50 protein-coding genes (2 of these 50 only partly in view) are annotated in these 55,037 nt (G+C 63.8%); 14 read left to right on the top strand and 36 right to left on the bottom strand.

Features of this window, described 5'->3' with window-relative positions:
- Window positions 1-60: the final stretch of an ABC transporter ATP-binding protein gene (locus ACWGXF_RS03070; protein WP_054074429.1), read on the top strand. It extends 696 nt beyond the left edge of the window; the window shows 60 of its 756 coding nt (coding positions 697-756); its start codon lies off the left edge, out of view; its stop codon occupies window positions 58-60.
- Window positions 61-65: 5 nt separating this feature from the next.
- Here ACWGXF_RS03070 and ACWGXF_RS03065 read toward each other — a convergent pair whose 3' ends face one another.
- The 3 genes from ACWGXF_RS03065 to ACWGXF_RS03055 form a co-directional block, all read right to left on the bottom strand.
- A complete protein-coding gene (locus tag ACWGXF_RS03065) occupies window positions 66-2,060 on the bottom strand; it encodes an FUSC family protein (protein ID WP_256629728.1) in 1,995 nt (664 codons plus the stop codon).
- Window positions 2,057-2,548, bottom strand: coding sequence for a MarR family winged helix-turn-helix transcriptional regulator (locus ACWGXF_RS03060; protein WP_256629729.1), 492 nt, complete (start codon window positions 2,546-2,548; stop codon window positions 2,057-2,059). The genes ACWGXF_RS03065 and ACWGXF_RS03060 overlap by 4 nt, the downstream gene beginning before the upstream one ends.
- A 178-nt stretch (window positions 2,549-2,726) precedes the next feature.
- Window positions 2,727-3,815 (bottom strand): YeiH family protein, encoded by a 1,089-nt coding sequence (locus ACWGXF_RS03055; protein WP_256629730.1) that lies wholly within the window; start codon window positions 3,813-3,815, stop codon window positions 2,727-2,729.
- A gap of 264 nt (window positions 3,816-4,079) precedes the next feature.
- Between ACWGXF_RS03055 and ACWGXF_RS03050 the strand changes: the two genes are divergently transcribed.
- Together ACWGXF_RS03050 and ACWGXF_RS03045 are read left to right on the top strand one after the other, a co-directional pair.
- Complete coding sequence (locus tag ACWGXF_RS03050; protein WP_087864168.1) at window positions 4,080-5,009, top strand: LysR family transcriptional regulator; 930 nt, start codon at window positions 4,080-4,082, stop codon at window positions 5,007-5,009.
- A 139-nt stretch (window positions 5,010-5,148) separates the two neighbouring features.
- Entirely contained in the window at window positions 5,149-5,370 is a 222-nt protein-coding gene (locus ACWGXF_RS03045) for a hypothetical protein (RefSeq protein ID WP_003058848.1), read from the top strand.
- A 69-nt stretch (window positions 5,371-5,439) separates the two neighbouring features.
- Here the strand turns inward: ACWGXF_RS03045 and ACWGXF_RS03040 are convergent, their stop codons facing one another.
- A complete protein-coding gene (locus ACWGXF_RS03040; protein ID WP_256629731.1) occupies window positions 5,440-5,940 on the bottom strand; it encodes a CreA family protein in 501 nt (166 codons plus the stop codon).
- Window positions 5,941-6,213: 273 nt separating this feature from the next.
- Between ACWGXF_RS03040 and ACWGXF_RS03035 the strand changes: the two genes are divergently transcribed.
- The gene (locus tag ACWGXF_RS03035; RefSeq protein WP_256629732.1) at window positions 6,214-7,413 is read left to right on the top strand and encodes an MFS transporter; all 1,200 of its coding nucleotides are present in this window, start codon (window positions 6,214-6,216) and stop codon (window positions 7,411-7,413) included.
- A gap of 12 nt (window positions 7,414-7,425) precedes the next feature.
- Here the strand turns inward: ACWGXF_RS03035 and ACWGXF_RS03030 are convergent, their stop codons facing one another.
- From ACWGXF_RS03030 to ACWGXF_RS03015, 4 genes are all read right to left on the bottom strand, one after another.
- Complete coding sequence (locus ACWGXF_RS03030; RefSeq protein ID WP_452101670.1) at window positions 7,426-9,732, bottom strand: TonB-dependent receptor; 2,307 nt, start codon at window positions 9,730-9,732, stop codon at window positions 7,426-7,428.
- 84 nt (window positions 9,733-9,816) lie between these two features.
- Window positions 9,817-10,191 carry a DUF2946 family protein gene (locus tag ACWGXF_RS03025; RefSeq protein WP_256629734.1) on the bottom strand — a complete coding sequence of 125 codons (375 nt, stop codon included), beginning with the start codon at window positions 10,189-10,191 and terminating at the stop codon, window positions 9,817-9,819.
- 269 nt (window positions 10,192-10,460) lie between these two features.
- A complete protein-coding gene (gene cphA, locus ACWGXF_RS03020) occupies window positions 10,461-13,031 on the bottom strand; it encodes a cyanophycin synthetase (RefSeq protein WP_256629735.1) in 2,571 nt (856 codons plus the stop codon).
- Between the two features lie 96 nt (window positions 13,032-13,127).
- Window positions 13,128-15,308 (bottom strand): cyanophycin synthetase, encoded by a 2,181-nt coding sequence (locus ACWGXF_RS03015; RefSeq protein WP_034361371.1) that lies wholly within the window; start codon window positions 15,306-15,308, stop codon window positions 13,128-13,130.
- A gap of 225 nt (window positions 15,309-15,533) precedes the next feature.
- On the opposite strand from ACWGXF_RS03015, the gene ACWGXF_RS03010 reads away from it, so the two are divergent.
- The 3 genes from ACWGXF_RS03010 to ACWGXF_RS03000 all read left to right on the top strand — a co-directional run bounded on the left by ACWGXF_RS03010 (window position 15,534) and on the right by ACWGXF_RS03000 (window position 18,962).
- A complete protein-coding gene (locus ACWGXF_RS03010) occupies window positions 15,534-17,831 on the top strand; it encodes a cyanophycin metabolism-associated ABC transporter (RefSeq protein WP_452101669.1) in 2,298 nt (765 codons plus the stop codon).
- Entirely contained in the window at window positions 17,828-18,319 is a 492-nt protein-coding gene (locus tag ACWGXF_RS03005) for a cyanophycin metabolism-associated DUF1854 family protein (protein ID WP_003061886.1), read from the top strand. The genes ACWGXF_RS03010 and ACWGXF_RS03005 overlap by 4 nt, the downstream gene beginning before the upstream one ends.
- 205 nt (window positions 18,320-18,524) lie before the next feature.
- Complete coding sequence (locus tag ACWGXF_RS03000; RefSeq protein WP_256629737.1) at window positions 18,525-18,962, top strand: hypothetical protein; 438 nt, start codon at window positions 18,525-18,527, stop codon at window positions 18,960-18,962.
- 65 nt (window positions 18,963-19,027) lie between these two features.
- Here the strand turns inward: ACWGXF_RS03000 and ACWGXF_RS02995 are convergent, their stop codons facing one another.
- The 4 genes from ACWGXF_RS02995 to gspF all read right to left on the bottom strand — a co-directional run bounded on the left by ACWGXF_RS02995 (window position 19,028) and on the right by gspF (window position 23,103).
- The gene (locus ACWGXF_RS02995; protein WP_256629738.1) at window positions 19,028-19,495 is read right to left on the bottom strand and encodes an EF-hand domain-containing protein; all 468 of its coding nucleotides are present in this window, start codon (window positions 19,493-19,495) and stop codon (window positions 19,028-19,030) included.
- A gap of 71 nt (window positions 19,496-19,566) precedes the next feature.
- Entirely contained in the window at window positions 19,567-20,484 is a 918-nt protein-coding gene (locus tag ACWGXF_RS02990) for a 5'-nucleotidase (RefSeq protein ID WP_256629739.1), read from the bottom strand.
- A 61-nt stretch (window positions 20,485-20,545) separates the two neighbouring features.
- Entirely contained in the window at window positions 20,546-21,748 is a 1,203-nt protein-coding gene (locus ACWGXF_RS02985; RefSeq protein WP_256629740.1) for an ammonium transporter, read from the bottom strand.
- Window positions 21,749-21,879: 131 nt separating this feature from the next.
- Window positions 21,880-23,103, bottom strand: coding sequence for a type II secretion system inner membrane protein GspF (gspF, locus tag ACWGXF_RS02980; protein WP_256629741.1), 1,224 nt, complete (start codon window positions 23,101-23,103; stop codon window positions 21,880-21,882).
- 160 nt (window positions 23,104-23,263) lie between these two features.
- On the opposite strand from gspF, the gene ACWGXF_RS02975 reads away from it, so the two are divergent.
- Window positions 23,264-24,013: an SDR family NAD(P)-dependent oxidoreductase gene (locus ACWGXF_RS02975; RefSeq protein ID WP_256629742.1), complete on the top strand. Its 750-nt coding sequence runs from the start codon at window positions 23,264-23,266 to the stop codon at window positions 24,011-24,013.
- Between the two features lie 71 nt (window positions 24,014-24,084).
- Here ACWGXF_RS02975 and ACWGXF_RS02970 read toward each other — a convergent pair whose 3' ends face one another.
- The 5 genes from ACWGXF_RS02970 to ACWGXF_RS02950 all read right to left on the bottom strand — a co-directional run bounded on the left by ACWGXF_RS02970 (window position 24,085) and on the right by ACWGXF_RS02950 (window position 29,036).
- A complete protein-coding gene (locus ACWGXF_RS02970) occupies window positions 24,085-24,741 on the bottom strand; it encodes a glutathione S-transferase family protein (protein ID WP_043003597.1) in 657 nt (218 codons plus the stop codon).
- 93 nt (window positions 24,742-24,834) lie between these two features.
- On the bottom strand, window positions 24,835-25,524 hold the full coding sequence (locus ACWGXF_RS02965) for a helix-turn-helix transcriptional regulator (RefSeq protein WP_256629743.1): 690 nt from the start codon (window positions 25,522-25,524) through the stop codon (window positions 24,835-24,837).
- A 124-nt stretch (window positions 25,525-25,648) separates the two neighbouring features.
- Window positions 25,649-26,656 (bottom strand): LLM class flavin-dependent oxidoreductase, encoded by a 1,008-nt coding sequence (locus ACWGXF_RS02960; protein WP_256629744.1) that lies wholly within the window; start codon window positions 26,654-26,656, stop codon window positions 25,649-25,651.
- A gap of 45 nt (window positions 26,657-26,701) precedes the next feature.
- Window positions 26,702-26,986, bottom strand: coding sequence for a hypothetical protein (locus ACWGXF_RS02955; protein WP_256629745.1), 285 nt, complete (start codon window positions 26,984-26,986; stop codon window positions 26,702-26,704).
- A gap of 97 nt (window positions 26,987-27,083) precedes the next feature.
- On the bottom strand, window positions 27,084-29,036 hold the full coding sequence (locus ACWGXF_RS02950) for a hypothetical protein (RefSeq protein WP_256629746.1): 1,953 nt from the start codon (window positions 29,034-29,036) through the stop codon (window positions 27,084-27,086).
- A gap of 173 nt (window positions 29,037-29,209) precedes the next feature.
- Between ACWGXF_RS02950 and ACWGXF_RS02945 the strand changes: the two genes are divergently transcribed.
- The gene (locus ACWGXF_RS02945; RefSeq protein WP_256629747.1) at window positions 29,210-30,388 is read left to right on the top strand and encodes a helix-turn-helix transcriptional regulator; all 1,179 of its coding nucleotides are present in this window, start codon (window positions 29,210-29,212) and stop codon (window positions 30,386-30,388) included.
- 11 nt (window positions 30,389-30,399) lie between these two features.
- Here the strand turns inward: ACWGXF_RS02945 and ACWGXF_RS02940 are convergent, their stop codons facing one another.
- The 10 genes from ACWGXF_RS02940 to gspG all read right to left on the bottom strand — a co-directional run bounded on the left by ACWGXF_RS02940 (window position 30,400) and on the right by gspG (window position 39,978).
- On the bottom strand, window positions 30,400-31,761 hold the full coding sequence (locus tag ACWGXF_RS02940) for a GspE/PulE family protein (protein WP_452101668.1): 1,362 nt from the start codon (window positions 31,759-31,761) through the stop codon (window positions 30,400-30,402).
- A 13-nt stretch (window positions 31,762-31,774) separates the two neighbouring features.
- Window positions 31,775-34,156, bottom strand: a complete 2,382-nt coding sequence (gspD, locus tag ACWGXF_RS02935; protein WP_012837005.1) for a type II secretion system secretin GspD — start codon at window positions 34,154-34,156, stop codon at window positions 31,775-31,777.
- A 3-nt stretch (window positions 34,157-34,159) separates the two neighbouring features.
- A complete protein-coding gene (gene gspN, locus ACWGXF_RS02930) occupies window positions 34,160-34,990 on the bottom strand; it encodes a type II secretion system protein N (RefSeq protein WP_256629748.1) in 831 nt (276 codons plus the stop codon).
- A gap of 9 nt (window positions 34,991-34,999) precedes the next feature.
- Window positions 35,000-35,542 carry a type II secretion system protein GspM gene (gene gspM, locus ACWGXF_RS02925; protein WP_012837007.1) on the bottom strand — a complete coding sequence of 181 codons (543 nt, stop codon included), beginning with the start codon at window positions 35,540-35,542 and terminating at the stop codon, window positions 35,000-35,002.
- Window positions 35,539-36,765 carry a type II secretion system protein GspL gene (gene gspL / locus ACWGXF_RS02920; RefSeq protein ID WP_256629749.1) on the bottom strand — a complete coding sequence of 409 codons (1,227 nt, stop codon included), beginning with the start codon at window positions 36,763-36,765 and terminating at the stop codon, window positions 35,539-35,541. The genes gspM and gspL overlap by 4 nt, the downstream gene beginning before the upstream one ends.
- Window positions 36,766-36,810: 45 nt before the next feature.
- Window positions 36,811-37,812: a type II secretion system minor pseudopilin GspK gene (gene gspK, locus ACWGXF_RS02915; RefSeq protein ID WP_256631302.1), complete on the bottom strand. Its 1,002-nt coding sequence runs from the start codon at window positions 37,810-37,812 to the stop codon at window positions 36,811-36,813.
- 65 nt (window positions 37,813-37,877) lie between these two features.
- Window positions 37,878-38,570, bottom strand: a complete 693-nt coding sequence (locus ACWGXF_RS02910; protein WP_080944425.1) for a PulJ/GspJ family protein — start codon at window positions 38,568-38,570, stop codon at window positions 37,878-37,880.
- Window positions 38,571-38,573: 3 nt separating this feature from the next.
- Window positions 38,574-38,939: a type II secretion system minor pseudopilin GspI gene (gspI, locus tag ACWGXF_RS02905; RefSeq protein ID WP_256629751.1), complete on the bottom strand. Its 366-nt coding sequence runs from the start codon at window positions 38,937-38,939 to the stop codon at window positions 38,574-38,576.
- Window positions 38,936-39,376: a prepilin-type N-terminal cleavage/methylation domain-containing protein gene (locus tag ACWGXF_RS02900; protein WP_256629752.1), complete on the bottom strand. Its 441-nt coding sequence runs from the start codon at window positions 39,374-39,376 to the stop codon at window positions 38,936-38,938. The genes gspI and ACWGXF_RS02900 overlap by 4 nt, the downstream gene beginning before the upstream one ends.
- Before the next feature lie 173 nt (window positions 39,377-39,549).
- Window positions 39,550-39,978, bottom strand: a complete 429-nt coding sequence (gspG, locus tag ACWGXF_RS02895) for a type II secretion system major pseudopilin GspG (RefSeq protein ID WP_080554087.1) — start codon at window positions 39,976-39,978, stop codon at window positions 39,550-39,552.
- 70 nt (window positions 39,979-40,048) lie between these two features.
- On the opposite strand from gspG, the gene ACWGXF_RS02890 reads away from it, so the two are divergent.
- A complete protein-coding gene (locus ACWGXF_RS02890) occupies window positions 40,049-40,519 on the top strand; it encodes a general secretion pathway protein C (RefSeq protein WP_256629753.1) in 471 nt (156 codons plus the stop codon).
- Here ACWGXF_RS02890 and ACWGXF_RS02885 read toward each other — a convergent pair.
- The 3 genes from ACWGXF_RS02885 to ilvA all read right to left on the bottom strand — a co-directional run bounded on the left by ACWGXF_RS02885 (window position 40,512) and on the right by ilvA (window position 43,569).
- Window positions 40,512-41,075 (bottom strand): histidine phosphatase family protein, encoded by a 564-nt coding sequence (locus ACWGXF_RS02885; RefSeq protein WP_452101667.1) that lies wholly within the window; start codon window positions 41,073-41,075, stop codon window positions 40,512-40,514. The two genes, ACWGXF_RS02890 and ACWGXF_RS02885, sit on opposite strands and share 8 nt — an antisense overlap.
- A 6-nt stretch (window positions 41,076-41,081) precedes the next feature.
- Entirely contained in the window at window positions 41,082-41,909 is an 828-nt protein-coding gene (locus tag ACWGXF_RS02880; RefSeq protein ID WP_256629755.1) for an adenosylcobinamide-GDP ribazoletransferase, read from the bottom strand.
- Window positions 41,910-42,015: 106 nt separating this feature from the next.
- Window positions 42,016-43,569, bottom strand: a complete 1,554-nt coding sequence (ilvA, locus tag ACWGXF_RS02875) for a threonine ammonia-lyase, biosynthetic (RefSeq protein ID WP_019043008.1) — start codon at window positions 43,567-43,569, stop codon at window positions 42,016-42,018.
- 383 nt (window positions 43,570-43,952) lie between these two features.
- On the opposite strand from ilvA, the gene ACWGXF_RS02870 reads away from it, so the two are divergent.
- Window positions 43,953-44,405 (top strand): OsmC family protein, encoded by a 453-nt coding sequence (locus ACWGXF_RS02870; protein ID WP_034348285.1) that lies wholly within the window; start codon window positions 43,953-43,955, stop codon window positions 44,403-44,405.
- A gap of 59 nt (window positions 44,406-44,464) precedes the next feature.
- On the opposite strand, the gene coq7 is transcribed toward ACWGXF_RS02870, so the two are convergent.
- Window positions 44,465-45,082, bottom strand: a complete 618-nt coding sequence (coq7, locus tag ACWGXF_RS02865; protein ID WP_256629756.1) for a 2-polyprenyl-3-methyl-6-methoxy-1,4-benzoquinone monooxygenase — start codon at window positions 45,080-45,082, stop codon at window positions 44,465-44,467.
- A 330-nt stretch (window positions 45,083-45,412) separates the two neighbouring features.
- Between coq7 and ACWGXF_RS02860 the strand changes: the two genes are divergently transcribed.
- Together ACWGXF_RS02860 and ACWGXF_RS02855 are read left to right on the top strand one after the other, a co-directional pair.
- Window positions 45,413-46,498 (top strand): porin, encoded by a 1,086-nt coding sequence (locus tag ACWGXF_RS02860; protein ID WP_256629757.1) that lies wholly within the window; start codon window positions 45,413-45,415, stop codon window positions 46,496-46,498.
- Window positions 46,499-46,727: 229 nt separating this feature from the next.
- The gene (locus ACWGXF_RS02855) at window positions 46,728-47,897 is read left to right on the top strand and encodes a porin (protein WP_256629758.1); all 1,170 of its coding nucleotides are present in this window, start codon (window positions 46,728-46,730) and stop codon (window positions 47,895-47,897) included.
- A gap of 154 nt (window positions 47,898-48,051) precedes the next feature.
- Here the strand turns inward: ACWGXF_RS02855 and groL are convergent, their stop codons facing one another.
- Together groL and groES are read right to left on the bottom strand one after the other, a co-directional pair.
- Entirely contained in the window at window positions 48,052-49,695 is a 1,644-nt protein-coding gene (groL, locus tag ACWGXF_RS02850) for a chaperonin GroEL (protein ID WP_003061955.1), read from the bottom strand.
- 93 nt (window positions 49,696-49,788) lie between these two features.
- Window positions 49,789-50,079, bottom strand: coding sequence for a co-chaperone GroES (groES, locus tag ACWGXF_RS02845; protein WP_003058782.1), 291 nt, complete (start codon window positions 50,077-50,079; stop codon window positions 49,789-49,791).
- 261 nt (window positions 50,080-50,340) lie between these two features.
- Here groES and ACWGXF_RS02840 point away from each other — a divergent pair, with 261 nt between their 5' ends.
- Window positions 50,341-52,974, top strand: coding sequence for a chemotaxis protein CheW (locus ACWGXF_RS02840; protein ID WP_452101666.1), 2,634 nt, complete (start codon window positions 50,341-50,343; stop codon window positions 52,972-52,974).
- A 13-nt stretch (window positions 52,975-52,987) separates the two neighbouring features.
- On the opposite strand, the gene ACWGXF_RS02835 is transcribed toward ACWGXF_RS02840, so the two are convergent.
- The 3 genes from ACWGXF_RS02835 to ACWGXF_RS02825 all read right to left on the bottom strand — a co-directional run.
- Window positions 52,988-53,326 (bottom strand): H-NS histone family protein, encoded by a 339-nt coding sequence (locus ACWGXF_RS02835; RefSeq protein WP_012837020.1) that lies wholly within the window; start codon window positions 53,324-53,326, stop codon window positions 52,988-52,990.
- Between the two features lie 188 nt (window positions 53,327-53,514).
- On the bottom strand, window positions 53,515-54,009 hold the full coding sequence (locus ACWGXF_RS02830; protein ID WP_012837021.1) for a GNAT family N-acetyltransferase: 495 nt from the start codon (window positions 54,007-54,009) through the stop codon (window positions 53,515-53,517).
- A 66-nt stretch (window positions 54,010-54,075) separates the two neighbouring features.
- Window positions 54,076-55,037, bottom strand: the 3' portion of a protein-coding gene (locus ACWGXF_RS02825) for a bifunctional nicotinamide-nucleotide adenylyltransferase/Nudix hydroxylase (protein WP_012837022.1). The gene runs 199 nt beyond the window's last position; 962 of the gene's 1,161 nt are visible here — the last part of the coding sequence; its start codon lies beyond the right edge, outside the window; its stop codon occupies window positions 54,076-54,078.

The raw sequence follows: 55,037 nt of genomic DNA, 5'->3' as shown, positions 1-55,037 counted from the left end.
GCTGAGCTCTATGGCGTCAGCAAGGCAGCGATTGCCGCCCATCTCTCGGGCAGCCTCTGAAGCGCTCAGCGCAACGCGGCGCTGGAGGCAAAGAAGGCCGGATGCTCGCGGATGTCCTGGGCGGCCAGCCGCAGTTGCAGCGCCTGCTCGGGCTGGCGCTGCTGTATGCGCCGGGCCAGGCCTTGCAGCAGCGGCACGGCCCTGGCGGGAGCGCTGGGCAGTTGTTGCAGTCTCTGCAGCGTGCAGCGCACACCGCGCAAGCTGCTTTCGGACAGGAGTACATCCGCCTGCAGCTGGTGCAGGATCAGCACGGCCTTGCCCACCCGCAGCGCGGCCAGACCGCAGTCGGCCGCGTCCTGCACTGCGGGGGCGCTGACTTTTTCGGAGGCGCGCACCAGGCGCAGCAGGCGGTGGTAGAGGCGGGCGCGCCACACGCGCACGTCGCGGGCGTGCACCGGGGCGCAGGCCATGTCCTGCAGCTCATGAACCATCATGGCGCGCAGGCCGTTGAGCCTGCCTTGCGCGGTGACGGGCAGGATGAAGCGATAGGCGGCCCAGCCGGCCAGCGGGCCGGTGACGATGGCAAAAGCCATGGACAGCGAGTGGCCCACATCGAGCTGGTAGGGGAAATGCGGCGACAGCGCCAGCAGGATCACCATATTGCAGTCAAAGCCGTACAGCGTGGTGCGGCGGTGGCTGAGCAGCAGGGCGCCAAGGAAGATGAAGGGCAGCATCATCAGCACCATCTGCAGCTGGCTGTTGGCGAACGGCCAGGCAAACCACTGGCAGGCCAGCGCCACGCCCGCGCCCATGGCCTGGCCCAGAATCACGAAGCGCATGGTGAAGGCCGGGTTCTCGAACGAGGAGAACACGGTGATCATCACCGACAGGCCCAGCAACATATAGGCGCCGCCATGCCAGCCCGTGACGACCCAGATCAGGCCGACCAGAAAAATGGAGCTGAAGGCCCGCAGCATGGCCCGGCGCGCGCCCACCCAGTCGCTGTGCAGGACCACGGGCAACTGGCGTGCGCGATGGTGGGCCGGCAGAGTCAGGTCGCTGGCAGCCACAAAGTGGGCCTGCAGGGCCAGGCCGATATTGCCCAGGATTTCCTCGGCATGACCCCAGCCAGCGGCGGCGTTGCGGGCCGTGGCAATGGCGTCGATGGCGGCCAGCGGTGCGGGCTGGGTTTCGAGCAGCATGGCAGCCTGCTCCAGTGCAGCCGTCATGGCTTGGGCGTGGTCGGGCGAGAACTCGGGAGTGATGGTCTTGCCCGTGCTGTCGCGCAGCCAGAGCAGGGCCGAGATCTGGGTATTGATCAGGCGACGCAGCGCCCGCACGGCGCGGCGTGAACGCTGCGAGCCCGCGGCATGTGGGTCCAGCCCTTCTTCGATGGCAGCCATCACGGCCAGTCGCTCGGCCAGGTCCCTGGGGCTGAGGGCGCTATGCCCGCTGGCCGTGGCCTGTGCCGCATCGGCGATATCGCGCAGCAGACGCGCGCAGAGTCGTCGTACCCTGCCGTCGCCGGGGATTTCAGCTCCCACGGGCGTGAACAGCCAGCCCACGACGAGGGCGGCAGCCACGCCGGTCAGTGCGGTGAACAAACGATCCCAGCCCAGCGCGTAGACATGGGCGGGGTTGCCGTTGTCCAGCAGGGCCACCATGGAGGCCGAATAGCCGGCCAGCATGGTGCCGTAGGAGGCAAAGCTGCGCTGCAGATTGCCCAGGCCCGCGCAGATGCCTATCCACACCGCCAGTCCCGTGACCAGCCAGAGCAGATCTCCATTGGCCACCAGCACCAGCACCACGCCGGCGGCCGTGCCGACCAGCGTGCCCGTGGTACGGAAAAAGCTTTTCTCGAGCAACTGGCCGCGCAGCGGCTGGGAGGCGGCCCAGACCGTCATGCCCGCCCATTGCGGATGTTCCAGCCCCAGGGCCCAGGCTGCGAACACGGCAATACAGGCTGCAAAAGCCGTGCGCAGATGCTGGCGCAGGCGGGCGCTGTCAAAGCCCCATCGCGTGGCGCTTTCCAGCAGGCGGTCGTAGGCAGCCACGCTCATGCGCGCTCCTCGGTGTCGGGCTGGGCTTGGGCTGAGCGCTGCTCGTGCATCTGCTCGATGCGGGCGCGAATCTTGTTGACGCCGTCCAGCATGGCTTCGACCTCGCAGTCCTCAAGGTCCTGCAGCAGGCTGAGCTCGGCCTCGAGCATGGTGGCTCGGACATGGTCCACGGCGCCATGGCCTTCGGCAGTGAGAAAGATGCGCTTGCTGCGGCGGTCGGCCGCATCGGCGCGGCGCTCCACCCAGCCCTTGCCTTCGAGAATGTCCAGCAGGCGCACCAGGCTGGAGCTGTCCAGGCCCACGCGCTCGGCCAGCTCCTTTTGCGTCACGCCGTCGCCCCAGGCGCGCAGATGCAGAAGCGGCGTCCAGGTGGCGTCGGTCAGGCCGCTGGCCGCCAGCTGTTCTTCGACAAAACGCCGCCATTGGCGGGTCAGGGTGACCATGAGAAAGCCCAGGCGGTCGCGGGAGGGAGCATCGGCAAAAGACATGGCCGAATTTTGATGCAGACTCAATTAATTTGCAATTCAAACTAATTGAGTCTGCATTTATATCAAGGGTATTCCCTTGTATTTATGCAGCAAAAAAAGAGAGCGCCATGCGCTCTCCTTCAAAGGGTTTCAGACCTGTAGATGTTCTAGTTTTAATCCAGTCAGGCGCAAGCTGCTATCAAAACAGTGTTGGAATCCAGAGGTTCAATGCCAGGCCGGCGATCAGCAGCCAGGCAAACAGCGCCAGGGCCAGAATCAGCGGCCGGGTGCCGGCAGCACGCACGGCGCGGATATGGGTGGTCAGGCCCAGAGCGGCCATGGCCAGGGCCAGCAGCGCGTTGTCGAGTTGAATGCCGACGCTGACCGCTTCCTTGGGCAGCACGCCCAGGGAGTTGACGCCGGCCATGGCCACGAAGCCCACGGCAAACCAGGGAATGGTGATCCGGTTGGCGGGCTGGCCGTCGTTCACGCCCAGAGCTCGTTCGCTGCGTGTCAGCCACATGGACAACACCAGCAGGAAGGGCGCCAGCATCATCACGCGCACCATCTTGGCGATCACGGCCGTGTCTGCGGCCTGGCTGCCTATGGCTTCGCCGGCGGCCACGACCTGGGCCACCTCATGCACGGTGGAGCCGACGAAAACGCCGTACTGCTGCATGCTGGTGTCTATCCAGCCGTACTCGGCATTCCAGTGGAACAGCGCCGGGTAGAGAAAGGTGCCGATGGTGCCGAACACCACCACGGTGGCCACGGCCACGGCCACGTCTTCTGCGCGGCCCTTGACCACGGGTTCGGTGGCCAGCACGGCGGCGGCACCGCAAATGGAGGCGCCGGCCCCCACCAGCATGGTGGTGCGCTTGTCCATGCTCAGCAGCTTCTGGCCTATCCACTGCGCCAGCAAAAAGGTGCTGGACAGCACCAGCGCATCGATCACCACGCCGGCCATGCCGACCTGGCCGATGTCCTGGAAGGTCAGGCGCAGACCGTAGAGCACGATGCCGGTGCGCAGCAGGCGGGCCTTGGTGAAGGCGATACCGCTGGCACACTGGCTGGCGATGGCCGGATAGACGGTGTTGCCGATCAGCAGACCGATGATGATGGCCAGCGTCAGCGCGCTCAGGCCGTTGTTCCTGATGGCCGGAAACTGTGCGGCCCAGGTGGCCACGGCAGCGATGGCACCTGCCAGCAGCAGGCCGGGAATCATCCCGCCGGTCTTGTGCATCCAGCCTTGCGAGGGTGCGGAGTTTTTCAGTGTTGTAGTGTTCATCGTGAGCTTTCGCTGCAGGCAGGACAACAGGTCTGATTGCCGGCGTGGAGATCACTTTAGATTTCCTGGTTATATTTGTATAACTAATAGTTTTTGTAAGATCAACCTATAAAACAGGTAGATTAGGCTTTCTGGCGCCTGCGATTCGACTCAATCATTGACTGGATGAGCCGGTGCCGGAGGGCTGGGCTGCCTGTTTTTTGCTGGTAGGCCAGGGATTCTGGCGAGCCTGCTGTCATCGATACGAATATACGAATCATCGTCATGCTGCATCTCACCTTGCGTCAGTTCGAGATTTTCTGCGCCGTGGCCCAAAGCGGGACCACGGTGGCGGCTGCAGAGGCCGTAGCGCTTTCGCAGTCGGCCACCAGCGCCGCGCTGCAGCAGCTGGAGCAAGGCCTGGGCGTGCAACTGTTCGAGCGCGTGGGCAAGCGCCTGGTGCTCAACGATGCAGGGCGCGCGCTGCTGCCCCAGGCCCTGGGCGTGCTGGAGCAGGCCAGAGGCATAGAGCAGACGTTTTCCGCGCGTGCGGCCAATATGCCCGTGCGCCTGCGCGTGGCGGCCAGCACCACCATTGGCACCTATGCGCTGCCCGAAGTGCTGGCGCGTCTGGCACGCTCGCATCCGCTGGTGCGCGTGGACCTGCAGATCGCCAATACCCAGGAAGTGGGCGAAGCCGTGCTGGCCATGGAGGTCGACATGGGCCTGATCGAGGGCAGCAGCCACTGGCAGGGGCTGGAGGTCGAGCCCTGGCTGCGCGACGAACTGGTCATCGTGGCATCGCCACAGGACCCGCTGGCCGAGCAGGCGCGCAGCAAGCCGCTGGGCGTGGCAGCGCTGCGCAAGGCGGCATGGCTGCTGCGCGAGGCGGGATCGGGCACGCGCGAGATGGTCGAGCATGCGCTGCTGCCGCATCTGCACCAGTTGCCTGCGGCTGCCACGCTGGGCAGCTCCGAGGCGATTGCACGCTGTGTCGAGCAGGGGCTGGGCATCAGCTGTCTGTCGCGCGTGCTGGTGCAGTCACAGCTGCAGGCTCGTGCGCTGGAGATTCTGCCCACCACCTTGCCGCGCATGTGGCGCAACTTCTCTCTGGTGCAGCGCGCCGGAAAGCGCCGCTCGCCCGCGCTGCAGGCCTTTGTCGATGCCTGCAAGGCCGGCGAGCCGTCCGCAGCCCAAGCGCCAAACACGCTGTAGCACTTGAATGACAGTCGCAGGCAGCTATGGTTTTCTTGACAATGATTTTGCTTGCGGCGGCGGTTTTTGCCCCTATATTGGATAGACAAGTCGGGCGCGGGCTGTGCAGCGCCGGCTTTCTCAAGCAGGGAGGAACACCATGAAAACCATCGATGAAATGCTGCACCTGGACCTGCTCACCCATGAACAGCATCTGCAGATCAGCCACTGGATCGACGATGCGCAGTCCCCCGAGGCCATTTTGCAGATGCCTGCCGGACTCTGGCAGGCCGTGGAGCGCGCCAGCCAGGCCATGGGCGTGAACGAGGATTTGCTGCGCCCGCCGGCGCTGGACGCGGGTGGCCTGACTTTCAGTCAGTAAGTCGCCGGGCTGGGTCTCAGTCAAAACTACCTCAAACGCAGGCTGCACAAGCGCAGCCTGCTCTGATTTCTATTTCAACGGGATAGCCGTGCCCTGGGGCACGGCCACGGCGGTGACGCTGTTCTGCGGAGAGCCCTCGATCACCCGGTCCGAGTAGGTCATATAGATCAGGGCATTGCGCTTGGCATCGACCATGCGCACCACACGCAGGCGCTTGAACAGCAGCGAGGTGCGCTCGGTAAACACTTCTTCCTGCTGCCTGAGCGGCGCGGGGAACTGGATATTGCCCGTGGCCTGGCAGGAGATAGACGCTTCCGAGCGATCCTCGGCCAGGCCCAGGCCGCCCTTGATGCCGCCGGTCTTGGCACGCGAGACATAGCAGGTCACGCCCGGCACCTTTGGGTCGTCATAGGCATCGACCACGATCTTGTGATCCGGGCCAATCCACTTGAAGACGGTGTCCACGGCGCCTATCTGCTCGGCATGGCTCATGCCGACAAAGGCCATGGTTCCTACGGTGACGGCCGCAACGGCCAGAGCGGCGGAGAGCAATTTCATGGTGGTGCGCATACAGTGAATTAAGGGTTAACCCTTGTCTTTTGACAGGGCATTGTGTCCCGGGCAAGGGATTGGCAGCCGGCCTTAGGACAATACCGGCTGCTGCAGAGCTTTCTGTATTGCATCACGGTTTGTCCCGGCCTGCTGGCGGGCACCGGCAGCGGAGACGCTGCCACAGGCATGACACAGCGCATGCCGGTCTTGCTAACTCCCTCTTTGATCTGCGACGGCCCTCGGGCGGTGGCTCCATGCAAGCGCCGCATCCACCGGATGTGGCTGTTATCTATGTCGGTGAACGTTTCCGCGCCCGGTCTGAGCGCTTCCTCCCTGTTGCTGATGGCACTGGCCTGCGGCCTTTGCGCGGGCGGCAACTATTTCAACCAGCCGCTGCTGCACTCGATTGCCGGTCATTTCTCGGTCAGCGAGTCGGCGGCCGCGACCAGCGTGACGCTGGCCCAGGTGGCCTATGCGGCAGGCCTGTTGCTGCTGGCCCCGCTGGGCGACAAGCTGCAGCGCCGCGGCCTGGCGGTGAGCCTGATGCTGCTGGCGGCACTGGGGCAGGCGCTGTGCGGTCTGGCGGGGCAGTTCGATCTGTTTTTGCTGGGCACGCTGATGGCCGGTCTGTTCTCGGTTGCAGCCCAGGTGCTGGTGCCCATGGCGGCGGCCCTGGCCCAGCCGGGGCAAAGCGGGCGGGCCGTGGGCTGGGTGATGAGCGGTCTGCTGCTGGGCATTCTGCTGGCCCGCAGCGTGGCCGGCATGGTCTCGGAGGCCTGGGGCTGGCAAGCCGTCTACCAGGGCGCTGCGCTGGTGATGGCCGTGGTGGCGCTGTGGCTGTGGAGGGCGCTGCCGGCATCGCGCAACCCCAGTCCTGTCAGTTATTCACAGGTGCTGAGAAGCATGTGGCATCTGCTGCGCAGTCAGCCGGGTCTGCGCCAGCGCACCCTGGTCAGCGCGCTGGCGTTCGCCTCGGTCAGCGTGCTGTTCTCGACCATGGCGCTGCAGTTGTCCAGCGGTCCCCTGGGCCTGGACGACGGGCAGATCGGCTTGATCGGTCTGGCCGGCGCGGCGGGTGCCCTGGTGGCCACGCAGGCGGGGCGACTGGTGGACAAGGGCCTGGGCCGCGTGAGCTGCGCCATCGGGGCGCTGGCCCTGCTGCTGTCCTGGCCGCTGCTGTGGGTGGGCGGAGCGCATCTGGGCTGGTTCGTGCTGGGCATGGTGGTGATCGATCTGGGCCTGCAATGCCTGAATATCACCAACCAGGCCACAGTGGCCCAGTTGCTGCCCGCAGCGCGCGGCCGCATGAATGCCGTCTATATGACGGGCTATTTCACGGGCGCGGCGGCGGGCTCGGCGCTGGGGACTCTCGCCTGGCGCATCAACGGCTGGCAGGGGGCCTGCGCCCTGGGCCTGGCCCTGGCGCTGCTGGCCTGTCTGGGCACTTTCAGGATGCGCAAGACCCATGGCCTGGTGACCAGGCTGGCCTAGAGCCGCTGGCGTCTAAAGATCCCAGCGCAGGGAGGCGCTAAAGGTTCTCTGCGGATAGGGATGGAAGTTCCAGTACCTGGCATTGTTGGCGTTGTCTATGCCAAAGGCGGCCGACAACTGCTTGTCGATCTGATAGCGTGCCCGCAGATCGACGCTGAAGTACTGGCTGGCACCCATATAGGTGTCGGCATGGACATCGCTGTTGTCCAGATTCGAGTACTGGCGCCCGCTGTAGCGCGCGGCCACCGTCAGGGCCCAGCGTTCATCGGGCTTGTAGGTGGCCCATGCTGTGGCACGCCAGCGTGGCACGCGGGGTTGCCATTTGCCGACGCTGGCCGGGTTGGCGGCATTGGCCGTGATGCGCGAGTTGGCCCAGGTCAGGCTGCCGCCCAGGTCCAGCCCGCGAATCCACACCGACTGCGCCGAGTAAGCCAGTTCCAGCCCCGAGGTACGGACCTGATCCACGTTCTGCACCGCAGAGATGGTGGTGCCGGGAATCAGCTGGCTGTAGAGCGCATCGCGCGTGCGCTCGTGGAACCAGGTCGCGCGAAGCAAACCATTGCCCAGATCCTGCTCGGCCGTCAGCTCGCCCGTCCAGGACTTTTCAGGTTTCAGATTCGGGTCGTTGATGAAGGACAGTGCCCCGCCAGAGGTCGCGCCATACAGCTCGCCCACCGTGGGAAAGCGCACGGCACGGCCCAGCGAGGCCTTGAGTGTGGTGTTGCGGGCCAGTTGGTAGGCCAGCGCGGCCTTGGGCGAGAAATGCGATTCGCTGCGCTGGGCGTAATTCAGCTGGCTGCTGGTCGTGGCGGTGCGGCCCTGGCTGGCCGTCCAGTCTTCCCAGCGCAGACCCAGCACGGCCTTCCAGTCTCTGGCCAGCTGCCAGCTGTCCTGTGCCCAGGCATAGCGGGTCTCGGCCCTGCCGCCGACCTGGCTGACGATGGACTGCTCGTTGGCCGGGCCGGACTGCCAGTCGCCAACCACGTTGTATTTGCCGATGTTGAGCTTGTAGGCATCGCGGCCCAGGCCGAAGTCCACGATATGTGTGCCCTTGAGGCCTTGCGGTCGCCATGTGCCCTTGGCGGCCAGCGTGTTCCAGCCCGTGCCGTCCTGATCCTGCAGCGAACCCCTGCCACCCAGATTGGCAGCCGGCTGGGCTACGGTGGGCACGCGCTGCTGATCCTTGCCGTAGTCGTACAGGCTGGCGCTGAGCTCCCAGTCGAACTCGCCCTGGGTATGGCTTTTGAGCGAGACGCCATGCATGGTGTGGGTCTGCTGGTCCTGGCTCAGGCCGAAGGCGGTGTCGGCCAGCTTGTAGGTCTTGCCGTCGATATTGATATTGCCGCTGTACACCGGCTGGCCGTCGGGCCCGCGCAGATAGGTCTCGGAGCTGCCTCTGGCGCTGTTCTGCCACCAGCCCAGGGTGTAGCTGGCGCGCAGCGTGGGCGTGATGTCGTAGGCCAGCTTGATCTTGGCGTGATCCTGCCGGGTGCGGTACTGCGTGCCCGCGCCCAGGATGTACCAGGGCTGGTTGGTGGTGTTGAGCCCGGCAATGGCACCGGTCACGGGCGTGCCGGCACCGCCCGCCACGCCGGCGGACTGCAGCACGGTGGGGAAGGTCATGGGCTGGCCCTGGCTGTCGCTGCGGCTCAGATTGATCCAGTACGACCAGTCGCCGCTTCTGCTGCCGATGGAGGCGCTGGTATTCCAGCTGCGGTAATGGCCGCTGCTGCCCAGCACGTCGGCACTCTGGTGGGCATAGCCGGCGGCCACATGGGCTTCGAGCTTGTCGGGCATGCGCGTCACATACTCCACCACGGCGCCGGCGGAATTGCCGGGGTAGGCGGCGGAGAACGGGCCGTACATGACGTCGACGCGTTCGATCTCCTCGGGCGTCACCAGGCCCCAGCGCGGCGCATAGTTGCTGCCGTTGGCAATGCCATTGCCCAGATAGTTGGACAGCAGAATGCCGTCGGCATAGACGGCCGAGCGCGCGCTATTGCCCGTGCCCGAAGCGCGGGTAGAGAGGATGGCGTGGTTGTAGTCGCCGATATAGCGCTTGCGCACCAGCAGGCCTGGCAGATATTTGAGGGCATCCTCGCTGTCGGTGGCATTGATGCGGGTCTCTATCTCCTCGCGCGTGATGCCTTCGATGGTGGTCGGAATCTGCGTGGGCAGCGAGCTGGGCTGGCCGCCGTTGACGGTGACCACGCCCAGGGTCTTGGAGCGCTCAGGCAGGTCGGCGGAATCGGTTGAGGTCTGGGCCAGGCACGGCCATGCAATACCACTGACCACCAGCGGCAGAAAAATCTGTTTCATGAATGCTTACCTTGGGACGTGGTTGTCCCTATGAATCTGATTGCGGCCAGCGCAGATCGGAACTGCGCTAGAGCCTGAAATGGTTCAGAGGTAAACGGGAGGCGGTCCGCGCGCAGGCAGGGGGGCTGCGGTGAGTGAGGCGATGCGCGCCCGCTGCACGGGCTGCAGCGCATGCCACAGCGGCGACGCGGTAGGGGGCGGCAGCTGCAGCGCGGGCGGAGGCGGTGCTGCATGGGGCAGGCACATGGGGCAATCGAGGTGGCCCGCACCCAGGGCACTGCCGCCGTCTTCGCCCTTGACGATCAGCTTGACTGCGCCGGTGCTGGTGCAGATCAGCTCAAACCCCTGAGACTGGATCAGCGGCGCGGCTGCCGCCACCCCCATGGACAGTGCCATCCATGCCAGCACGCACCGGCCCAGCAGGCAGGTGGCAATGCGGCGAAGCTGTTGCAAGGTCATGGGTGTGCGGTGCTGATATGCGTCCGCATCATACGTCGTCCGCCGCCTCAGACCATGCGTGAAAACCGCCGCGCAAGCCCTGCCGCAGGTGCAAAGTGCTGTGACTTCAAATACAAAACCCGGCGCAAGGCCGGGTCGGTATGGAGGTGCCGAGGGTTCATGCACGGCTCCTGGGCTGGAATATAGGCACTCGCTCAAGCGAGAGATGGCAAGCAAGAGCCTGGCCGGCCGCGCCGCCTCGCGGCGAGGCCGTCGTCCCCCTCAGGGGGTCACTGTCCATTCACATGCTTGCGCAGATGTTCCAGAGCCTCTTCCACCTGATCCACCAGCACCAGGCACAGGTCGCCGGGCTGCAGGCGGGCCAGGGCATGGTCGATGGCGAGGAACTCGCCATGGATCTCTGTGCTGTAGCTGGTGCGCGGCGCGCCTTCCAGGCCCTTTTTCAGCAGGGCCAGCACTTCACCATCCACGCGGCCACGTTGGCAGGCGTCCTGATAGAGCACCACATCATCGAACACCTTGCCCAGGATCTGGGTCTGTTCGGTGATGTCCTGGTCGCGGCGATCGCCGGCGCCCGAGATCACCACGCTGCGGCGCTTGGCGGGCATGGCTTCCACGGCCTGCGACAGCGCGCGGATGGCGTCGGGGTTGTGGCCGTAATCGGCAATGATGGTGGCGCCCTTGTAGTCCATCACATTGAAGCGGCCGGGGGCGTTGTCGCTGTCATTGAGGAAGCCGGCCAGACCACGGCGAATGGTCTGCCAGGGCAGGCCTGCGGCCCATGCGGCGCCGATGGAGGCCATGACGTTTTCCACCTGGAAGGTGATGGTGCCGTTACGGGTCAGCGGAATGTCGCGCAGCGCGATGCTCTCGCGCCAGGAACCTTCTGCGGCCACGATGGCGTCGCCATCGACATAGACCACGCGGCTGCCCTGGGCACGGTGCGTGGCCATGACGGGGTGGTGGCGGTCGGCGGCAAAGAAGATGACCTTGCCGGGGCAGACATGGGCCATGGCCGCGACCAGTGAATCGGCGGCATTGAGCACGGCATAGCCCGTGGAAGCCACGTTTTGCACGATGACGCGCTTGAGAACGCTGACATCTTCCTTGGTGGTGATGAAGTTCAGGCCCAGGTGGTCGCCTTCGCCCACATTGGTGACCACGGCGACCTGGCAGCGGTCAAAGCCCAAGCCTTCACGCAAGATGCCGCCGCGTGCGCATTCCAGCACAGCCGCATCGGTCTCGGGGTGGGCCAGGGCGTTGCGCGCACTCTTGGGGCCGGAGCAGTCGCCGCTGTCGATCTGGCGACCGTTGACGTACACGCCATCGGTGTTGGTCATGGCAGTGCGCCAGCCATGCGAGGTGAACAGATGGGCGATCACGCGCGTGGTCGTGGTCTTGCCGTTGGTGCCGGTGACGGCGACCAGGGGGATGCGGCCGTCGTCGCCGGGCGCGAACAGCTCGTCCACCATGGGTACGCCCACATTGCGGGGACGGCCGAAGGAGGGCGCCAGGTGCATGCGCAGGCCGGGAGCGGCGTTGACTTCCACGATGCCGCCACTTTGCTCTTCCAGAGGCTTGAGCATGGTTTCGCAGACCACGTCCACGCCGCAGATATGCAGGCCTATGGTCTGTGCGGCCTCGATGGCGCGGGCGGCGATTTCGGGATGCACATCATCGGTCACATCGGTGGCGCTGCCGCCGGTGGACAAATTGGCGTTGTTGCGCAGCACCACGCGCTGGCCCTGGGCGGGCACGCTGTCAGGCGTCAGGCCTTCGCTGGCGATGCGGGCGATGGCGATATCGTCCAGCCGCACCTTGGTCAGTGCCGTGCCGTGGCCGGAGCCGCGGCGCGGGTCCTGGTTGACGATGTTCACCAGCTCGCGGATGGTGTGCAGGCCGTCGCCCAGCACCTGGGGAGGCTCGCGGCGGGCGGCAGCGACCAGCTGGCCGCCGACGACCAGCATGCGGAAGTCATGGCCGGGCAAAAAGCGCTCGACGAGGATCTCGTCGCCAAATTCGCTGGCGGTCTTGTAAGCGGCCTCCAGGCCTTCGCGGGTGGTGATGTTCACCACCACGCCCTTGCCCTGGTTGCCGTCCTGGGGTTTGACCACCACAGGCAGACCCACTTCCTGGGCCACGGCCCAGGCGTCTTCCACGTCGGTGACGGGACGGCCCATGGGCACGGGCACGCCGGCTGCATGCAGCAGGCGCTTGGTCAGATCCTTGTCCTGCGCAATGGACTCGGCCACGGCGCTGGTGGAGTCGATCTCGGCGGCCTGGAAGCGGCGCGCACGCGAACCCCAGCCCAGCTGCACCAGCGAGCCGGTGGTCAGGCGACGGAAGGGAATGCCGCGTGCCACGGCGGCATCGACGATGGCGCCGGTCGAGGGGCCGATACGGTCGTCCTCGTCCAGCTCGCGCAGCTCGGCAATCGTGGCGTCGGCGTCGAAGGGCGTGTCGTTCAATGCGGCCTGAATCAGGGCTTCGGCACGCTCCATGGCCAGCTTGCCCACGGATTCTTCGGTGTACTCGACCACCACCTGGAAGGTGCCTTGCTCCACGGTCTCGTGGGTGCGGCTGAAGGTGACGGGGCAGCCCGCCTGGGCCTGCAGCGACAGGGCGGCAACCTCCAGCACATGGGCCAGCGACAGGCGCTGGTCTGCGCCATGCGGCTGCAGCGTACCGATGGTGGGGAAACGCGCGCGCAGCTTTTCTTCAAAGCCGGGCATGGCGGTGTACAGCAGCTCGCTGTCTTCGCAGTGCACGATGGCTTCGATGGCTGTGCTGCGGGTCCAGAGGTTGGGGCCGCGCAAGGCTCGGTTGCGAGTGATCTGCATAGTGTTTCTTTCAGCTGAATTTCAAGCTTTTTCTTGGTCTGACGCTTGTGAGGAAAGCGTCAGCAGCTATATCTGTTGAAGCGTTTTATGGGGCAATCAAGCCTGGTATTCAAAGGTCTTGATGCCGGCGCCGATCAGCTCGGGTGTGATGTCCAGCGCCCAGGCGGAGGCAATCGCAGCCAGCAGCGCGCTGGTGTCGGGGCGCTTGCCGCCGGCCAGGGACAGCGCTTCCAGCGTGCCCAGCACACGTTCCTGTGTGCCGGTGGCCAGCACCACGTTGTTGCCCTTGAGGAAGACGGCGCGGCCGCCTTCATGACGGGCTTCGGTGTTGGCGCGGTGGGCGGCGACAAATTCATTCTCGGCGCCGGTGGCGTACAGAATGACTTCGCCGTCGCAGAGCTCGGCCAGATCGGCCACTTCGGGCAGGTCGGCGTTGAGCACACCCGCGCCTTCGTCCAGTACCACGTCGATCTGGGTGCGCATCACGCGGCGCATCTGGCCGGGCTCCAGCACATCGTGATCGGCCAGTTGCTCGTAGCCGTCCATGTCGGTGACCACGCCGACCAGGCAGCGGTCATAGGCCAGGCCTTCTTCCAGAATGGAACGGGCCGTGGTCTGGATGACGGCGGCTTCGGCCAGACGGTTGGTCAGCAGACGATGGGCTCCGGCCCAGTTGGCGGTATTGGTCTTTTGCGTATGGCGATTGGCGAGGAACATGCCTTCGCTGCTGGCCACGCCGGTCAGCTTGCCCGACAGCTGCAGCAGCCAGCCGACCAGGCGCGAAATGAAGGCGTTGTTGCGTGTGCCCACAATGCCGACCACGGGGATGCGACCGGCGCCGGCACCGTCTTCGCGGGGGAAGAGATGGTCGGCAATCGCCATGCCCACGGGGCGCGGTGCGCCGCTGGTGGGCTTGAGGTGCATCAACAGGCCGGGGCCGGCGTTGACTTCCAGAATTGCTCCCTGGCCCTGCATGGGCTTGGAGACATCCTTGAGGATCATGTCCATGCCGGCAATGTCCAGGCCGACGATCTTGGCGGCCAGCACGGCGTAGTAAGCCACGTCGGGGTGCACGTCGTCGAGGCAGTCGATGGCCATATTGCCGTTGCGCTGCAGCAGCACGCCCTGACCCTGGGGAATCACGCTGTCGGGCGTCACATGCTGGCGATTGAGTTCCAGCTTGACGGCACCGGCTTCCAGATTGATCCAGTCCAGCGGGTATTCCTGCTCGGGGCCGCGGCGCGGGTCCTGGTTCAGCACTTCCACCAGCTCACGCAGCGTGGCATTGCCATTGCCGTAGACGGAAACCGTCTCGCCCTTGGTCGCGGCCACCACCTTGCCGCCCACGACCAGCAGGCGGTGCTCCACGCCGTCGATGAATTTTTCGACGATCACGTCCGAGCCTTCGGGCTGGGCCAGTGCAAACGCGGCCTTGATGTCGGCTTCCTTGGACAGCTCCAGGGTCACGCCACGGGCATGGTTGCCGTCCGAGGGCTTGACGGTCACGGGAAAGCCGATGTCCTGCGCCACTTCCCAGGCTTCTTCGGGCGATGCCACGATCTGGCCTTCGGGCACGGGCACGCCGCAGGCGGCCAGCAGGCGCTTGGTGAAGTCCTTGTCCTGGGCAATGCCTTCGGCGATGGCGCTGGTCTGGTCGGACTCTGCCGTCCAGATGCGGCGCTGTGCCGCGCCATAACCGAGCTGCACCAGGTTGCCGTCGTTGAGGCGGATATGGGGAATGCGGCGCTCGCTGGCGGCATCGACGATGCAGCCGGTCGAGGGGCCCAGGTAGCGGTCGTTGATGGCCGTCTTGATGGCATGCACGGCGGGCTTGAGGTCGAACGGCTCGTCATTGATGGCCGCCATCAGCAGCTTGTGCCCATATTCCAGCGCCACGCGGGCCACGGCCTCTTCGGGGCAGCGGAACACCATGCGGTACACGCCGCGTCTGGAAATTTCGCGGGTCTGACCGAATTCTGCGGGCATGCCGGCCAGGTTCAGCAGCTCGATGATGACATGCTCCATCACGTGACCCATCCAGGTGCCGCCTTCCAGGCGCTGGATAAAGCCGCCGCGTTCACCGACACCGCAGGTGTGCTCGATCAGATCGGGCAGCCAGCTGGTCAGGCGCTCGTTGAGGCCGGGGATCTTGTTGGACGGATAGTCTTCCAGCTCTCCCAGATCCAGCCAGACCTCCAGTACCGGGCGGTAGGTCCAGACACTGGGGCCACGCAGGAAAGTTGTGCGCAAGAGTTGGATGTCGTTGAATTTCGCCATGTTGATCAGCGGATAGGAATGAGGAGAGCAGGTTTTCTTAAACTCCTGCCCCTGATAGGTTGGCATTGTGCGCCCAGAATCTGCATTGTGAAGCTTGTCAGCCTAAATGCAGGTTCGCGCGTTAACCAGGATATATCGGACGTCAGGCGCAGCCATATTCACCATGCCGATGCGGTTGCCCGCATGACTCTTGGAGCCGCCATCGGCGGAGAAAAATAACTCAACATGCAACATCACCATACTGTGGACGCCTCGGCAGTCTTTGCCGGCCCCCTGGGGGGCGAGCTGCGAGCAAGACTCGCTGAACATGAAAACGTATTAGCCGTCGTCCCGGTTGACCTGAGTGCGGATTTGCAGTTCGGCAGCGGCCTGCTGGCACTGACCCAGGAGCGTCTGCTGGCCTGCGATCCCAAGACCCAGCAGTGGTGTGAATGGGCCCTGGCGGTAGATCAAAGCCTGCGCCTGCAGGATCATGGCGGTGTGGGCAACCTGGAACTGCATGACAGGAGCGCGCGTCTTGCACAGTGGCTGATCACGCTGAAGCATCAGAGCTCCATGCTGCAGCTGATGCAGCAGTTCGACCGCCAGCGCGAGCGCATCGCACGTCAGGAGGCCTATAGCGCGGTCAGCGATGAGGATGTCCCGCATTGCCCGGTCTGCCGCTCGGTGCTGCCGCCCGATACCGAGGAATGCCCGGCCTGCGCACGCCAGCAGGCACCCCAGACCTCCACCTGGGTGCTGCTGCGCCTGTGGCGTTTTGCCAAACCCTATCAGGGCCAGCTGCTGCTGGGCTTCTTGCTGACCCTGGCCACCACGGCGGCCCAGTTGGTGGCTCCTTATCTGACCATCCCGCTGATGGACAAGATCCTGATTCCGTTCCAGAACGGTGAAAAAATCGACCGGGATCTGGTTTTCTTCTATCTGGGCATGCTGCTGCTGTCGGCGCTGCTGGCCTGGGCATTGGGCTGGGCACGTACTTTCGTGCTGGCCAAGGTGTCCGAGCGCATAGGCTCCAATCTGCGCACCACCACCTACAACCACTTGCTGAACCTGTCGGTGGATTACTACGGCAGCAAGCGTACGGGGGATCTGATGGCGCGTATCGGTGCCGAAACCGATCGCATCAATCTGTTTCTGTCGCTCAACGCACTTGATTTTGCAACCGATGTGCTGATGATCGTGATGACATCGGCCATCCTGTTCTCCATCAACCCCTGGCTGGCGCTGGTCACGCTGGTGCCGCTGCCCTTCATCGCCTGGATGATCCACACCGTGCGCGATCGCCTGCGCACGGGCTTCGAGAAGATAGACCGCGTCTGGTCCGAGGTGACCAATGTGCTGGCTGACACCATTCCCGGTATCCGCGTGGTCAAGGCCTTTGCCCAGGAAAAGCGTGAAGCCGACCGCTTTGCCGACGCCAATCTGATCAATCTGCAGGCCAACGACAAGGTCAACAAGACCTGGTCGCTGTTCACCCCCACGGTGACGCTGCTGACCGAGGTCGGCATTCTGGTGGTCTGGGGCTTCGGCATCTATCTGGTGGCCGGCGGCTCCATCACGGTCGGTGTGCTGACCGCCTTCATCGCCTATATCGGCCGTTTCTATACCCGCCTGGATTCGATGAGCCGCATTGTCTCGGTCACGCAGAAGGCTGCTGCCGGTGCCAAGCGCATCTTCGACATCCTCGACCATGTCAGCAATGTGCCCGAGCCCAGCAACCCCGTGAAGCTGCCCGGCAAGGCCAAGGGTGCCATCACCATGGAGGATGTGGGCTTTCGCTACGGCAGCCGTGCCGTCATCAAGCATCTGAACCTGGAGATCAAGCCCGGCGAGATGATCGGACTGGTCGGCCACAGCGGCTCGGGCAAGAGCACCCTGGTCAATCTGATCTGCCGTTTCTACGACGTCTCCGAGGGCTCCATCCAGCTCGACGGCGTGGACGTGCGCCGCATGTCCGTGTCCGACTACCGCAGCAATATCGGCCTGGTGCTGCAGGAGCCCTTCCTGTTCTTCGGTACGATTGCCGAGAACATCGCCTACGGCAAGCCCGATGCCACGCGCGAGGAAATCGTGGCCGCGGCGCGTGCCGCCCATGCCCACGAGTTCATCCTGCGCCTGCCCCACGGCTATGACTCCCTGGTCGGCGAGCGCGGACAGGGCCTGTCCGGTGGCGAGCGCCAGCGCATTTCCATCGCGCGTGCGCTGCTGATCGATCCGCGCATCCTGATCCTCGACGAAGCCACCTCGGCCGTGGATACCGAGACCGAAAAGGAAATCCAGAAGGCGCTGGACAATCTGGTCCAGGGGCGCACCACGATCGCCATTGCCCACCGCCTGTCCACCTTGCGCAAGGCCGACCGTCTGGTGGTCATGGATCGTGGCGAGATCGTCGAAGTCGGCCCGCACTACGAGCTGATGGATCTCAAGGGCCATTACTTCCGCCTGTACGACGCCCAGGCACGCCGTGCCGAAGAGGATGCGCAAGCGGCCGGCCTCAAGCTGCAGACCAAGGAAACACAATGATCGAAGCTCCCCAATCCAATCTGAGCGGCATGCAGCTGGAGCGCAACGCCCATGGCCGTCTGGTGCTGACCCTGGGTAACGGCCTGGTCTACGAAGCCGTCGTTCCCGTGCGTGCATTTCCGATTGCCGCGCCTGCCGAAGGGCTGTCGCTGATCGCCGCCGATGGCAAGGAAGCGCTGTGGGTGGCCCGCATGGCCGACCTGCAGCCCGAGCATCGTCAGCTGATCGAGCAGGACCTGGCAGTGCGGGAGTTCGTGCCGACCATAGAGCGCATCCTCAAGGTCTCGAGTTTTTCCACCCCCAGCACCTGGGAGCTGCAGACGGATCGCGGCCTGACGCAGATGGTGCTCAAGGCCGAGGAAGACATTCGCAAGCTGGCCGGGCGCACCCGACTGCAGATCACGGGCCAGGATGGCGTGCAATATCGGATTCCCGACAGCAGCAAGCTGGACCGGCATTCGCGCAAGCTGCTGGAGCGCTTTCTGTAAGCTGCGCAGCGCGACTATTTCAAGGGCCTTGCATAATCGCGAGGCCCTTTTTTGTATCAAATTGCGCAGTGGCGCTTGATATACATAGGCTAATAGCTATCAAAATAGGATTGAAAACAATCCTACAGTTTTCTCAAGCGTGGCCGATAACAGGGCGAGATAGCTGATTTTCCGCCTGCACCTTTTTACTGCCGAGGGCCAAGCCATGCAAATTCCACCTCTAGACCGGACACAGACGCCCTGGCGTACCCAGGGTGCGGATTTGTATTCCACAGGCGCCTCTGGCGCCGCGCCGGTGCGCCCCGTGAATGCGGTGAATGCCACGGAGTCGGTGGACAAGATCGGCGAGGGCCGCACGGTGCGCGAGCCCGAGAAGCCCTCGGCTCCCGATACCGAGAACCGCGACTGGACGCTGGCCGAGGAGATCAAGCAAAAGGAGGAGGTCGAGGAGCCGCCCAAGGAGCCGATCTCCAAGCAGCTGATCGAGTTCATCCAGTCCATGTGGCGCGCCAGCGCCCAGGCGGTGGAGCAGGCGCAGGAAACCAGCAAGTCGGAAGATCTGCTGCAGAGCAAGCAGACGGCGCGCAATGAACCGCTGACTTATTCCGAGCCCCGGATAAAGCGCAGCGGCAACGCCAAGTAAGCGATTGCTTTTGTTTTGAGAGCTGATTGCGCTTGATATTCAAGCGCTTCAGCTATTTTTATAGATTATTTGCTTTCAGGGCCTGCGCTATCAGCTTCTGATTTGTGAGCATCGTCCTTGGCCGGCGCAGCAGCCACGGCTTCCGCGGCCTTGGCCTTTTCACGTGCTGCCCGGTATTTGACGGCAAAGGCGCGCACTTCCTCATAGGTGACGAAGCCGTCCTTGTTGGTGTCGGTTTCGTCAAAGGCGGCGGCCAGCTTGGGGATGATGGCCACTTCCTTGCGGCTGAGTTTGCCATCCTGATTGAAGTCCAGCATCTTGAATTGCTGCTGGGCCTTGATCTCGCCCTTGGAGAGCTGGGTTCCCTGTCTTTCCGCCATCCTGTCGCCGGCGGTTTCCTCGGCGCGCACCGTGGGCAGCAGCAGCACGGCGCTGGTCAGCAGCACGCCCATGGCGGTCTTCATGACCGAGCTGCTGCGCGCGACGAAGGGGTGGTTCTTGGCTTTTGACATAGCGGTACAGATGAGGGCCATGACGGCATTCTCAAGCACCGTCCCGCCGCACTTTCAAAGTTTTGCATTCGCTTGCCGGACTTTGCCAAGCTTTACGTAGGCAGCGCCGTCTTGTCATGGGCAATGCCGCTGCGCACATGGCCCGAGGGAACATGTCCGGCCGCATTGCGCACATGGCCGGTCTGGTCGTCGAAGAAGAAGTCGGGCTCGAACTCGCGCAGAAACCCGCCCTTGGCCAATCCGCCGAGGAACATGGCTTCATCGACATCGATCTTCCAGTCCATCAGCGTATTGAGCGCGCGCTCATGGGCCGGGGCGCTGCGCGCCGTGACCAGGGCCGTGCGCACGCGCATGCCGGCCACATCGGCCTGCTGCAGGCGGTGCAGGGCGGCCAGCAGGGGCTTGAACGGGCCTTCGGGCAGCGGCTGGGCGGCTTTCTCCAGCTCATGCTGCTGGAAAGCCTCCAGGCCCTGGGCCTGGAAGATGCGCTCGGCCTCGTCGGAAAACAGCACGGCATCGCCGTCGAAAGCGATGCGCACTTCGCGCGGATGGCTGCTGCTGGCGCGCATGGAGTCGGTGAACACATGGGCGGCCGGGTAGCCCAGCTGCAGTGCCTGGGTCACGTCATCGGCGTTTGCCGACAGAAACAGCTGGGCTCCCAGCGGGCGCAGATAACCGAAAGGGTCACGCCCCTGGGTGAACACGCCGCGCTGTATGGAATGCAGGCCGTGGGCCTTGGCCGAGCGGAAGACGCGCATGCCGCTGACGGGGTCGTTGCGCGAGAGCAGCACCACCTCCACATGCTGCTGTCCCTCGGTGTTGAAGGCCAGCAGCTTCTTGACCAGCGAGAAGGCAACGCCCGGTGCGGCAGGCACGTTGAGCCGCTCGCGCTGCAGGCGCAGATAGCTCGCCGGGTCGCTGTCCTCGAAGAGGCGGTTTTCCTCCTCGAAATCGAACAGGGCTCGCGAGGAGATGGCAACGACGAGCTTGTCGTTCAGGGTCATGGCCATGGCGGTACGGCTTTGAGCGGATGTGCAGACAAGCTCCGATGATACGCAGGCCGTGGCTGCCTCACCAGTTGGCTTCGCGCTCTGGCGTGGCACTGATGTGGTGGATGGACAGATCGGCGCCGTCGAATTCCTGCTCCTGGCTCAGACGCAGGCCCATGGTCTTCTTGAGCAGGCCGTAGACCAGCAGGCCACCCAGCGCGGCCCATGCCACGCCCATCAGCGTGCCTATAAGCTGGGCCAGCGGATGCACGCCGCCAAGCCCGCCCAGTGCCTGCGTGCCGAAGATGCCGGCCGCAATGCCGCCCCAGGCGCCGCACAGACCGTGCAGCGGCCACACGCCCAGCACATCGTCGATCTTCCATTTGTTCTGCGTCAGCGTGAACATGAAGACAAAGATGGCGCCGGCGGCAGCCCCCACGACCAGCGCCCCCAGGGGGTGCATCAGATCCGAGCCCGCGCAGACGGCAACCAGGCCGGCCAGCGGGCCGTTATGCACAAAACCCGGGTCGTTTTTGCCCACTGCCAGGGCAGTCAGCGTGCCGCCCACCATGGCCATCAGCGAGTTCACGGCGACCAGACCCGAGATCTTGTCCAGACTCTGGGCACTCATCACATTGAAGCCGAACCAGCCCACGATCAGAATCCAGGCGCCCAGCGCCAGGAAGGGAATGCTGGAGGGCGGTGTGGCGGCAATCGCTCCGCCCTGGCGGTAGCGATTGCGGCGTGGGCCCAGCAGCAGCACGGCTCCCAGGGCGATCCAGCCTCCCACGGCGTGGACCACCACGCTGCCGGCAAAGTCATGGAATTCGGCGCCGGTCAGCGCCTTGATCCAGGCCTGAACGCCGAAATGCTGGTTCCAGGCAATGCCCTCGAAGAAGGGGTAGATCAGGCCCACGATCATGGCCGTGGCGATCAGCTGAGGCCAGAACTTGGCGCGTTCGGCAATGCCGCCCGAGATGATGGCGGGAATGGCAGCGGCGAAGGTCAGCAGAAAGAAGAACTTGACCAGGCCGTAGCCGTTGAGTGCCGCCAGCTGCTCGGCGCCCACGAAAAAGTGCGTGCCGTAGGCCACGCCATAGCCGAGCGCGAAATAGACCACGGTGGAGACCGAGAAGTCGACCAGGATCTTGACCAGGGCATTGACCTGGTTCTTGCGGCGCACGGTGCCCAGTTCAAGAAACGCGAAACCGGCGTGCATGGCCAGGACCATGACGGCGCCCATCAGAATGAACAGGGCATCCGCGCCCTGTTTTAGTGCTTGCATGAAAACGCTCCAGCTGAAATTTGCTATTTATTGGTGCGAAATTGCGGAAAAAACCCGCAATGCACTAAAAGAAAGCAAGAATTGCGCCAAGCTGGAGTGGGCGCTTCCGCACCGTTGCGGGCGCGGCCGGCCTATTTGACAAACTGGTTGAGCTGGATGATGGGCATGAGCACGGCCAGAACGATGAGCATGACCACCAGTCCCATGACGACGATGAGCAGGGGCTCCAGAATCGTGGCCAGGTGCATGGCACGGCGCTGGACCTCGGTGGACAGCTGGGTGGCGGCACGCTGCAGCATCAGCGGCAGCTGGCCCGTCTGCTCGCCCAGCCGCGCGAACATGGCAACCAGGCCCGGAAAGCGCTTCTTCTGCGCCAGGGCCGAGGCCAGCGGCGCGCCTTCGCGCACCAGCACCAGCGCATCCATGGCATCGGCGCGCAGCGCGCGGTTGTTCAGCGTCTCGGCGGCGGCCTGCAGGGCCTTGAGAATGGGTACGCCCGCTCCGGCCAGCATGGCCAGCGTGCCGGCAAAGCGCGCCGCGTTATAGCTGCGCGAGAGCCGGCCTATGAGCGGCAGACGCAGCCACTGGGCATCGAAGCGCTCGCGCAAGGCCTCGTTCCTGAGCGCCAGCCGAAGGCCCACGGCAGCCAGCAGCACCACGGCCAGCATGAACCAGCCGTAGTGGCGCACAAAGTCGCTGATGCCGAGCATGACCACGGTGAGAAACGGCAGCGCCCGCTTGGTGCCGGCAAAAACGCCGGCTACCTGCGGCACCACATAGCTGACCAGAAAGATCACGATGACGATGGCCACCAGCGTCACGATGGCCGGATAAAGCGAGGCGCCGATGAGCTTGGACTGCAAGGCCTGGCGCGCCTCCAGGTCGTCGGCCAGGTTCTCCAGCACCGGGCCCAGGCTGCCGCTGGATTCGCCGGCACCGATCACGGCGCAAAAAATATCGGAAAACTCGCGTGGGTGCTGCTCCAGTGCCCTGGCAAAGCTGGAGCCGGCATTGACCTCGGCCCTCAGCGCCGCGATCAGATGATGCTGGCGCTCGTCCTCGGCTTCCTCGGCCAGCGCGGCCAGCGCGCGTTCTATGGGCAGGCCCGAGCTGACCAGTCCCGAGAGCTGGCGCGTCCATACCGCGAGGCTGGTGGAGTTGAAGACCGGGCGCGTGAACCATCCGGAAGCGCCGGTGCGGCCCTGGCCCTTGCCTGCGGCGACGGGCTCGACCTGCAGCGGCACCAGGGCCTGGCTGCGCAGCTGGCTGCGCGCGGCACGGGCGTTGTCGGCTTCCAGGGTGCCCTTGCGGGTCTGGCCCTGGGCATCCAGGGCTTCAAAGGTAAAGGCGGGCATGCGCGAATCGATCTGACGGGTGAGGGGTTAGTGCAGATGGTAGCGACTAATGATGTCAGCACTTAGGCGTTTGAGAGAGCGAGCCCGGCTTGACGCAGGTCAGGACTACCGCGGGCGAGGTCGGCACAATGGTCTGCCGATTCAAGAATGCGAGGTTTCGATGCTCAAGGACAAGGTTGCATTGGTGACGGGGGCTGCATCCGGCATAGGCCGTTGTGTGGCGCTGACATGGGCCAGGGAAGGCGCGCGGGTGGTGCTGGCCGACCTCAACGAGGAGCAGGGTCAGGAGAGCGCGGCCCTGGTGCGCGAGCTGGGTGCCGAGGCACTGTATCTGCGCGCCGACGCCGGCAGCCCGGCGGATCATGAAGCGCTGGTGGCCCTGACCATGCGCCACTTCGGCAGGCTGGACGTGGCCTGCAACAACGCCGGCATTGGCGGAGCCAGTGCGCCAACCGCCGACTATCCACTCGATGCCTGGGAGCAGGTGCTGCGCGTCAATCTCTCGGGTGTCTTCTATGCCTGCAAATACCAGATTGCCGCCATGCTGCAAGGCGGTGGCGGCTCCATCATCAATATGGCGTCCATCCTCGGCGCCGTGGGCTTTGCCAACTCTGCGGCCTATACGGCGGCCAAGCATGGCGTGCTGGGCCTGACCAAGGCGGCAGCTCTCGAATATTCGGCCTGGGGCGTGCGCGTCAATGCCGTGGGGCCGGGCTTTATCCAGACCCCCATGATCAGCGGTCTGGAGCAGGACCCGGCCACGCATGCGGCGCTGGTGGCGGCCCACCCCATGGGACGGCTGGGCCGGCCCGAGGAGATCGCCGAGCTGGTGGCCTGGCTGGCCAGTGACCGCGCGTCGTTTGTGACGGGCGCTTATTACCCGGTCGACGGCGGTTACTTGGCGCGCTGAGTGGTCTGCAGCGGTTTGCTATAGGTTTTGATGACCCTGCGCTTGACTGGCAAGCGCTGCGGGTCAAAACCTTAAACGACTGGCGCCATGGCGGCGGCTTGCATATCGCCGTCGATCTCGTCGGCTCGCACCGAGGCTGCACGCTGCAGCAGCGGCGTGGCATAGGCCTCGAACTCGGGCCGCCTGGGCAAGCTGCCGTCCATCATGCTCCAGCCGATATAGCTGGCCAGATACAGATCGGCGGCCGTGAAGTGGTCGCCGCAGACATAGCGTTTGCCGGCCACCGCATGCAGCAAGGTGTTCAGCACATCGTCAAAGCGGCCAAAGCCCGCGCTTATGGCCTGCTGATGAGTTTGCGATTGCAGCCAGCCTTCGTTGCGGGCGGTTGTGACGGCCTCCACCGGCCCGGCGACAAAGAACAGCCAGCGAAAGTAGCTGGCCCGTTCCGGGCTGCCCATCGCCGGGGCCAGTCGTTTCTCGGGAAAAAGCTCGGCCAGATAGGCGAGGATGGCTCCGGTCTCGGTGACCACGGCATCGCCATGCTGCAGCGCCGGGACCTTGCCCATAGGGTTGATGGACAGGTACTCGGGCGACTTCATCTCGGGTCCGAATTCCAGCTCAACGGTTTCATAGTCGGCACCGCATTCCTCCAGCATCCAGCGCACCATGCGGGCGCGTGATCTGGGGTTGCTGAAAAAGCGCAGCTTGGGTTGCTGAGGTGTGGACATTGCGGCTCTCCTTGGCGGGCTGTTGTGACATGGCAAAAACGCCATGCAGCCAATGTAGGAGCGAGGGCTGACAGTTTCTGTCAGCAGCGCCGTTCAATCCAGCGTGTAGCCGGTTTCGTCCAGCCAGCGCTGTATCAGCGCCTGGCGTCGCTGCGGATAGCGTTCGCCCAAATCCTCCAGCGCGTCCACGCGGTCGGCGCGAAAGTGACGAAAGGCCTGGCGCAACTCGCACCATGCCGAGACCACGCGGCTGCGCTCGAAGTAGGCCATGGCAAACGGCCAGACCCGGCGCTGGCTCGGCACGCCATGCTGGTCGCGGTAATGCAGCACGACCTTGTGTTCGGCGCGGATGGCGCGGCGCAGCGCGGCCTGCCAGGGCTCGGGCGGCGGGTCGTTCTGCATATTGGGAACCAGCAGGCCGCTGGTATCGACGGCAATGCGCAGCTCCAGTGGCAATGCCGAACGGATGCGGTCCATGGCGGCGGTGGCGGCCTGGGCCAGTTGCGGATCGGCCTGCAGGCTGGCCCAGCGCGCGCCCAGCAGCAGTGCCTCCAGCTCGTCGGCGTTGAACATCAGAGGCGGCAGCAGAAAGCCGGGCCGCATCTCGAAGCCTATGCCGGGGTCGCCCAGGATGTCGGCGCCCTGGGTGCGCAAGGTGGCGATGTCGCGGTACAGCGTGCGCAGGCTGATGCGCAGCGCCTGGGCCAGCTCGGGCCCGGTCTGCGGCTGACGGGCGCGGCGCAGCGTATCCAGCAATTGCAGCAAACGGGCGGAACGGCTCATGGGAAAAGTTCAGAGGAGAACGACGCAGGAGTTTGGCATGCTCTCATGCCGGGACGCAGGTTTGTCGTTCTCTGTGCGCTCCCCCCTTCCGCGCAGCGTGAGAGGGGGGAGCTGCCAGATCCGCTCAGGAGGCGGTGTTCATGGCGCCAGCCGTGATCTCCAGGCTGCGCAGGCGCAGCTCGGCGTCATAGACATCGCTGACGATCATGAATTCATCGGCCTGGGTCTCGTCTGCCAGCTTTTGCAGGCCCTGGCGCACGGTATCGGGGCCGCCGATGACGCCCACGGCCAGAAAATCGGCAATCGCCGCCTGGGCGCGCCCATCCAGCTGCTCCCAGAAGTCCGGTATCGGGGGCATGAGGCGGGTGCGGTTTCCGGTCAGAATGCCGAGCACGCGCTGATAGGTGCTGCTGGCCAGAAACCGCGCCTCTTCATCGCTGGGGGCTGCAATCACGGGCACGCCGACAATCGCGTAAGGCTTGGCCAGCGTGGCACTGGGCTTGAACATCTGGCGGTACAGGGCCAGGGCCTGGTGCAGCATGCGTGGCGCAAAGTGCGAGGCAAAGGCGTAGGGCAGGCCCATGTGTGCAGCCAGCTGGGCAGAGAACAGGCTGGAGCCCAGCAGCCAGATGGGCACGTGGGTGCCGGCACCGGGCATGGCGATGATGCGTGCTCCATCCTGCTGATCGCCGAGCAGGCGCTGCAGCTCCTGCACGTCGCGTGGGAAGTCTTCCTCGGTCTCCACGCGGTCGCGGCGCAGGGCGCGCATGGTCGCTCCGTCGGTGCCCGGCGCGCGTCCCAGGCCCAGGTCGATGCGGCCCGGGTAGAGCTCGGCCAGCGTGCCGAAGGCCTCGGCCACCACCAGCGGTGCATGGTTGGGTAGCATGATGCCGCCCGAACCCACACGAATCTTCTGCGTGGCGCCCGCGATGTGGCCGATCAGCACGGCCGTGGCCGAACTCGCAATGCCCGGCATATTGTGGTGCTCGGCCAGCCAGTAGCGGGTGAAGCCCAGCTTCTCGGCCTGCTGCGCGGTGCGCACGGCAATCTGCAGAGCATCGGCCACCGTTGCACCTTCGCGCACGGCGACCAGGTCCAGCATGGACAGCTTGACGTTGTTCAGGGATTTCATGGCGATTGATCTATATGGTTTTGTTAGCTTGCAGCGTTTTCTGGGTCAGCGTTTGCGGCCGATCTCACGTCCAAAAACAATGCCGACCAGCACGCCCCAGGCCAGCAGCACGGCGGCCATGGCGTAATAGCTGCTGCCAGCCTGCATGGCGAATACCGAGCCCAGCAAGGCCACCAGCGCCGCCATGCGGATCATGCGGCGCAACTGGTCCACGGGAAGACGGCCCTTGATGTTGAACAGCACGGCGAGGCTGATGACAGCCAGGGCGATCAGCAGCAGAAACAGATCGCCGCCATAGGGCTGGACGGAAGTGCGAAGGTTTTCAAGCATGGCAACGATTCTGGCAAAGCTCAATGACCGCTGCTGGCTGAGGCCATGCATGAAAAAGCCCACCGAGAGGTGGGCTGTGCTGCGCTAGGGCGGGGAGTCAGTTCAGGCCGAGGGCGGCAAGCAGCGCATCGGCTGCCGTGCCATTGAGCCGCTGCTGATTGCTGACCATCTGCTTGTCCCGATAGCCGACATAGGTGATGCCGCCGCGCTCGACGAACAGGCGGTAGCTCTGGAAGTTGCTGCCGTTGAGCTGGGTGGGCTCCTGTGCGAAGCGCAGCACCTTGGCATCTGCCTGGGTGGCGATGCTGTAATTGCTGACCAGGATCGTCTTGCAGGTGGACACGCCGTTGATGAACAGGGTCCGGTTGCTGGGCAAGCTGCTCATATCGCCCTCGCATTCATAAAAGCGTGCGCGCTGTTCGCCGCCGTTCTCGAAACCCACCATATAGCGCTTGTAGGCGGCGCTGCCATCGGGCTTGAGATAGTCGCGGCGGCTGACCAGCACGCGCGAGTTGTTGCCATGCACATCGGCGGCCGAGACATTGGGCGCAAAGTCGCCGGCATTCCACGCGATGAATTCCGCAAGCGTGGCGCTGCGCCAGGTGCTGGTGTCAGGGTTGTTCGGTGCGTCGGCACGGGCAATGGTGGCGCGGTTGGCGTTGTTGCTCAGGTAGTAGTCGCTGCCGCCCAGGTCGGTGACGGTGCGATAGCTGAGCGTGGAGCCGCTGGGGAAGGTCGTTTCGGCCGGAAGCTGATCGGGCCTGGGGCCCCAGTTGGCAAAGCTGCCGTCGGCAGAGTCCTGCCAGGGGGCGGAGCGGATCTCGGTGACGATGTCACGCATCTTCAGGCCTGCGATATTGCGCACACTCTGCTTGGCTCTGCTGACCAGGCTCTTGCAGTACAGGGATTCGCTCTCTCCGCTCGCGAGGCTGGTGACCTGCTGCACGAAATCGGTGGGACAGGCAAACCATTCGCTGCCGGTCCAATAGACCTGCGGCCGGGTCCAGGGCTGCTCCTGGCCGCCGACCACGCGCTCGCGGAACTCCGTGAAATAGCGTTTGCCGTTGGCATCGGGAGTGTTCTGCTCGGCCGTGGCTTCGAAGGCCCGGATGTAGTAGTTGCTGGTGTCGGTAAAGCTGAGCCAGCGCAGCTGCGTGCTCGCCGCGGGGCCGCCGGCCTCGGGGCTGCTGGATTGCGACTGCATGGCTGCGATCAGGCCCACATTGCCGGCCGTGACGCCCGAGGCACTGGCCACCTGCTGGGCGGCGGTTTCCATGGCGGATTGCTTGTCCTTCATGGAGCTGCTGGTGTCGCTGAGGGCGGGATTGTCCAGCACGGCCGTGGCCAGGGTTTGCAGCTGCTGCAGCAGCACGCTGTTGACGGCGGCGTTGAGCTGTACCGAAGTCAGCGGCGCGCCGTCGACGCCTGTGGCGCCTGCCGTGTTGCTGAGCTGGGTCTGGGTGGTCACCACGATCAGGCGCGCCATGGTTGCGGCCAGCTTGCCGGCGTCGCTGCCGTCCTGGGTGAAATCCGCCAGCGCCGAAGTGCCCAGGCCCAGCTGGCTCTGGATGGCTGCTGCCGCATCGCTGGTGCTGCTGCCCGTGGCCTGGCTGTGCGCCTGGACCAGGGTGCTCAGCGGGCTGACGACGCCAGGCTGATCGGCGGGCGCTCGCAATATGAAAGCCACGGGAACGGCGCCGGTGTCGGCATCGACGGAGTCCTTGGTGACCAGGGCCAGAATCGGGAACTTGCCCACATCGGCCTCTGGCACTTCCAGGCTGGCCTGACCGGCTGCATTGGTGACGGCACTGGGCTCCCCTGTGTCGCAGCTGCCGTTGTCGTTTCTGTCCATGCAGACCCTGACGTTTTGCAAGGCGCCGTCGATCACGGTGGTGGAGATCGATTTTGTGGCCGGAGCCGGGGCGGGCGACGGAGCGGGAGAGGCGCTGTCGCTGCCGCCGCCGCAGCCGGCAATGGAGGCAATCAGGACCAGGGTGCCCAGGGACACTGAGCGGCGGATGAATGGTGTGGTGGTGGGTGCTTGTGACATGGCAGCCTTTGGTTGATAGGGTGGCTGTCGTTGTTTGTAAGCACTTGTTGTCGCGAAAACATCACCAAAATGGGTGAAGGGTTTGCAGCTATTTCAAAGTGTGAGTAAATGAAATGAATCCCCAGCGAAGCTCCATGAGGTGCTTGCTGTGGCGAGCCTTGGAAGGAGGCTCTATGGCGGTAGCGCATCTGCCTTTGATGTTGCAGGAACGGTTGCCCGCATTGATTGCGGCCATCTACGAGTCGGCACTGGAGCCGGCGCGCTGGCAGGGCTTTCTGGCCTTGTTAGGCGCGGCCCTGCGTTCACCGGCCAGCGTGATCTGGGCCAACGACTTTGCGCAGCGGACGGTGGATCTGGACGGGGGCTTTGGCACTTTCGGCGCCAGTCAGGGCTTTGCCGCCGCCGAACTGGAAAGCTTTGCCACGCACTACTGTCAGTGCAATGTCTGGCTGCAGGACCAGAGCCTGCATAGACCGGGCACGGTGGTGAATTCCTCCACCCTGTTTCCCGACCGGAACCTGCCGGGTACCGAGTGGTATGGCGACTGGCTGCGGCCTCAGGACCTGTTCTATTCCTGCGCGGCCGTGGTCGACAATCAGCATGACCGATCGTTCAACATCACCGTTGTCAGGCCGCATGCCGTGGGTGCCTACAGCGCCGAAGAGCTGGGCCTTGTGCAGCAGCTCATGCCGCATCTGCAGAGCGCGTTTGCGATGCACCGACGCCTGTATCGTACCCAGGCATTGCTGAATGCATCGCTGGCCGTACTGGAGGATCTGCCGGTAGGCGTGGTTCTTCTGGACGAGCGTGCGGCCGTGATGCATGCCAGCAGCCGGGCCTTGCGCCTGATGGAGCAAAGCCAGCTGATGTATCGCGCGGCCGACGAGAGCCTGCAGGCCACCAATGCCGCAGACCAGCGCTGGTTGCAGAAAGCCATGCGGGACTGTGTTGCCACGGGGCTGGGCAAGGCGCTGCACCACGGGCGGGCCAGCCGCTTCACAGGGCTGGCCGGACAGCAGTTGCAGGTCATGGTGTCGCCCTTGCCCATACATAGCAGCCCCTATGGCGAGCGCAGTGCCGCCATGCTGCTGATCAGCGATCCGGCGCTGAGCATTCCTTCGCTGCAGGACTTGCTGCGCAATCTCTATCGGCTCACGCTGGCAGAGGCTCAACTGGCCCAGGCGCTGATCAATGGCTGGACCCTGCAGGAGTTCGCCGAGAGACAGGGCCTGTCCATCCATACCGCGCGTTCGCAATTCAAATCGGCAGCGGTCAAGGTCGGTGTGGGGCGGCAGGCTGATTTCGTGCGCGTGCTGCTCACGGGGCCTGCCATGCTGCGCTGGCGCGAGTGAGTCTCGGACCCTCAGTCGCGCGTGACGCGCATCACCTCGGCTTGCGTGGTGATGCCTTCGCGAACCAGGCGTTCGCCATCCTCGCGCATGAGCTGCATGCCTGCAGCCATGGCAGTCTCGCGGATCTCGGCCTCGCTGGCACCGCGATGGATCTGGGCGCGAATCGCATCGTCCACGGCCAGCAGCTCGAAGATGCCGGTGCGGCCCCGGTAGCCGCTGGGCTCGCTTTGGTCGACCTTGCGTACCAGGCGCTGTGCCAGCACTCCCAGCAGTGAGGACGACAGCAAAAAGGGCTCGACCCCCATGTCGATCAGGCGGGTGACGGCGCTGGGTGCGTCGTTGGTGTGCAGCGTGGCCAGTACCAGGTGGCCGGTGAGCGAAGCCTGGATGGCGATCTGCGCGGTTTCGAAGTCGCGGATTTCGCCGATCATGATCACGTCCGGGTCCTGGCGCAGCAGGGCGCGCAAGGCCTTGGCAAAGGTCAGCTCGATCTTGGCGTTGACCTGGGTCTGGCCCACGCCGGCCAGCTCATATTCGATGGGGTCTTCCACCGTCATGATGTTGCTGTGGCTGGCATCCATGCGCTGCAGCGCGGCGTAGAGCGTGGTGGTCTTGCCCGAGCCCGTGGGGCCGGTGACCAGAACGATGCCGTGTGGCTGCGCCGTGAGATGGGTAAAGCGCCTGAGCGTCTCGCCGCTCATGCCCACGGCTTCCAGGCTGAGCTTGCTCTCGCTCTTGTCCAGCAGACGCAGCACGGCGCGCTCGCCGTGGGCACTGGGCAGGGTGGAGACGCGCACGTCAATGGCTCGTGTGCCCAGGCGCAGGCTGATGCGCCCGTCCTGGGGCAGACGCTTCTCGGCAATGTCCAGGTCGGCCATGATCTTCAGGCGGCTGATCAGGGCGGCGTGCAGGGCGCGATTGGGCTGCACCACTTCGCGCAGATCGCCGTCCACGCGAAAGCGCACGCTGGAATGGCGCTCGTAGGGCTCGATATGGATGTCCGACGCGCCGTCGCGTGCCGCCTGCGTGAGCAGGGCGTTGAGCATGCGGATGATGGGGGCGTCGTCGGCGGTTTCCAGCAAGTCCTCCACGGCTGGCAGGTCCTGCATCATGCGCGTCAGATCGGCATCGGACTCGACTTCGCTGACCACCATGGCCGCGCTGGAGTCGCTTTGCGCATAGGCCGCGCTGATGCGATGGGCCAGCGCGCCGCTGTCCAGCAACTGCCAGCGTTGCACCGCATGCTTGCGCTGCACTTCGGAGATGGCCGACCAGTCGGGTTGCGGACCATGCCAGAGCACGGGCTCCTGGCCGTCATCCTCGATCAGCAGCTGGCTGCTGCGGGCAAAGCCATAGGGCAGGGGGTAGCGCATGCCTGGCCTTCGCTTACAGGGTGCCCGGGGGCAGGGTGGCGGGCGTCACAGGCGTCACGGTCACAGGCTGGCCGTTCACCGTGGGCTGGCCGGGACGCGTGAAATCCACGATCTCGGGCTTGGCGCCGGGCACGATGACCACATTGGCCGCGCGAGCCGGCGTTGCACTGCTGGAGGCTGGCAACAAAGGCGCGGCATTGACATTGCGCATCAGCAGATTGGGGTCGGGCTGCACGGTCTGCTGCATGCCGCGAATCGACTCATAGCGGTCCTGCGAGAGCTGGCTGGTGGAGTTGGCGTCACGCAGCACGGTGGGGCGCAGAAACACCATCAGATTGGTCTTCTTGCGCTCGCGGCTGGTGTTGCGGAACAGATTGCCCAGCAGGGGAATGTCGCCCAGCAGCGGCACGCGCTCCTGGCTCTGGCTGTATTCGTCGGCAATCAGGCCGCCCAGCACCACGATGGCACCGTCCTCGACCAGCACATTCGACTCGATGGAGCGCTTGGTGGTGGTGGCGCCGGACTGTGCATTCGCCGTTCCCTGTTTGACCGCAGAGTTCTCCTGGTAGACGGCCATCTTGATGGTGCCGTTCTCGTTGATCTGCGGACGAATCTTGAGCAGCGTACCCACGTCCTTGCGCTCATAGGTGGTGAAGGGATTGACCGAGCCCGAGGTGCCGGCGGTGTTGGTATAGGAGCCTGTGGGGAAGGGCACGTTCTCGCCCACCATGATGCTGGCCTCCTCGTTGTCCAGCGTCATCAGATTGGGCGTGGAGAGAATGTTGGTGTCGCCGTCGCCCTGCATCAGGTTGACCAGGGCGCCCAGGCTGGTGTTGCCGTTGACGTTCTGGGTGAAGCCCAGGTTCATGCCCTTCATGCCGCCGATCGCCGAGGCCTGGCTGTCGGTGAGGGGCGTGCCGTTGACCAGATTGCCCACGGCACCCGACAGGCCGAAGATGTTCGAGATGCCGCTGATGGAAGTGCCGTTGCCGAGCACGCCCAGCACGCGGCCGTTGTTGCGGATCACCGAACTCCATTGCACGCCGAGCTGGGCCGCCTTGTCGGCGGAGACTTCGACAATCAGTGCTTCGATCAGCACCTGGGCGCGGCGGCCGTCGAGCTTGTCGATGACGGTGCGCAACTGACGGTACAGCGGGCCGGGGGCGGTGATGATCAGCGAGTTGGTCGTGGGGTCGGCCTGGATCATGCCGCCCGTGGAGGGTTGCTGGGCCGTGCCAAAGCGTGAGCTGGGGCCGCTGTTGCCACCGCCCAGGCCTACGGTGGCGCTGCCGTCCGTGCCGCGGGAAATCACGGGCTGGGAGCTGGCTGCATTCGTGGTCGAGCCGGCGGCTGCCGTCATGCCCGGCTGGCCGCCCAGGGCGGTGCTGGCACTGGTCTGGGCGTTGATGGCGGCACGCAGCGTGGCGGCCAGGGACACCGCGTCGGCGTTCTTGAGATACACCACATGGATGTTGCCGTCATCACCGTTGCCCGTCATGGCCGGCTGGTCCAGACGCGCGATCAGCGAGCGGATCTGAGACAGCTTGGCCGGGTTGGCCGCACGGATCAGCACCGAGTTGCTGCGCGGCTCTGCCAGTATGGAGGTGCGGAAGCTGGTGTCCGCCTGGCCTGCTGCCGCGCCGGCTCCGGCCTGGACCACGCCGCCTGCGGTGGCAGAGCCGCCTTCCATGAGGCGATTGACCAGGGCCACCATGTCGGCGGCCACGGCATGGCGCAGCGAGATGACTTCCACATCGGTGGCGTTGGATACATCGGTGCTGGCGATGATGCGCGAGATGCGCTGCAGATTGTCCGCGTAGTCGGTGATGATCAGCGAGTTGTTGCCGGGGTTGACGTTGATGGTGTTGTTGGGGCTGATCAGCGGCCGCAGCACGGGCACCAGATTGTTGGCGTTCTCGTAGTTGAGCTTGAAGATCTGCGTGACGATCTGTCCGCCGCCAGCCTGACTGCCGCGTCCGCCCTGGCCGACGGAGACCTCGCTGGACTGCAGCTTGGCATCGGCTTCTGGAATCACCTTGAACAGACCTGCCGACTCCGTCACCGTGAAGCCCTGCATGCGCAGTGCCGCCAGGTACTGCTGATAGGCAGTGGCAGGCGAGACGGCCTTGTCGGTCAGCAGCGTGATCTGGCCCTTGACGCGCGGATCCACCACCACGTTGCGATTGGTGATGGCTGCCATGGCGCGCGACACGGCCTCGATATCGGCATTGGTGAAGTTCAGCGTGACCGGCTCGCCAGGTCGCAGACTGGGAGTGGCATTCGCTTGTCCGCTCTGGGTTTGAGCATGAATAGGTGCTGAAATGCAGACGGCAAGCGAGGCAACAGCTATCGAATGCAGTGTGTTTTGCCAGGCGGTGCGTGAATGCTGAGTCATGTGTCAACCAAAGGTGATGATGGAGCGCGCACCCTGGCGGCGCCCCAAGATATTGAGCAAATTCGACAGAGCGGCTTCGCGCTCGGGGCTGGCAGAGGCTTCGCCCCTGAAATGCAGGCGCGAGCCCACCCATTGCCCCTGGCCGCTGAGCTGCAGGTCGCCGCCCAGCGTGGTCAGATTCAGCTGGGCATTGTCTCCGCCCTGTATATCGAGGCGGTAGCTGCCCAGGGGCTTGAGCGACGACAGCCTGGACGATACGGCCAGGGCTTCGAGCCGCGTCAGGCCCTGGCTGTTGGCACGACCGGCGCGATACTGCAGCGTCAGCCCGACGGTGGACAGGCGCAACTGGCCCTGCAGGGCCACGGTGTTCCAGGGCGTGCCCAGGCCGGCCAGCATGTCGGCGGGCAGTTGCAGCACGCTGTCCTTGAAGCGCACCGTCATGGCGTTCCAGCCCGGCTGCAACTGCGCCAGCATCGGGGTGCTGGTGCAGCAATCGCTTTGCAGGCTGATGCTGGCGCCGCTCAGGCCGGGTCGCAGTGTCCAGTTCAGGCGCGTGGGCAGGCTGCTCTGGTCCTGGCTGTCCTTGCCGCCTGTGAGCACCAGCCTGGCCGAGCCGCGCCAGAGCGTGCCGCGCGGCTCCTGCAGCTGTACCTGGTCGGCTGTGATCGATTGCACGCCTGCGGCCAGCCAGGCCGCCGGAGCCTGGACCAGCACCGTCAGCAGAGCACCCAGCAAGGCACCGCCCACTGCCCAGCGGCGCGGCGAACGCGGATCGCCCGCATCGCGCTGTCTGCGCAGGGCTTGGCTGGCGGGGCGTGATCGGGACAGTTTCATGGCCTGGGCTCAGTTCTGCCCGCCCGCGTTGTCGGGCAAATCGAGCAGCAGATTGCCGCTCCAGCGTGTAACGGCAGCGCCGTCGACGCTTTCTCCGAGATTGCGGTTGAGCTTCATCTCGGCCACCGAGGCATGGCTGTTATCACGCACCTGTGCCAGCCAGCGGGCCAGGGCGGGGGCGGCGGCATTGCTCAGGCTGACCTGGGCACGGTTGCCCAGCCACTGCAACTGTGCGCTGTTGCCGAGTTCGGTCTTGAGCGACTGCTCCAGCTGCGTGCGCGCATCGGCGCTATTGCCCTGCGGCTGCTGGCGCAGCAGCTCGGCCTGGGCCTGCATCTGCAGCATGTTCTGCAGCTCGCGCTCCGCTGCCGCATGGCGTGCGGGGGCCGTGCGCAGGCTGTGCAGTGCCGGTGCCAGCGCCACCCACCAGAGCAGGGCCAGCAACACGACGCTGGCGGCGATCAGCAACAGATTCTGTTCGCGCTGGGCCAGGGCACTCCAGCGCTGGCGCAGCGGAGCCAATGCGGTTTTCAAGGCGTTTTTCTGCTTCATGGCCTAGCCTTTGCACTGAGCACCAGATCTGCTCCTTCGCGTTGCAGCATATAGCCATTGGCCTGCAGGCTTTGCTGTGCGTCGCCCAGTGCTTCGGGATTCAGGTCCAGACCCGAGATACGCAGCTGCTTGTCCTGGTATTGCAGGCTCTTGGCATTCTGCACGCCCTGAATGCCGGCGCTAGCGGCCAGCAGGGCTTCAAGGTCGCTGGCGGACAGTGCGCCGGAGTTGCTGCGCAGCAGATCCAGTTCGCGTTGCATCTGTACCGGAGCATCGATGACGACGGGCACGTGAGGGAAGGTGGTCTGAAGTACCTGCTTGGCCTGCTGCTGGCGCAGTTCGATGGCACGGTTTTCCCTGAAGGCCCAGGCGTTGAGTCCGGCCAGCTGGGCGACGACGGCAATGCCTGCTGCCCAGCGCGCAGCACGCCATTGCGGGGCCTTGGCGAAACCATGCCAGGCATCGAGCAGGCGGCGCTTGGCGCGGGTGCTGCCGCCCAGGTCCAGATCGAACTGGGCCAGGTCGCCGGCGTAGCCATGGCTTTGCAGCAGCCGCTGGGCGGCGGTGAAGATGCTGACCGGGCGCTGCAGTGTCTCCGCGCTGTGTGCCAGATGGGGTTCGGCCAGCACCGGCAGATCCTCGGGCAGGCGAGCCAGCAGTGGCTGCAACAGGCCGCCATCGGCATGCAGGGGCAGGACGACGAGGCAGGTCTGTGCATCCAGTCCGGTGGCACTCAGCTGGGGCAGGGTGCTGTCGCCTGACAGAAGCAGCTGGGCCTTGCTGCTGGGCCATTGTTCGGGCACCAGGCGGCTGGCGGCATGACCATGCTGCTCCAGGGCCTGCAGATGGGATTGCAGCCAGCCCTTGTCGCAGGCAGCCACCCAGCAGGTCTGACCCGCCGCCGAGCCAGCGTCCAGTGCCAGGTGCATGGCGGACGGCTCATCGAGCAGCTTTTCTTCCAGCAAACCCTCAAGCACGGCGCGCAGACGCTGCTGGCGCCGGCTTTGCACATTCAGCCCCAAAGGCAGGGTGACGGCATGCCAGGACAACTGAGCTGCGGGGATGACGGCGGTGATCTGGGCCGTGCGGCCCGTGGCCGGCAGCAGGGACGCCGCAGCCTGGCCGCTGCGCTGAATGCTTTGGCCATCGTCGCTGAGGACGTAGAGATATTCCGTGGCGGAGTTGGCGTGCTTCGCCGACAGCTGTATTAGCAATGTGCTCATGAGGGAAGATGCAGCATTCTATGGGGGCAGTGTGACATCAGGGTGTCAGGGTCTGGCAACCGCGGGCATACCCCAGTCGGCATGCTCCTGCCACAGGGTAGTCACGCTCATGTCCTTGCGCTGAATCAGTGAACGCTGGCTCAAGACGTTGTCCCCGAGGCGCAGGCGACCGCGGGCTTCGAAATAGCTGGTGGTCACGGAGTGCATGGCACTGTTGAAGACGCCGCTCAGGCCTATGGCCGCAGCCGCTGCATTCAGGGACTTGAAAGGCGAGGCGTCGCGCAACTGCACCAGCTGGTTGGCGCGGGCCCAGTCCAGGTCCTCGGTGCTGGCCCAGATGACCTCGGCGCTGGCCGTATTGAGATTGACCATGGTGCGCTCGGGCAACAGCGAGACATAGGGCTCGATGCGCGCGATGATGCGCGGATCGACGCCCAGCCAGCCCAGTTGCCCGACGGTGCGCGGCATCAGCGGCGCAGCCAGGCTCTTGCCGCGCAGGGCTTGCTGCAAGGCCGTGGCGATCTGCATGACGGAGCTTCCGGGCAGACCCAGGCGCTCGAACAGGCGCAGAAAAGGCTTGAGGTTCTCCTCCTTCACGCTCGAATCGGCCCCGCTGAGCAGATTGCGCAGATTCAGGCGCGACTGCAGATCCACGATCTCGCCCGAGAGAAAAGCGTCCTGCATGTCGGCAAGACCGTCATCGACCTGGCTGACATTGTTCTTGGCTGCCAGAAATGTGGACAGGCGAGCCTCCTTCAGCGGCACCGCCCAGGGCTCGCCCAGATGATCGACCGGGTTGCTGCGGTTGGCGCGCGAGTCCTCCTGCAGCACCACGCGCGACCAGTCCAGCGCACCCAGCAGCAACCAGTTGGCCTGCACGCGATTGCGTTCGGCGGTCTCGATTTCCACATCGCGCCATTGCTGCCAGAGCGCGGCCGAGGCCAGGGTGGCAACCAGCACCACCGTCAGCATGGCTGCCAGCAGTGCTGCACCGCGCTGGCGCGCGTGTCTGAAACTGGCACGCCCCAAGCCGGAAACCCCGAGCATGGGCCGTCCCGTAGCGATGGCGTTGTCCCCCTGGGGGGAAGGCGCGAAGCGGCTCAGGGGGGATTTCATGATCTGGAGTTCGAGCGCAGCGGGTTGACCCAGTCCACCGTCATCACTCCATTGAGCGCGCGGCCTGGGGGCAGTGTCAGTTCTATGCGTATGCCGTCGGGCACGACGGGCAGCACGGGGTTGCCGTCGCTGCCGACGCTGCTGCCGTCATCGCTGCCCTGATCGCTGGACTGCGGATTGGTCCAGGCGTTGCTGCGGTAGTAGTAGACGCGCCACAGATCAAGCGGGATCAGCACGGTCTCGCGGCGCATCTGGTCGCTGGAAGGATTGCGGCCCCATTGGGCCGCCTGGTTCCAGGCATCGTTCCATTCGCTGACCGTGCGCGCGGGCAGCGATTGCCAGCGCACCCATTGGAAGCGGCCATCGACATTGCGGCGGCTCCAGGCCACGATGAGCGCCCCGTTGTCGACGGCTGCACTGGTCTTGCGCGTCAGGCGCAGCACCTGGCCGTCCCAGTCCAGCACCTGGCGGCCCTGCAGCGGCATCAGCGCGTTGAGGTCGGCATTCCACTGGGCCAGCACGGTCTGCATGACGGCGTGTTGCTCACCTTGCTCGCGTGTCACTTCCTGAGCCCTCAGCATGCCGTCGATGCCGCGCCAGCTCATGATGGCCAGCAGGGCCATGGCGGCCAGGGCGACCAGCAGCTCGATCAGCGTGAAACCTTGGTTTCTGTTGCGCATGCTGCTCATGATTCAGTAGCGACCGACGATGGTGGAGACGCGCAGCACCGCAGCAGCCTCGGAAAACACCTGGGCATCCACGCGCCTGAAACTGGGATTGGGCGTGGGGCGCACGCTGAGCTGTACCTGCATCTGTCTGCCGGCCTGCTGGCACTGGATGCTGGTGTCGCCGACGGCAGGCATCTGATTGAACAGGCGCAGTCGCACCAGTTCGTTCTGCGCGCAGAGCTGGGCCAGGATGACGTCGGACTGGCGTTGGGCGTTGCGCGTCAGGGCGCTGCTGGCCTGAAGTCCAGCCAGCAGGGTGACGCCGACAATGCCGACCGCGACCAGTACCTCGATCAGCGTGAATCCGCGCTGCAGCAGGACGGGCTTCATGGCGTCACCTGCAGGCTTTGAATACTGAACGGGCGCAGCCCGTCGGTGGCCAGCCGCAGTGGTGCCGAGTTGCTGCCGGGCAGCGACAAGGTAATGCTCTGTCTTGGAATCAGCGGCTCCGGCCCCAGCACCACGGGTGTATTGGGCTGCACCAGCACAGGAGTCTGCAGCCATTGAGTGGGCATCTTGACGTTGGGTGGCAGGCCTTCAAACCGGAAGCCCTGCGGCAGCGGGCGCCAGACCACCAGCGTGCCGTTGGTGCGGGCCTGGGCGCGTGCCGACTCCAGCAGCGTGGCCAGGCGCTGGGCTTCGCGTTCAAGCTGTTGCTCTCCGCTGTCGCGTATGGCCAGGCTCACACCCGCCGTCGCCAGTGCCATGATGGAAATCACCACCAGCAACTCCAGCAAGGTAAATCCGGCGTGTTTGAGTTGAGCCATGAAGGAGTGAGCGGCCGAATTGCTGATGTGAAGCAGGTTAGACGGAGGACGTTTCGCCGCCGGGCAGCCCCAAGGCGAAACTCGGCTTTAGCCGGTCAGGGCCCCTTGGGGGCAGCGACCACACGCAGTGAGGGAGCGTGAGGTCGATGCTCTTGTGGGGGCCTCCTTAACGCTCATTGCCAGGAGCCAATATCCGCATCCTTGCCTTCGCCGCCGGCCTTGCCGTCAGCGCCCAGGGACATGATGTCAATGGGGCCCTTCACGCCTGGGTTCAGGTATTGATAAGGATTGCCCCAGGGGTCATTGGGCAGCTTTTCCAGGTAGGGCTTCCAGTTCTGCGGAGCGGGGCCGGTGGTGGGTTTGACCACCAGCGCCTGCAGGCCCTGTTCGGCCGTTGGATAGCGCTGGTTGTCGAGGCGGTAGAGCTTGAGCGCCTGGTTGATATTGGCGATATCGGTCTTGGCTGCGGTCACGCGGGCATCGTCGGCGCGGTCCAGCACATTGGGCACGATAAGCGCTGCCAGCACGCCAATGATGACCAGCACCACCATCAATTCGATCAGGGTAAAGCCGCGTGATGCGGCGTGGCGAATAGCAGACATCGGATGACGGCAGTTGGTGCTCATTGGAAACTGTAGGAAAAATGCAGTATTGCGCCATCATAATCGTCGAATGCGACTGCAATCTTTCAATACCGGTCAGGGCCTTTCCATGCCGGTCAAACTCACGACCCTGCTGCTGTGGGCGATGGCCGCTGCGGTGGTGGTGTTCTGGACACTCCGGTTCGTCGGCAGTGCCAGTGAGCAGTTACCCTCGGTTGTACCTGCTCAGCCGGTACAGGCCAATGCCCAGGCCATGGCCAAGGCTTTGGGGGCGGTCGCAGCGCCTGTCGCCGCCGTGGCCGCACCGGTGGCCAGCCGCTATGCGCTGCTCGGGGTGCTGGCAGGGCACGAAACAGGAGGCGGTGCCGCCGTGATTGCCGTGGAAGGCAAGGGCAGCAAGGCCGTGCGTGTGGGCGAGGCCGTGGAGGAGGGCGTGATTTTGCAATCGCTGGCGGCGCGCGAAGCGCGACTGGGTCCTGCCAACGGGCCGACCAGCACGGTGCTGCAATTGCCCAGTCCGCCCATGGCCAGCTTCAACTGAGTTCGAGCCGCAGACACTGTCCATAGGCGGGCGCCGGCAAGGTCCACTCATGGCTTTGCGGCAGCCGGCGGCCATGCTGCGGCAGCCACTGCGCGCAGCGCGCCACGCCTGCGTGGCAGATCCACACCATATGCTCGCTGTTGCTGCTGAGCGCGTCCTGCAGCGCCTCATTCACGCGCTGCAGCATTTGTGCCAGGGATTCGCCGTCGCCGGGCGCGTGCAGCGCCAGATCGTGCGCCCAGGCGCCGATGGCGGCTTCGCCGATGTCGTTCCAGCGCAGGCCTTCCCAGTGGCCGAAATCCATCTCCAGCAAGCGGCCGTCGGGAGTGGAGACGAAATCCGGCTCCAGCGTCTGAAGGTAGAGTGCCAGCTGCCTGCATCTTTGCAGCGGCGAATGCCGGATCTGCAGCCTGCCATGCAGGGGCCGCAAAGATTGCTGCAAGGCCTGGGCGGCTTGCCGGTTGGCCTCTGCATCGGCGGCGATATCGAGGCGGCCGTAACAGCGCTCGGTATCGATCAAGGGACGTGCGTGGCGCACCAGCCATAAGGTCTTCATGGCCGTTTAGAGCAGCTGGCGCAGATAGATGCAGCTGGCCAGCAGCAGCGCCAGTTCATTGAGCTGCTGGCAGGCGCCCAGACAGTCGCCCGTCATGCCGCCAAGGCGCTTGCTCAGCCAGAGCCGCATCAGCCAGGTGGTGAGCAGCATGGCCGCCAGCAGGCTGGGCACAAAGCTCCAGACGCCGAGCCAGCCCAGCAGGCCCAGTGCCGGCAGGCACCAGAGGCCGCCGGTCAGCAGCCCTTGCCAGCCCAGTTGCTTGCCTGCGATATGCAGGGTCTTGCTGCTCGCGGCCAGGCCGACGTGGGGCAGGCTGCGCATCAGCACCAGCGGCGCAAAGCGCGACAGCACATGAATGCAGCACACGAGGATGAGCACCGGCACCGGTCCCCAGAAGGGCTGCATGACGGACAGCAGCAGGGCGATCAGCACGACCTTGGTGAGCAGGGCCATGAGCAGCGCCATCACGCCATAGGCACCGATGCGCGAATCCTTCATGATCTCCAGCGCGCGCTCGGGTGGGACCAGGCCGCCCAGCCCGTCGGCGACGTCGGCCAGGCCGTCCTCGTGGAAACCGCCGGTCAGCCAGAGCGTGCCGGCGGTGCTGATGAGGGCCGCCGCCAGTGGCGACCAGGGGCTTGCCGGCAGCAGCCAGAGCAGGGCTGCAAGCAGCAACGCGGCCCACAGGCCCACCAGCCAGCCCACGCCGGGCAGATGCGCGGCGCTGGCACGCTGCATCTCGGGGCTCCAGCCCACCCAGGCCGCCAGACGTCCAGCCACGGGGATGCGGCTGAAGAACTGGACGGCCAGCAGATAGTGGCGCAGGGCTTGCATGGTGTTGCGAATAAAAAAGGAGCTTACTTAGCTTGGTATTCCTATGTTTCAGAGTCTTTTTTATCTGAAATCAATACAGGAAGCGTGATAGCAGCTCCTATTTTTATTACTTCAAGAACAATTGGTAGGCAGGATTACCGGTTTCCTCCACCCAGGGATAGCCGAGGTTCTTGAGGAAGCTGTCGAACTTCTTGTGGTCCTTGGCAGGCACCTGCATGCCGACCAGAATGCGGCCGTAGTCGGCGCCCTGGTTGCGGTAGTGGAACAGCGAGATATTCCAGGTCGGTGCCATCAGGCTCAGGAACTTGAACAGCGCGCCGGGACGCTCGGGGAAGACAAAGCGCAGCAGGCGCTCGTCCTGTGCCAGCGGCGAGTGTCCGCCCACCATATGGCGCAGATGCTCCTTGGCCATCTCGTCGAAGGTCAGATCCAGCGCCTCGAAGCCGTTCTTCTGGAAGTTCTTGCAGATCTTCTCGGACTCGCCTCGGGTCGGCGTGGTCAGGCCCACAAACACATGGGCCTTGCTGTCGTGGCTGATGCGGTAGTTGAACTCGGTCACGTTGCGCGGGCCGCCGGGCAGCTTGCCCACCACCTCGCAAAAATGCTTGAAGCTGCCGCGCTCCTCGGGGATGGTGACAGCGAACAGGGCTTCTCGCTCCTCGCCGACTTCGGCGCGCTCGGCTACGAAGCGCAAGCGGTCGAAGTTCATATTGGCGCCGCTCAGTATGGCAGCGTAGGTTTCGCCCTTGGTCTTGTGCCTGGCCACATACTGCTTGATGGCCGCCACGCCCAGGGCGCCCGAGGGCTCGACGATGGAGCGGGTGTCGGTGAAGATGTCCTTGATGGCGGCGCAGACGGCATCGGTGTCCACGGTTACATAGTCATCCACCAGGCCCTGGGTGACACGGAAGGTTTCCGCCCCCACCAGCTTCACGGCCGTGCCATCGGCGAACAGACCCACATCGGCCAGCTCCACGCGCTCGCCCGCCTGCACGGACTGCATCATGGCGTTCGAGTCCTTGGTGTGCACGCCGATCACCTTCACCTCGGGGCGCACGGCCTTGATGTAGTTGGCAATGCCGGCAATCAGACCGCCGCCGCCGATGGGCACGAAGATGGCATCCAGACGCTGGCTGCCCAGCTTCTGCAGCTGGCGCAGCAACTCCATGGCGATGGTGCCCTGGCCGGCAATCACATCGGGGTCGTCAAAGGGGTGGACAAAGGTCAGCCCCTCGGACTTTTGCAGCTTGACGGCATGCTTGTAGGCGTCCGAGTAACTTTCTCCGGCCAGCACCGCCTCACCGCCCAGGGCGATCACGGCATCGATCTTCACCTGGGGGGTGGTGGTGGGCATCACGATCACGGCGCGGCAGCCCAGCTTCTTGGCACTCATCGCCGTGCCCTGGGCATGGTTGCCCGCGCTGGCGCAGATCACGCCCTTTTGAAGCTGCTCGGCCGTCAGATTGGCCATCTTGTTATAGGCGCCGCGCAACTTGAAGCTGAACACGGGCTGCTGGTCCTCGCGCTTCAGAAGCACTTTGTTGTGCAGGCGGCGGCTGAGGTTCTTGGCAATGTCCAGATCCGACTCCACGGCCACGTCATAGACGCGTGCATTGAGGATGCGAGTCAGATAATCGGCAGGGGTCAGGGCTTGAGTCATGGTGCAAATCGAAAGCAGAGCACCAGAGTCAGGGTAATCAGCCTGCCGGGTGCATGGAAGCCGACCATGATAGGCGCTTGCTTGCTGCGCTGCAGTACTCGCTCAAGAGGTGCATGCTGCTGCTCTGAGAAGCGCGATGAGCAGGCACGAAAAAAAGCCCCTAGCTCAGGAGCTAGGGGCTGAATCCACCATTAGAGGAGGTGGAGGAGACAAATGGTGCGATACAGATTGGTGTTAACCAGTAATCTGCAGTCTGCCTGCGGGTTTGACCTCACAGGTAACGCTTGGGTTGTATTGTATGGGGCTTGTGTTTTCTGTGCATCAAAAGATTCGGGTTTTTATGTATTTGATGCAAAATTGCAACAGTTTCGAGAGGAAAAACAATGGAATGCACGGTTAGTTGGACAGGCGCGGCCACCGGAACGCGCTCGGGCATGGGTTTTGTGGCAGAGACCGGCAGCGGCCATGTGGTCAATATGGATGGCGCGCCGGACGAGAAGAACCCGGCCAACGGCGGTCGCAATCAGGCTCCGCGCCCCATGGAGATGCTGCTGGCCGGCGCCGGCGGCTGCACGGCCTACGACGTGGTGCTCATCCTCAAACGCGGTCGCCACGATGTGAAGGGCTGCAGCGTGCAGCTGACTTCCGAGCGCGCCGAGACCGACCCCAAGGTGTTCACCAAGATTCACATGCAGTTCACGGTCAGCGGCAAGAGCCTGCCGGCCGGTGCCGTCGAGCGTGCCATCGCCATGAGCCACGACAAATACTGCTCGGCGACCATCATGCTGGGCAAGACGGCCGAAATCACTACGGGCTTCGACATCGTCGAAGCCTGAACTGGACGTTCGATCGAAAAACGGGCCTCAACGGCCCGTTTTTGTTGAACAGACGCTAATCAGATGCGATGCGCCGTAAACGTCATGACTTTGGCCGCCACACGCATCAGCCCCTGGGCAATCGGGGGCAGCTGCATCGCACCTTCGTCGATCGCTGCTGCGGCATGACGCTCTTCGTCATCCTTCATGCGCTCGACCACGGCACGCGAAGCCTGGTCTTCCTCGGGTAGGCGACCCAGATGGCTTGCCAGGTGGGCAGAAACCTGATTTTCTGTCTCGACCACAAAACCCAGGCTGGCGGCATCGCTGAATTTGGCGGCAATCGTACCGATGGCAAAAGCGCCAGCAAACCACAGCGGGTTCAGCAAGGAGGGCCTGTCACCCAGAGCATGCAGGCGCTCGCGGGTCCAGGCTAGGTGGTCCATTTCCTCGCGAGCGGCATGCAGTAGATGCTCGCGCAACTTCATGTCCTTGGTCACCATGGCCTGGGCGTTGTACAGCGCCTGAGCGCAGACCTCGCCCACATGATTGACGCGCATCAAGGCTGCGGAGAGCTTGCGCTGCTCATCGCTCAGATCGGCTTCGGCGATCCCTGCTGCAGGCGAGCGCTCTGCGGCCACCGGGTCGGCAAACAGAGTGCGAAGAGCTGCATCGGCAGCGGTCAGAAACTTGTCCATGGCTAAAAAGAACTCAGTGCGGCGCCTGTCTGGCGTCAATGCACATAAGGTACACCAGAGTGACTCATCCGCAACTTGCGCTGGGGCAATCCTAGGCCGAAACCCTTAAGGGTGTGCCCGCTAGTGCGGCTTGGTGTTTGTTGCGGTGGTGCAACGAAAACGCGCCGAATCGAGCAGTTTTGGGTGAATTCCTTTGCGCTGGGCTCGGTGGTCTGGTGCAATAGACCCAACTTCCCCACCAGGAGGTTGGCGCGGGAAACCGGTGGAGCTCGAGGCTCAAGTCTCTCTCCCATAGAACCGGCGCCCTTCTAAACCTTGGAGTAACTCGTAATGAAAAAATCTCTGATCGCCCTGGCAGTGCTGGCCGCTTCCGGCGCCGCAATGGCTCAATCTTCCGTGACCCTGTTTGGTGTGGTTGACACCGGCGTTTCCTACGTCAAGGGCAATGGTAACGGTGGCACTTCCAACTACGGTCTGCACAATGGTTCCAACGCTTCTTCCCGTCTGGGCGTGCGCGGTGTTGAAGACCTGGGTGGCGGTCTGAAGGCCGGTTTCTGGCTGGAAGGCGCTATCGGCACTGACGTGGGCGATGGCTCCGGTGCTGGTCTGTCGGGTGGTTCCGGTTTCCAATTTGGTCGCCGTTCCACCGTGAGCCTGATGGGCAACTTCGGTGAAGTGCGTCTGGGTCGTGACGAAGTGGTCGCCTACAACAAGCTGTCCGCTCACTCCAACTTCAGCGTGATCGGTATTGGCGGCTTCCGCGGCTGGGGCTACAGCCAAGACGGCGCTATCCGTCAAAACAACAAGATCACTTACCTGACACCTAACTTCTCCGGCTTCACTGCTGGCGTGGACTACGCCTTTGGTGAAAAGGCTGGCGACGGTCAAAACGGTCGTTACTTCGGCGGTTTTGTGGCTTACAACAACGGCCCTCTGGCTGTGACTCTGGGTGCTGACCGCAAGAACAATCCTTCTACCACTGACGGTTCCTACACTGGTTCCAATCTTGCCTTCACACAAGGCGACAAGCTGGACTCCTACGGTCTGGGCGCTACTTATGACTTCGGCGTGGCCAAGGTCAACGGCCTGTTCCTGCAAGTCAAGGAAAAGGGCGCTGCTGTGAACTCCAAGCTGACCAGCTACGCTCTGGGCGTGTCCGCTCCCGTGGGTGGCGTGGGTGAAGTCAAGGCTCAGTACGCTCTGTACAAGAACGGCGGCGACCTGGCTGGTAAGGCTCACCAGCTGAGCCTGGGTTATGTGCACAACCTGTCCAAGCGTACTGCTCTGTACGGCACATACTCCTTCCTGAAGAACAAGGATGACGCTACATTCAAGCTGGGTGGTGCTCAGTCCTACACTGTTGCCCCCGGCAAGGCTAGCAACGGTATCCAAGTTGGTATCCGCCACGCTTTCTAATCAATTGCTGGCGTAAGCCAGTAACTGCTTAAAAGCCAAAGGCCTGTCGAAAGACAGGCCTTTTTTGTTTTTCCGGGTTAGACCTTAAAGGGTGATTGCTGAGAGGTTTGCCCCCAGAGGGAAAGGCCTGTGTTGCGCTTGTGCCAATGCTCGCGCGGTTGAGGAAAGCATTTCTAGAATGAATTTTCCACCAACTGTTTGCGAATTGAATTAAGAGAGAGGCAACACAATGGCAGCTTCATTTGTGAAAAAAACATTGGCCTTGGCTGTGCTGGGAACCATGGGAACTCTGGCATATGCACAAAGCAGCGTTCAGCTATATGGCATTGTGGATGCGGCAATTCGCCATACGAATAATGAGGGAGCGAATAAAAGCGGTCTGACCAAAATGATTGGCGGCGGCATGTCCGAAAGCCGCTGGGGTATCAATATCAAGGAAGATCTGGGGGGCGGCCTGTCGGCGATTGCCAATCTTGAAAATCGTTTCTGGACGGATTCCGGCACTCCAAGCACCGCACAGCCTTATTTCGCCCAGTCCTGGGTAGGCTTGCGCAGCACCAGTTTCGGTCAGCTGACCATGGGTCGCCAATACAACGTCTTGTTCGATCTGGTGACTTCTACCTACGCATCGTTCCCATATTCCCCATATATGGATGCCTACAAGCCTGAAATCGGCATGTCTCTGGGCGCGCGTGCAAACAATATGCTGAAATACGTGGCCGAGTTCGGCCCTGTTCGTGCGGGCTTGCAGTACTCGTTTGACGAGAGCAATACCTTTGCGAAGAAAGGGGCTGGAGTGGATATGACTCCGGGCGGTCTGGCATTGAAGACCGCAGGCGGCTATCTGCGCTATTCTGCCGACGGCATTTCTGTGGGTGGCGCTTTCCAGCGTTCGACCTTGCCGGCCGGCACCGATGTGGATGCCTGGACATTGGGCGGCTCCTATCGCACCGGACCTCTTTATCTGATGGCTGGTTATGGCCAGAACAAGGTCAAGGATAGTCTGGCGGCTGCGGGCGCAGGTGCTGCTTTTGATGCCGGCTTGCTCAACGCATATTGGACAGGTTCGTCCAATGGTGGCTTTATCGCAGGCAATGCCCCTGGAAATTTTGCCAACAAGCGTGAGATGTTCAAGGTGGGCTTCGGCTACCAGGTCACGCCGCAGCTCAATGCCGGCATGCACTACTACCATGCCAAGCAATCGGGGTCGGCGACTGGCGCCTTCAATGGCAAGGCTGACTTTATCGTTGCCGTGGCCGACTATGCCTTCTCCAAGCGTACCGATGCCTATTTCGCGGTGGACCACACCAAGACCAAAGGCGGTGCGGGCGTGATGCTCGATGCCAATGGCGCGAAAAAGCGTACCGGCATCACCATCGGTCTGCGTCATCGCTTCTAAGGCGAATCTTTGGATGTAAAAGCCAGTCGATATCGGGCTGGCTTTTTTTGTTCCCGGAGTTGAGCAGCTTGAAGCAAAAAGAAAAGACCGCAGATGCGGTCTTTTCTTTTGTGCAAAACCGGATGGTGCAGACCACCCGGTAGCAGCAGAGCAATTACATGCCCATGCCACCCATGCCGCCCATACCACCCATATCGGGCATGGCAGGAGCTGCGTCAGCCTTGGGGGCTTCGGCGATCATGCACTCGGTGGTCAGCAGCAGGGAAGCCACGGAAGCGGCGTTCTGCAGGGCAGTGCGAGTCACCTTGGTGGGGTCCAGGATACCCATTTCCAGCATGTCGCCGTAGGTGTCGTTGGCGGCGTTGAAGCCGTAGTTGCCGGAACCGTTCAGCACGGCGTTCACGACCACCGAGGGTTCGCCACCGGCGTTGGCCACGATTTCGCGCAGAGGGGCTTCGATGGCCTTCAGAACCAGCTTGATGCCGGCGTCTTGTTCGGCATTGCCGGTCGCCAGGGCGCCAACGGCTTGCTTGGCGCGCAGCAGGGCCACGCCACCGCCGGCCACGATGCCTTCTTCCACAGCAGCGCGGGTAGCGTGCAGGGCGTCTTCAACGCGGGCCTTCTTTTCCTTCATTTCGACTTCGGTGGCAGCGCCAACCTTGATCACGGCAACACCGCCGGCCAGCTTGGCCACGCGCTCTTGCAGCTTTTCACGGTCGTAGTCGGAAGTGGCTTCTTCGATCTGGATGCGGATTTGCTTGACGCGGGCTTCGATTTCGTCAGCAGCGCCGGCACCGTCGATGATGGTGGTGTTTTCCTTGCCGATTTCGACGCGAGCAGCCTGGCCCAGATCTTCCAGAGTCACCTTGTCCAGCGACAGGCCCACTTCTTCAGCGATGACCTTGCCGCCAGTCAGGATGGCGATGTCTTCCAGCATGGCCTTGCGACGGTCGCCGAAGCCGGGAGCCTTCACAGCCACAACCTTCAGGATGCCGCGGATGGTGTTCACCACCAGAGTCGCCAGGGCTTCGCCTTCGACGTCTTCGGCAATGATCAGCAGGGGACGGCCGGCCTTGGCCACAGCTTCCAGCGTGGGCAGCAGGTCGCGGATGTTGCTGATCTTCTTGTCGAACAGCAGCACGAAGGGGTTGTCCAGAATCGCGGCTTGCTTTTCGGGGTTGTTGATGAAGTAGGGCGACAGGTAGCCGCGGTCGAATTGCATGCCTTCGACGACATCCAGTTCGTTGGCCAGGCTCTTGCCTTCTTCAACAGTGATCACGCCTTCCTTGCCGACCTTGTCCATGGCCTGAGCGATGATTTCGCCCACGTCGGAGTCGGAGTTGGCGGAGATCGTGCCCACTTGAGCGATTTCCTTGGAGGTGGTGGTGGCCTTGGATTGCTTCTTCAGCTCTTCCACCAGGGCGGCGACAGCCTTGTCGATGCCGCGCTTCAGGTCCATGGGGTTCAGGCCGGCGGCCACGTACTTGGAGCCTTCGCGCACGATGGCTTGGGCCAGCACGGTAGCGGTGGTCGTGCCGTCACCAGCGATGTCGTTGGTCTTGGAGGCCACTTCCTTCACGAGCTGGGCGCCCATGTTCTGCAGCTTGTCCTTGAGTTCGATTTCCTTGGCCACGGACACGCCGTCCTTGGTCACGGTGGGGGCGCCGAAGGAGCGCTCCAGAACCACGTTGCGACCCTTGGGGCCCAGGGTAACCTTGACTGCGTTAGCCAGGATGTTCACGCCTTCAACCATGCGTGCACGTGCTTCACCGCCGAAAACTACGTCTTTTGCTGCCATTTTTGGCTCCTAAAGAATGAGGTTCAATTGGGCTGCCAGCGCTTGTCAATCAGTCGCCGACAGCCATGAAGAGGAGAATGTGTTCGGGAAGGATTACTTCTCGACGACTGCGAACAGGTCGTCTTCCTTCATGACCAGCAGCTCGTCGCCGTGGATCTTCACGGTTTGGCCAGAGTACTTGCCGAACAGAACGCGGTCGCCGACCTTCACGTTCAGAGCGATCAGCTCGCCCTTGTCATTGCGCTTGCCGGGACCCACAGCCAGCACTTCGCCCTGGTCAGGCTTCTCGGTGGCAGCATCAGGGAGCACGATGCCCGAGGCTGTCTTGGTTTCGTTTTCGAGGCGCTTGACGATCACGCGATCGTGCAGGGGACGCAGGTTCATACCAACTCCTAAATACATCAACAAAGTTGAAACAAGACTTGCCAGCCATCCTGGCCGACATTCGGAATATCTAGGGTCAAGCTGTTAGCACTCAACCCCATCGAGTGCTAATAATAAGGCAAATTCCTGAGCTTTCAAGACCTCTCCCCCGTCGGTTGCAGGACAAATCTGCGAGGAAACAGGGTTTGTTCTTAGTCATGTGTAACGTGTTTTTACAAATAGGCCTGGCTTTTGCTCTGCCAAAACATGCCTCCAGAAACCATGACTGCCCCGGCGCAGCGCGCCCAAGACCTGTTGCAGACAGATGTCTTCATTCCCCATATGCGCCAGGTCGGGCGCTGCGAGAGTTCGCTCAGGGAGCTGAATCTGATGTGGCGGCTCATAGAGTCCTCCGCCAAGATGAACTGCCCACAGGAAGCGCAGGCCTTGCTGCCCATGATGGCCGCCACGCGCGGCGGCTTCGAGCGTCTGGAGCAGGACCTGGTGCAGTCCATGGTGATGCAGGCTGTGACGGGGGTGACGGCGGGGCTGGCCAGTCAGGCACAGCATCTGATCGATACCCTGGTGCGTAATCTCTACGAGCGCACGGCCGACGTGGGGTTTCTGGCGACCGACGCCATGCTGTGCCAGTTCATGGCCGCAGCGGATGGCGATGAGGCGGCCATCACCCAGCGTCTGCGTGCCTACCGCAGCAAGTACACGGTCTACGCGGACATTCTGCTGCTGGATGCCGAAGGCCAGGTGCGAGCGAGTGCGCGCGAGAGGAGTCAGGCCACAGATCAGCCATGCCGGGATGCATTGATTGCCCGCGCTCTGCAAAGCCAGGGCTTTGTGCAGAGTTTCGGCGCCACCGACCTGCTGTCGGGGCACGGCAGCGCGCTGATCTATGCGCATCGCATGCTGCACGCCGGCAACCGCCAGCCTATTGGCGTGCTGTGCCTGTGTTTTGACTTTGATGGCGAGATGCAAGGCATCTGGAGCGGCCGAGACCGGACAGACGGTAGCGGTGCGCCCGAAGCTCAGACCAGCATCGCCCTGTTGCTCGATGATCAGGGACTGGTGCTGGCCAGCAGCGATCCGCACTGGATTGGTGTGGGGGCGAAGCTGCAGGCTCACCGTGATGGTGCGGATCCACTGTATGTACACTGCGGGCGCACCTATCTGGTGCAATCGGCGGCATCGGGAGGCTATCAAGGCTATATGGGCCCCCAGGGCTGGCGGGCGCAGATCATGACGCCGCTGGAGCTGGCCTTCGGTCTTCAGTCGCAAGCGGGTCTGGGTGGGCTGGACGCGGCCGTGGCCCAGGGCCTGCTGGCGCATGCACGTCGCTTCTGTCCACCTCTGCACGCCATACGCAGCGCAGCGGACACCATACGCCGTGTGGTCTGGAACGGCCGCGTCATGACGGCAGGCAAGCAGATGGACAACACGCGGCTGCAGGCCGTGCTGGAGCAGATTGGCGAGACCGGGGCAAGGACCAACGAGGTCTTCTCCCAGTCCATTGATGCGCTCTACGGCACGGTGCTCAATACCGCACTGAGAGACAACAGCCTGTTGACCAGTCTGCTGGTGGATCTGCTCGATCGCAATCTCTACGAGCGTGCCAACGACTGCCGCTGGTGGGCCTTGACGCCGCAGCTGTCCGAATTGCTCGAGGAGCAGGCCCTGGGCGAGATGGCCCCAGATCAGGTGAGCGAGGCCTGTGCGCTGCTCACCGCCATTCACGACCTGTATACGGTCTACCAGCAAATCATGGTCTATGACGTTCGCGGCAGGGTCGTGGCCGTCAGCCAGCGAGGCCGCCCGGATGCCGAGGTCCGTGGGCTGCTGGGCACTTATATAGAGATGGACAGCCTGCACCAGGTTCTGGCGCTGGGCGGGACCCAGGCCTATCACGTCTCGCCATGGCGCCCCTGTGTGCAGCACGAGGATGACGGCGCGACCTATGTCTATCACGCGGCCATACGCAATGCCGATGGCGTGGTGCTGGGTGGAATCGGCCTGGTGTTCCATGCACAGCGTGAGTTCAAGGCCATGCTCGAGGGCGTGACCGGCGCTCAGGCGGCAGGTGCAGGCAGCAGGTTGGTGGCCTACCTGAACCGCTCGGGCCTGGTCATGTCCTCCTCGGATGTGCAGCTGCAGCCGGGCATGCAGCTGGATCTGCCGCCACAGATGCTGGCCCTGGCACCTGGACAGAGCATGGCCCGTGCCATGGTGTATCAGGGCCAGTATTGTGTGGTGGCGATCACGGCGGGCAGCGGTTACCGGGAGTTCAAGCGCAGCGATGGCTATCGCGAAGAGGTACTGGCCTTGTCCGTGCAGGCGTTTGGTGCTGTGCAGGACGATGCGCTGGCGGCCGTCTCTCGACGCAACACCAGGGTGCAAAGCCTGGTGGCGGCCAGCCAGGGCAGTGCAGCCGGCATGGAGATGGCGACTTTTTTTGTGGGGCGCAGCGTGCTGGCCGTTGATGCGGCCTGCGTGCTCGAGGCCCAGAGCGCCTCGGCCATCGCTCCCGTTTCGGCCGGTCGCTTGCCGCATTGCGTGGGAACGCTGGCGCGGCGCAGCCAGGGAGTCGTGGCCGGCTATGTATGGGTCTTCGATCTGGGAGCCCTGCTCTTTGGCAAACCTGTCATCAGGACGGCGCAAAGCCAGGTGATCGTGCTGGAGCACCAGGGGCTCAAGCTGGGCGTGCTGGTCAGCGATCTCGAAGGCGTGGTGCGCTTCGAGAGCGGGCAGTTGCGACTGGCTCCTGCAATGGCGGGTGCGGCAGATCAGCTTGTGGACCGCTTGATCCGTGCCAATGACGGAGATCTGCTCATCCAATGCCTGAACGTGACGGCCCTGGTGCGCATGCTCAAGGCACCGCTGCCGGCGGAGCAGGGTGCCGGCGGCTGAACGGCCGGGCCGCTTATTGAACCGGGAACGGGTTTTTTTCGTCGCGAGGGGCGCTGAAGTCCACGGTAGGCGTGGTCTTGATCTCGTACTGGCCGCGATCCTTGCCTTCGATCCACTTCGGGGGCTTGCCGCGGCCGGTCCAGGTCGCACCACTTTCGGGGTCGTAGTACCTGGCTTCGACCTTTTTCTTTTCTTCAGGCTTCCAGGGGAAAACCTGCTGAGAGGTAAAGCCGAAGGTGGCGATCAGTTGCTTGACGGTGGCCAGGGCTTCCTTGGCTTCGGTGCTGCGCGCTTCTTCGATGCGCTTGTCCAGCGCATTTTTCTGAGCGATGAGTTCTTGATAGCTTGGCATTCTGGATTCCAGAGATAGTGTGAAAGGTCAGCACTGATTGCCGCCTTGGTTATTGCTTTGCAAAACCATTCATTCTGGCCCAAGCGCGAACGCGCCGCATTGTTGATGTTGCGTACACTCAATCTGCAAAGGGGCGCACATCACTTCGAAGGGCTGCACACATCACTCTGGATGATCCGGTCTGGGGCTCAAGCCTGTTTGTCACCCGTGGCCATGGCCTGCAGGGCCGAGCCCGTCATGCGATAGCGGATCCACTCGGTCTGTGGCAGAGCGCCCAGGCTGTCATAGAACTTGATGGAGGGCGTGTTCCAGTCCAGGCAACTCCATTCAAAGCGGCCGCAGTCCTTTTCCATGGCGATCCGGGCCAGATGCTGGAGCAGGGCCTTGCCGGCGCCGTGGCCGCGGGCGTCGGGAGTGATGTACAGATCTTCCAGATACAGGCCATGCTGGCCCTGCCAGGTGGAATAGTTGAAGAAATACACGGCAAAGCCCACGGCCTTGCCCTCGATCTCGCAGATCAGTCCAAAGACAGAAGGGTTGGCGCAGAACAGCGTGCGACGCACATGGTCGGGCGTGGCCTTGACCTCATGCTCGGCCTTTTCATAGATGGCGAGTTCACGTACGAAGTGCAGGATCAGGTCGATGTCTTGCTCGGTGGCGGGGCGGATATGGAGCTGGCTCATGGAATAACGGGGAAAAGTAGCTCAAGCTATTGATGGTAAAGCGCTTTAAGCTATGGTTTTGTTCTCTCAGGCGACCTGGAGCTCGGGCTCGCTCTGAGCCAGAGTCACGGGTAGGAACTGGCACAGGATCTGGAAATGGTCCTCGAAGAACTCGGCTTCCATGCGGGGCAGATCGGCAATCGGCACCCAGCGGGCCAGGGCGGCGTCGTCCGCGCCTTGTACCGGGGGCAGGCTGGGCTGCACGCCCAGGTCCAGATAGTGCACATGGGTGATGGTACGCCCGCGCAGGCTGCGGTCCGGGTGATCGAAGACCTGCACGGCCTGCAGGGCCGCCAGCAGATCGGCCTCGCTGATGGAGGAGCAAGTCTCTTCACGCAGCTCGCGCATGCAGGATTGCCAGAGGCTGTCACGCTGCTCGAGAAACCCGCCGGGCAGTGCCCAGAGGCCCTGGCCCGGCGCATGGCCGCGCTGGATCAGCAGAACCTGGTCCTGGCCCTTGGCACGGCAGCGCAGCAGCGCATCCACGGTGACGAACACCGGTGCATAAGGCGCCTTGGCCCAGGCCCGCTTGTAGTCCTGCAGCATATGCCATTCTTTTTGCAGGCGCAGATACAGCGGTGTCTGGGCCCAGCGGCGCAGAAAGTCCAGCGTGCTCTCGGGCATCTGGGAGGAAAGCCTGGCCAGAGCGGCATCCATGGTTTCGGGCGAGGCGCCGCCTTCGCCAAAGAAGATTTCGCGCAGCGGCGTGGCGTCGAACTGGCCCAGGCGCGGCAGGCTGATCAGCTCCCAGCCCGGAAAGCGGGCCAGATAGCTGCTGCTGGAGTCCTTGAAATGCCCGACCAGGGCCACGCTCGCGCCCTCGGGCACATGGGCCTGCACGGCTTCGCGCACGGCATGCACCCACAGCGGCTCGTTGTAGTAGTCGCGCACGGGAACGCAGCGCACGCGCTCGGCATCCTCTTTCGATAGCGCATTGCGCAGCATCTGCGCGCGCTCCTGCCAGCTGAACGGGTTTTTGGGATTGGGTG

This window comes from Comamonas sp. HJ-2 (assembly GCF_053615495.1).
The sequence above is the reverse complement of the archived record's forward strand: the minus strand, read 5'-3'. Positions and strand labels throughout refer to the sequence as shown.

Excerpts from the sequence above, each read along its gene's own strand:
- ACWGXF_RS03065 (WP_256629728.1), bottom strand. The coding sequence starts at position 2,060 with ATGAGCGTGGCTGCCTACGACCGCCTGCTGGAAAGCGCCACGCGATGG.
- ACWGXF_RS03060 (WP_256629729.1), bottom strand. The coding sequence starts at position 2,548 with ATGTCTTTTGCCGATGCTCCCTCCCGCGACCGCCTGGGCTTTCTCATG.
- ACWGXF_RS03055 (WP_256629730.1), bottom strand. The coding sequence starts at position 3,815 with ATGAACACTACAACACTGAAAAACTCCGCACCCTCGCAAGGCTGGATG.
- ACWGXF_RS03050 (WP_087864168.1), top strand. The coding sequence starts at position 4,080 with ATGCTGCATCTCACCTTGCGTCAGTTCGAGATTTTCTGCGCCGTGGCC.
- ACWGXF_RS03045 (WP_003058848.1), top strand. The coding sequence starts at position 5,149 with ATGAAAACCATCGATGAAATGCTGCACCTGGACCTGCTCACCCATGAA.
- ACWGXF_RS03040 (WP_256629731.1), bottom strand. The coding sequence starts at position 5,940 with ATGCGCACCACCATGAAATTGCTCTCCGCCGCTCTGGCCGTTGCGGCC.
- ACWGXF_RS03035 (WP_256629732.1), top strand. The coding sequence starts at position 6,214 with ATGTCGGTGAACGTTTCCGCGCCCGGTCTGAGCGCTTCCTCCCTGTTG.
- ACWGXF_RS03030 (WP_452101670.1), bottom strand. The coding sequence starts at position 9,732 with ATGAAACAGATTTTTCTGCCGCTGGTGGTCAGTGGTATTGCATGGCCG.
- ACWGXF_RS03025 (WP_256629734.1), bottom strand. The coding sequence starts at position 10,191 with ATGACCTTGCAACAGCTTCGCCGCATTGCCACCTGCCTGCTGGGCCGG.
- cphA (WP_256629735.1), bottom strand. The coding sequence starts at position 13,031 with ATGCAGATCACTCGCAACCGAGCCTTGCGCGGCCCCAACCTCTGGACC.
- ACWGXF_RS03015 (WP_034361371.1), bottom strand. The coding sequence starts at position 15,308 with ATGGCGAAATTCAACGACATCCAACTCTTGCGCACAACTTTCCTGCGT.
- ACWGXF_RS03010 (WP_452101669.1), top strand. The coding sequence starts at position 15,534 with ATGCAACATCACCATACTGTGGACGCCTCGGCAGTCTTTGCCGGCCCC.
- ACWGXF_RS03005 (WP_003061886.1), top strand. The coding sequence starts at position 17,828 with ATGATCGAAGCTCCCCAATCCAATCTGAGCGGCATGCAGCTGGAGCGC.
- ACWGXF_RS03000 (WP_256629737.1), top strand. The coding sequence starts at position 18,525 with ATGCAAATTCCACCTCTAGACCGGACACAGACGCCCTGGCGTACCCAG.
- ACWGXF_RS02995 (WP_256629738.1), bottom strand. The coding sequence starts at position 19,495 with ATGGCCCTCATCTGTACCGCTATGTCAAAAGCCAAGAACCACCCCTTC.
- ACWGXF_RS02990 (WP_256629739.1), bottom strand. The coding sequence starts at position 20,484 with ATGGCCATGACCCTGAACGACAAGCTCGTCGTTGCCATCTCCTCGCGA.
- ACWGXF_RS02985 (WP_256629740.1), bottom strand. The coding sequence starts at position 21,748 with ATGCAAGCACTAAAACAGGGCGCGGATGCCCTGTTCATTCTGATGGGC.
- gspF (WP_256629741.1), bottom strand. The coding sequence starts at position 23,103 with ATGCCCGCCTTTACCTTTGAAGCCCTGGATGCCCAGGGCCAGACCCGC.
- ACWGXF_RS02975 (WP_256629742.1), top strand. The coding sequence starts at position 23,264 with ATGCTCAAGGACAAGGTTGCATTGGTGACGGGGGCTGCATCCGGCATA.
- ACWGXF_RS02970 (WP_043003597.1), bottom strand. The coding sequence starts at position 24,741 with ATGTCCACACCTCAGCAACCCAAGCTGCGCTTTTTCAGCAACCCCAGA.
- ACWGXF_RS02965 (WP_256629743.1), bottom strand. The coding sequence starts at position 25,524 with ATGAGCCGTTCCGCCCGTTTGCTGCAATTGCTGGATACGCTGCGCCGC.
- ACWGXF_RS02960 (WP_256629744.1), bottom strand. The coding sequence starts at position 26,656 with ATGAAATCCCTGAACAACGTCAAGCTGTCCATGCTGGACCTGGTCGCC.
- ACWGXF_RS02955 (WP_256629745.1), bottom strand. The coding sequence starts at position 26,986 with ATGCTTGAAAACCTTCGCACTTCCGTCCAGCCCTATGGCGGCGATCTG.
- ACWGXF_RS02950 (WP_256629746.1), bottom strand. The coding sequence starts at position 29,036 with ATGTCACAAGCACCCACCACCACACCATTCATCCGCCGCTCAGTGTCC.
- ACWGXF_RS02945 (WP_256629747.1), top strand. The coding sequence starts at position 29,210 with ATGGCGGTAGCGCATCTGCCTTTGATGTTGCAGGAACGGTTGCCCGCA.
- ACWGXF_RS02940 (WP_452101668.1), bottom strand. The coding sequence starts at position 31,761 with ATGCGCTACCCCCTGCCCTATGGCTTTGCCCGCAGCAGCCAGCTGCTG.
- gspD (WP_012837005.1), bottom strand. The coding sequence starts at position 34,156 with ATGACTCAGCATTCACGCACCGCCTGGCAAAACACACTGCATTCGATA.
- gspN (WP_256629748.1), bottom strand. The coding sequence starts at position 34,990 with ATGAAACTGTCCCGATCACGCCCCGCCAGCCAAGCCCTGCGCAGACAG.
- gspM (WP_012837007.1), bottom strand. The coding sequence starts at position 35,542 with ATGAAGCAGAAAAACGCCTTGAAAACCGCATTGGCTCCGCTGCGCCAG.
- gspL (WP_256629749.1), bottom strand. The coding sequence starts at position 36,765 with ATGAGCACATTGCTAATACAGCTGTCGGCGAAGCACGCCAACTCCGCC.
- gspK (WP_256631302.1), bottom strand. The coding sequence starts at position 37,812 with ATGCTCGGGGTTTCCGGCTTGGGGCGTGCCAGTTTCAGACACGCGCGC.
- ACWGXF_RS02910 (WP_080944425.1), bottom strand. The coding sequence starts at position 38,570 with ATGAGCAGCATGCGCAACAGAAACCAAGGTTTCACGCTGATCGAGCTG.
- gspI (WP_256629751.1), bottom strand. The coding sequence starts at position 38,939 with ATGAAGCCCGTCCTGCTGCAGCGCGGATTCACGCTGATCGAGGTACTG.
- ACWGXF_RS02900 (WP_256629752.1), bottom strand. The coding sequence starts at position 39,376 with ATGGCTCAACTCAAACACGCCGGATTTACCTTGCTGGAGTTGCTGGTG.
- gspG (WP_080554087.1), bottom strand. The coding sequence starts at position 39,978 with ATGTCTGCTATTCGCCACGCCGCATCACGCGGCTTTACCCTGATCGAA.
- ACWGXF_RS02890 (WP_256629753.1), top strand. The coding sequence starts at position 40,049 with ATGCGACTGCAATCTTTCAATACCGGTCAGGGCCTTTCCATGCCGGTC.
- ACWGXF_RS02885 (WP_452101667.1), bottom strand. The coding sequence starts at position 41,075 with ATGAAGACCTTATGGCTGGTGCGCCACGCACGTCCCTTGATCGATACC.
- ACWGXF_RS02880 (WP_256629755.1), bottom strand. The coding sequence starts at position 41,909 with ATGCAAGCCCTGCGCCACTATCTGCTGGCCGTCCAGTTCTTCAGCCGC.
- ilvA (WP_019043008.1), bottom strand. The coding sequence starts at position 43,569 with ATGACTCAAGCCCTGACCCCTGCCGATTATCTGACTCGCATCCTCAAT.
- ACWGXF_RS02870 (WP_034348285.1), top strand. The coding sequence starts at position 43,953 with ATGGAATGCACGGTTAGTTGGACAGGCGCGGCCACCGGAACGCGCTCG.
- coq7 (WP_256629756.1), bottom strand. The coding sequence starts at position 45,082 with ATGGACAAGTTTCTGACCGCTGCCGATGCAGCTCTTCGCACTCTGTTT.
- ACWGXF_RS02860 (WP_256629757.1), top strand. The coding sequence starts at position 45,413 with ATGAAAAAATCTCTGATCGCCCTGGCAGTGCTGGCCGCTTCCGGCGCC.
- ACWGXF_RS02855 (WP_256629758.1), top strand. The coding sequence starts at position 46,728 with ATGGCAGCTTCATTTGTGAAAAAAACATTGGCCTTGGCTGTGCTGGGA.
- groL (WP_003061955.1), bottom strand. The coding sequence starts at position 49,695 with ATGGCAGCAAAAGACGTAGTTTTCGGCGGTGAAGCACGTGCACGCATG.
- groES (WP_003058782.1), bottom strand. The coding sequence starts at position 50,079 with ATGAACCTGCGTCCCCTGCACGATCGCGTGATCGTCAAGCGCCTCGAA.
- ACWGXF_RS02840 (WP_452101666.1), top strand. The coding sequence starts at position 50,341 with ATGACTGCCCCGGCGCAGCGCGCCCAAGACCTGTTGCAGACAGATGTC.
- ACWGXF_RS02835 (WP_012837020.1), bottom strand. The coding sequence starts at position 53,326 with ATGCCAAGCTATCAAGAACTCATCGCTCAGAAAAATGCGCTGGACAAG.
- ACWGXF_RS02830 (WP_012837021.1), bottom strand. The coding sequence starts at position 54,009 with ATGAGCCAGCTCCATATCCGCCCCGCCACCGAGCAAGACATCGACCTG.